General features: G+C 55.5%; 49 protein-coding genes (1 of these 49 running past the window's edge). 33 read left to right on the forward strand and 16 right to left on the reverse strand.

Going from position 1 to position 48,404, the window contains the following annotated elements; translation table 11 throughout:
• Positions 1–437: the 3' portion of a ring-cleaving dioxygenase gene (locus L971_RS05925; protein WP_047374935.1), read on the forward strand. Its footprint begins 496 nt before the window's first position; the window shows 437 of its 933 coding nt (coding positions 497–933); the start codon falls outside the window, past its left edge; it ends in the stop codon at positions 435–437.
• A 21-nt stretch (positions 438–458) separates the two neighbouring features.
• Here the strand turns inward: L971_RS05925 and L971_RS05930 are convergent, their stop codons facing one another.
• Positions 459–899 carry an Rrf2 family transcriptional regulator gene (locus L971_RS05930; RefSeq protein WP_024371156.1) on the reverse strand — a complete coding sequence of 147 codons (441 nt, stop codon included), beginning with the start codon at positions 897–899 and terminating at the stop codon, positions 459–461.
• Between the two features lie 189 nt (positions 900–1,088).
• Between L971_RS05930 and L971_RS05935 the strand changes: the two genes are divergently transcribed.
• Positions 1,089–2,189, forward strand: a complete 1,101-nt coding sequence (locus L971_RS05935) for a globin domain-containing protein (RefSeq protein ID WP_047374937.1) — start codon at positions 1,089–1,091, stop codon at positions 2,187–2,189.
• Between the two features lie 71 nt (positions 2,190–2,260).
• Here the strand turns inward: L971_RS05935 and L971_RS05940 are convergent, their stop codons facing one another.
• Genes L971_RS05940 through L971_RS05955 form a run of 4 tightly spaced genes read right to left on the reverse strand, consistent with a single transcriptional unit; the run spans position 2,261 to position 4,711 of the window.
• Positions 2,261–2,674 (reverse strand): DUF350 domain-containing protein, encoded by a 414-nt coding sequence (locus L971_RS05940; protein ID WP_034798888.1) that lies wholly within the window; start codon positions 2,672–2,674, stop codon positions 2,261–2,263.
• Positions 2,671–3,894: a glutathionylspermidine synthase family protein gene (locus L971_RS05945; protein ID WP_047374939.1), complete on the reverse strand. Its 1,224-nt coding sequence runs from the start codon at positions 3,892–3,894 to the stop codon at positions 2,671–2,673. Before L971_RS05945 ends, L971_RS05940 begins: the two co-directional genes overlap by 4 nt.
• The gene (locus tag L971_RS05950; protein WP_024371152.1) at positions 3,891–4,256 is read right to left on the reverse strand and encodes a hypothetical protein; all 366 of its coding nucleotides are present in this window, start codon (positions 4,254–4,256) and stop codon (positions 3,891–3,893) included. Before L971_RS05950 ends, L971_RS05945 begins: the two co-directional genes overlap by 4 nt.
• On the reverse strand, positions 4,253–4,711 hold the full coding sequence (locus L971_RS05955) for a hypothetical protein (protein ID WP_024371151.1): 459 nt from the start codon (positions 4,709–4,711) through the stop codon (positions 4,253–4,255). Before L971_RS05955 ends, L971_RS05950 begins: the two co-directional genes overlap by 4 nt.
• Positions 4,712–4,814: 103 nt before the next feature.
• Here L971_RS05955 and L971_RS05960 point away from each other — a divergent pair, with 103 nt between their 5' ends.
• The 5 genes from L971_RS05960 to amyS all read left to right on the forward strand — a co-directional run bounded on the left by L971_RS05960 (position 4,815) and on the right by amyS (position 9,666).
• Complete coding sequence (locus L971_RS05960; RefSeq protein ID WP_047374941.1) at positions 4,815–5,849, forward strand: potassium channel family protein; 1,035 nt, start codon at positions 4,815–4,817, stop codon at positions 5,847–5,849.
• Positions 5,849–6,976 carry a YfbR-like 5'-deoxynucleotidase gene (locus L971_RS05965; protein ID WP_029334195.1) on the forward strand — a complete coding sequence of 376 codons (1,128 nt, stop codon included), beginning with the start codon at positions 5,849–5,851 and terminating at the stop codon, positions 6,974–6,976. Before L971_RS05960 ends, L971_RS05965 begins: the two co-directional genes overlap by 1 nt.
• Positions 6,977–7,093: 117 nt before the next feature.
• The gene (locus tag L971_RS05970) at positions 7,094–7,426 is read left to right on the forward strand and encodes a PadR family transcriptional regulator (RefSeq protein ID WP_029334196.1); all 333 of its coding nucleotides are present in this window, start codon (positions 7,094–7,096) and stop codon (positions 7,424–7,426) included.
• Positions 7,423–7,950 carry a DUF2812 domain-containing protein gene (locus tag L971_RS05975; RefSeq protein WP_029334197.1) on the forward strand — a complete coding sequence of 176 codons (528 nt, stop codon included), beginning with the start codon at positions 7,423–7,425 and terminating at the stop codon, positions 7,948–7,950. The genes L971_RS05970 and L971_RS05975 overlap by 4 nt, the downstream gene beginning before the upstream one ends.
• A gap of 171 nt (positions 7,951–8,121) precedes the next feature.
• Positions 8,122–9,666 carry an alpha-amylase gene (gene amyS / locus L971_RS05980; protein WP_024371146.1) on the forward strand — a complete coding sequence of 515 codons (1,545 nt, stop codon included), beginning with the start codon at positions 8,122–8,124 and terminating at the stop codon, positions 9,664–9,666.
• A gap of 26 nt (positions 9,667–9,692) precedes the next feature.
• On the opposite strand, the gene L971_RS05985 is transcribed toward amyS, so the two are convergent.
• Positions 9,693–10,523 (reverse strand): lipoate--protein ligase family protein, encoded by an 831-nt coding sequence (locus L971_RS05985; RefSeq protein WP_047374943.1) that lies wholly within the window; start codon positions 10,521–10,523, stop codon positions 9,693–9,695.
• Between the two features lie 18 nt (positions 10,524–10,541).
• A complete protein-coding gene (gene lipA / locus L971_RS05990) occupies positions 10,542–11,441 on the reverse strand; it encodes a lipoyl synthase (RefSeq protein WP_369793350.1) in 900 nt (299 codons plus the stop codon).
• 325 nt (positions 11,442–11,766) lie between these two features.
• On the opposite strand from lipA, the gene L971_RS05995 reads away from it, so the two are divergent.
• Entirely contained in the window at positions 11,767–13,716 is a 1,950-nt protein-coding gene (locus tag L971_RS05995; RefSeq protein WP_047374947.1) for a glycoside hydrolase family 3 protein, read from the forward strand.
• Positions 13,717–13,767: 51 nt separating this feature from the next.
• On the opposite strand, the gene L971_RS06000 is transcribed toward L971_RS05995, so the two are convergent.
• Together L971_RS06000 and L971_RS06005 are read right to left on the reverse strand one after the other, a co-directional pair.
• Entirely contained in the window at positions 13,768–14,613 is an 846-nt protein-coding gene (locus L971_RS06000) for a DegV family protein (protein WP_047374950.1), read from the reverse strand.
• 4 nt (positions 14,614–14,617) lie between these two features.
• Positions 14,618–15,460, reverse strand: coding sequence for a biotin/lipoate A/B protein ligase family protein (locus L971_RS06005; protein WP_156111502.1), 843 nt, complete (start codon positions 15,458–15,460; stop codon positions 14,618–14,620).
• A gap of 105 nt (positions 15,461–15,565) precedes the next feature.
• Between L971_RS06005 and L971_RS06010 the strand changes: the two genes are divergently transcribed.
• Entirely contained in the window at positions 15,566–16,861 is a 1,296-nt protein-coding gene (locus L971_RS06010; RefSeq protein ID WP_029334204.1) for an HD domain-containing protein, read from the forward strand.
• Between the two features lie 22 nt (positions 16,862–16,883).
• Positions 16,884–18,470, forward strand: coding sequence for a Na/Pi cotransporter family protein (locus L971_RS06015; RefSeq protein ID WP_047374954.1), 1,587 nt, complete (start codon positions 16,884–16,886; stop codon positions 18,468–18,470).
• 38 nt (positions 18,471–18,508) lie between these two features.
• On the opposite strand, the gene L971_RS06020 is transcribed toward L971_RS06015, so the two are convergent.
• Together L971_RS06020 and L971_RS06025 are read right to left on the reverse strand one after the other, a co-directional pair.
• Positions 18,509–18,697 (reverse strand): 2-hydroxymuconate tautomerase, encoded by a 189-nt coding sequence (locus tag L971_RS06020; RefSeq protein ID WP_012727443.1) that lies wholly within the window; start codon positions 18,695–18,697, stop codon positions 18,509–18,511.
• A 67-nt stretch (positions 18,698–18,764) separates the two neighbouring features.
• Positions 18,765–19,544: a VLRF1 family aeRF1-type release factor gene (locus L971_RS06025; RefSeq protein ID WP_047374959.1), complete on the reverse strand. Its 780-nt coding sequence runs from the start codon at positions 19,542–19,544 to the stop codon at positions 18,765–18,767.
• 154 nt (positions 19,545–19,698) lie between these two features.
• Between L971_RS06025 and L971_RS06030 the strand changes: the two genes are divergently transcribed.
• The 9 genes from L971_RS06030 (at position 19,699) to L971_RS06070 (ending at position 28,055) form a co-directional block, all read left to right on the forward strand.
• On the forward strand, positions 19,699–20,553 hold the full coding sequence (locus tag L971_RS06030; protein WP_047374961.1) for a neutral zinc metallopeptidase: 855 nt from the start codon (positions 19,699–19,701) through the stop codon (positions 20,551–20,553).
• Between the two features lie 106 nt (positions 20,554–20,659).
• Positions 20,660–21,508 (forward strand): MurR/RpiR family transcriptional regulator, encoded by an 849-nt coding sequence (locus L971_RS06035; protein ID WP_024371136.1) that lies wholly within the window; start codon positions 20,660–20,662, stop codon positions 21,506–21,508.
• The gene (locus tag L971_RS06040; protein WP_047374963.1) at positions 21,505–21,969 is read left to right on the forward strand and encodes an N-acetyltransferase; all 465 of its coding nucleotides are present in this window, start codon (positions 21,505–21,507) and stop codon (positions 21,967–21,969) included. Before L971_RS06035 ends, L971_RS06040 begins: the two co-directional genes overlap by 4 nt.
• Before the next feature lie 127 nt (positions 21,970–22,096).
• Positions 22,097–22,990 (forward strand): N-acetylmuramic acid 6-phosphate etherase, encoded by an 894-nt coding sequence (murQ, locus tag L971_RS06045; RefSeq protein ID WP_081977055.1) that lies wholly within the window; start codon positions 22,097–22,099, stop codon positions 22,988–22,990.
• 13 nt (positions 22,991–23,003) lie between these two features.
• On the forward strand, positions 23,004–24,377 hold the full coding sequence (locus L971_RS06050; protein ID WP_029334210.1) for a PTS transporter subunit EIIC: 1,374 nt from the start codon (positions 23,004–23,006) through the stop codon (positions 24,375–24,377).
• A 50-nt stretch (positions 24,378–24,427) separates the two neighbouring features.
• Positions 24,428–25,480, forward strand: a complete 1,053-nt coding sequence (locus tag L971_RS06055) for a DUF871 domain-containing protein (RefSeq protein ID WP_047374967.1) — start codon at positions 24,428–24,430, stop codon at positions 25,478–25,480.
• Positions 25,481–25,540: 60 nt separating this feature from the next.
• On the forward strand, positions 25,541–26,044 hold the full coding sequence (locus tag L971_RS06060; protein WP_047374969.1) for a YwhD family protein: 504 nt from the start codon (positions 25,541–25,543) through the stop codon (positions 26,042–26,044).
• Positions 26,045–26,202: 158 nt separating this feature from the next.
• Positions 26,203–27,465, forward strand: a complete 1,263-nt coding sequence (locus L971_RS06065; RefSeq protein ID WP_024371130.1) for a dicarboxylate/amino acid:cation symporter — start codon at positions 26,203–26,205, stop codon at positions 27,463–27,465.
• 59 nt (positions 27,466–27,524) lie between these two features.
• Positions 27,525–28,055, forward strand: coding sequence for a TVP38/TMEM64 family protein (locus tag L971_RS06070; RefSeq protein ID WP_047374971.1), 531 nt, complete (start codon positions 27,525–27,527; stop codon positions 28,053–28,055).
• Here the strand turns inward: L971_RS06070 and cls are convergent.
• On the reverse strand, positions 28,031–29,560 hold the full coding sequence (cls, locus tag L971_RS06075) for a cardiolipin synthase (RefSeq protein ID WP_052200301.1): 1,530 nt from the start codon (positions 29,558–29,560) through the stop codon (positions 28,031–28,033). The two genes, L971_RS06070 and cls, sit on opposite strands and share 25 nt — an antisense overlap.
• 135 nt (positions 29,561–29,695) lie before the next feature.
• Between cls and L971_RS15045 the strand changes: the two genes are divergently transcribed.
• The gene (locus tag L971_RS15045; RefSeq protein ID WP_156111503.1) at positions 29,696–29,839 is read left to right on the forward strand and encodes a hypothetical protein; all 144 of its coding nucleotides are present in this window, start codon (positions 29,696–29,698) and stop codon (positions 29,837–29,839) included.
• Between the two features lie 37 nt (positions 29,840–29,876).
• On the opposite strand, the gene L971_RS06080 is transcribed toward L971_RS15045, so the two are convergent.
• The gene (locus tag L971_RS06080; protein WP_047374975.1) at positions 29,877–30,797 is read right to left on the reverse strand and encodes an EAL domain-containing protein; all 921 of its coding nucleotides are present in this window, start codon (positions 30,795–30,797) and stop codon (positions 29,877–29,879) included.
• A 205-nt stretch (positions 30,798–31,002) separates the two neighbouring features.
• Between L971_RS06080 and speE the strand changes: the two genes are divergently transcribed.
• The 4 genes from speE to L971_RS06100 all read left to right on the forward strand — a co-directional run bounded on the left by speE (position 31,003) and on the right by L971_RS06100 (position 34,243).
• Positions 31,003–31,842, forward strand: a complete 840-nt coding sequence (speE, locus tag L971_RS06085) for a polyamine aminopropyltransferase (protein ID WP_047374976.1) — start codon at positions 31,003–31,005, stop codon at positions 31,840–31,842.
• Positions 31,839–32,720, forward strand: a complete 882-nt coding sequence (speB, locus tag L971_RS06090; protein ID WP_024371125.1) for an agmatinase — start codon at positions 31,839–31,841, stop codon at positions 32,718–32,720. Before speE ends, speB begins: the two co-directional genes overlap by 4 nt.
• A gap of 2 nt (positions 32,721–32,722) precedes the next feature.
• Positions 32,723–33,091, forward strand: a complete 369-nt coding sequence (locus tag L971_RS06095; RefSeq protein ID WP_024371124.1) for a DUF2294 domain-containing protein — start codon at positions 32,723–32,725, stop codon at positions 33,089–33,091.
• Between the two features lie 201 nt (positions 33,092–33,292).
• The gene (locus L971_RS06100) at positions 33,293–34,243 is read left to right on the forward strand and encodes a sodium-dependent bicarbonate transport family permease (protein ID WP_047374977.1); all 951 of its coding nucleotides are present in this window, start codon (positions 33,293–33,295) and stop codon (positions 34,241–34,243) included.
• A gap of 34 nt (positions 34,244–34,277) precedes the next feature.
• Here L971_RS06100 and L971_RS06105 read toward each other — a convergent pair whose 3' ends face one another.
• Entirely contained in the window at positions 34,278–35,030 is a 753-nt protein-coding gene (locus L971_RS06105) for a homing endonuclease associated repeat-containing protein (RefSeq protein WP_024371122.1), read from the reverse strand.
• 465 nt (positions 35,031–35,495) lie between these two features.
• On the opposite strand from L971_RS06105, the gene L971_RS06110 reads away from it, so the two are divergent.
• From L971_RS06110 to L971_RS06145, 8 genes are read left to right on the forward strand one after another with little or no spacing between them, the layout of a single operon-like run.
• A complete protein-coding gene (locus L971_RS06110; RefSeq protein ID WP_024371121.1) occupies positions 35,496–37,409 on the forward strand; it encodes a nucleoside-diphosphate sugar epimerase/dehydratase in 1,914 nt (637 codons plus the stop codon).
• Positions 37,406–38,434: an NAD-dependent epimerase gene (locus L971_RS06115; RefSeq protein ID WP_024371120.1), complete on the forward strand. Its 1,029-nt coding sequence runs from the start codon at positions 37,406–37,408 to the stop codon at positions 38,432–38,434. The genes L971_RS06110 and L971_RS06115 overlap by 4 nt, the downstream gene beginning before the upstream one ends.
• Positions 38,434–39,777, forward strand: a complete 1,344-nt coding sequence (locus L971_RS06120; RefSeq protein WP_024371119.1) for a phenylacetate--CoA ligase family protein — start codon at positions 38,434–38,436, stop codon at positions 39,775–39,777. Before L971_RS06115 ends, L971_RS06120 begins: the two co-directional genes overlap by 1 nt.
• Positions 39,778–39,802: 25 nt before the next feature.
• Positions 39,803–41,167, forward strand: coding sequence for a phenylacetate--CoA ligase family protein (locus tag L971_RS06125; RefSeq protein ID WP_029334223.1), 1,365 nt, complete (start codon positions 39,803–39,805; stop codon positions 41,165–41,167).
• A gap of 13 nt (positions 41,168–41,180) precedes the next feature.
• Positions 41,181–42,512 carry a nucleotide sugar dehydrogenase gene (locus tag L971_RS06130; protein ID WP_115336673.1) on the forward strand — a complete coding sequence of 444 codons (1,332 nt, stop codon included), beginning with the start codon at positions 41,181–41,183 and terminating at the stop codon, positions 42,510–42,512.
• Complete coding sequence (locus L971_RS06135; protein WP_047374981.1) at positions 42,500–43,630, forward strand: glycosyltransferase family 4 protein; 1,131 nt, start codon at positions 42,500–42,502, stop codon at positions 43,628–43,630. The genes L971_RS06130 and L971_RS06135 overlap by 13 nt, the downstream gene beginning before the upstream one ends.
• Positions 43,631–43,657: 27 nt before the next feature.
• Positions 43,658–44,359: a hypothetical protein gene (locus tag L971_RS06140; protein ID WP_052200303.1), complete on the forward strand. Its 702-nt coding sequence runs from the start codon at positions 43,658–43,660 to the stop codon at positions 44,357–44,359.
• 58 nt (positions 44,360–44,417) lie between these two features.
• Positions 44,418–45,068, forward strand: a complete 651-nt coding sequence (locus L971_RS06145) for a hypothetical protein (protein WP_024371115.1) — start codon at positions 44,418–44,420, stop codon at positions 45,066–45,068.
• A gap of 29 nt (positions 45,069–45,097) precedes the next feature.
• Here the strand turns inward: L971_RS06145 and L971_RS06150 are convergent, their stop codons facing one another.
• Positions 45,098–45,862, reverse strand: a complete 765-nt coding sequence (locus L971_RS06150) for a MerR family transcriptional regulator (protein ID WP_047374982.1) — start codon at positions 45,860–45,862, stop codon at positions 45,098–45,100.
• Positions 45,863–45,909: 47 nt separating this feature from the next.
• Positions 45,910–46,374: a GNAT family N-acetyltransferase gene (locus L971_RS06155; protein WP_047374984.1), complete on the reverse strand. Its 465-nt coding sequence runs from the start codon at positions 46,372–46,374 to the stop codon at positions 45,910–45,912.
• Positions 46,375–46,588: 214 nt separating this feature from the next.
• Here L971_RS06155 and L971_RS06160 point away from each other — a divergent pair, with 214 nt between their 5' ends.
• Complete coding sequence (locus L971_RS06160) at positions 46,589–48,298, forward strand: alpha-glucosidase (RefSeq protein ID WP_081977056.1); 1,710 nt, start codon at positions 46,589–46,591, stop codon at positions 48,296–48,298.
• The last annotated feature ends 106 nt before the right edge of the window (positions 48,299–48,404 follow it).

The following is a 48,404-nucleotide window of genomic DNA, read 5'->3' on the forward strand; positions in this document are numbered from 1 at the left end:
GGGTGTTGACGGACGTGCTCGGTTATCGCTTCGCGTCCGCATTCGAGCGAAACGGTCAGACGGTACGTGTCTTCGAGACAGGTGACGGGGGCGTGGCGACGGAGATTCATCTCGTCGATCGTCCCGATGTCCCGTCGGAGCGACCGGGTCGGGGCAGTGTCCATCACGTCGCCATTCGCGTCGAAGATGATTTGGAGATGGAGCGTTGGGTCGAGCGGCTCGATTCATTCAGCATTAGCCACTCGGGATTGATCGACCGCTACTATTTCAAGTCGATTTACTTCCGTGAACCGAGCGGGATTTTGGTCGAGCTCGCGACGGACGGGCCCGGCTTTGCGAGCGATGAGCCGGTCGAGACGCTCGGGGAGCGGTTGGCCTTGCCGCCATTTCTTGAGCCACGACGAGCGGAAATCGAGGCGAAATTGAAGCCGTTATAAGCAAATAGCCGACAGACTCGTTTAGTCCGTCGGCTTTTGTACGCCTAAAAGTAACGCCAGTTCGTTCGTCCGGTTGGCGACGAGGTCGGCGATCGTGTAACGGTCGAGCACGTGCAGGAAGGCGAGCATCGCCTCGTTCAACACGCTCCTCAAGTCACACGCGGGTGCGATGACACAGCGGCCTTCGCCGAAACACTCGACGAGCTCGAACGGTTCCATCGTCCGGACGACGTCGCCGACGTTGATGTCTTCCATCGGTCGGGCAAGTCGGAAACCGCCGCCGCGTCCGCGCACCGATTCGAGATACCCGTGCTTACCGAGCTCATAGACGACTTTCATGACGTGGTTCTTCGAGATTTGATATTGGTCCGCCACTTCTTGGATCGTCACGAGACGATGGGAGAACGTAGCGCTATACATGAGCGTTCGAAGTGCGTAGTCGCACGTTTGCGTGAGCCGCATGAAATCACCTCTTCATCCGTCCATTGTACAAGACATCCCGTAAAAGCGCGACGATGGAAGATGTGAAAAAAGCGTGGCGGATTCAAGTCGGAAATTCGAACTTGTGACTAAACAAGTATTCTATATATTGCTTTTAGAGTGACGTAACTCACATAATGGACGTGTACTTTCAAAAAGGGGGAAACACGTATGTTAGATCAACAAACGATGGATATCGTTAAAGCGACGGCGCCGGTCTTGAAAGACCAGGGTGTCGCCATCACGAGTCACTTTTATAAGCGCATGTTCGAAAATAACCCGGAAGTTCGTCACTTCTTCAACCATACGAACCAACAACGCGGCCGTCAGCCAGAGGCGCTCGCGAACGCCGTCTATGCGGCAGCTGTCCATATCGATCGGCTCGAAGCGATCTTGCCGGCCATCCAACCGGCGCTTCATAAACATAAAAGTTTGAACATCCGGCCGGAACATTATTCGATTGTCGGTGAGAACTTGCTCGGGGCGATTCAAGACGTGCTCGGTGAAGCGGCCACACCAGACATCATCGATGCGTGGGCGAAAGCATACGGTGTCATCGCCGACGTCTTCATCTCGCTCGAGAAACAGATGTATGACGATGCGCCATGGCTCGGCTTCAAGCCGTTCACAGTCGCTGAAGTGATCGAGGATACGCCGGAAGTAAAACGATTCCGTCTTGTCGCCAACGATGGTGTCGTCGGGACGGCCATCCCGGGTCAATACATCTCGGTCCAAGCCCGCATCGAAGGGGAAGATATTTTGCACCACCGTCAATACAGCGTCGTCGAGACGACAGCAGACGGCTACTGGATCGCGCCGAAAGCAGAAGGACTCGTCTCGAACTGGCTCCATGCTCAGACGGTCGGCACAGAGATCCCAGTGAGCGCGCCAGCTGGTGAATTCGTCCTCGAAGCGTCGGAGCGTCCGCTCACGCTCGTCGCCGGCGGCATCGGCATCACGCCGCTCTTCAACATGGCGAAGACAGCGCTCGGTGAAGGCCGTTCGGTCACACTATTGCATGCGGTCCGCAGCACGAACCTCCGTCCGCTCGGTGAAGAGCTCGACGAACTTGTGAACGACGGACTCGAGCTCATCACACACGTCGACGACGTATCAGGCTGCATGAGCGCGGCACAGCTTGAGGCACTCGATGTCGATGGACATGACGTCTACACGTGTGGCCCGACGGCAATGATGGAGACGGTCGTGCAAACGATCCCGCACGCCCGTTACGAGTTCTTCGGTCCATCGGCCGTACTCGCTAGAGCATAAGAAAAGACGACCGCTAAAACAGTCGTCACATTACCGCACACCGGTCATCGGTTTGCGGTTTTTATATGTCGTCAATACGTCAAGCTCGCTGCGACGATGATGCCGACGACGAGCGAGGCCGAGAAAAGGCTGAGGCCGACGGCGAGGTTGCCGTTCTCGACTTCTTTCTCCAAGTTCACGCCAGGCGTGAGCACGTACTCGAACGTCCAAAACGCGAGCACTTGGGCGAGGATCCCGACGATGCCCCAAATGAAGGCATCGAGCAAGTTGACGCTGTTCGCCCATACCGTGTAGATGACGATGGCGAGACCGAGCGCCTTGCCCCATAGTTTCAAGGCGACGGCGACGTTGCCGGCTTTGATCAGTTTTCGTTCTGAATACTTCGTCGTCAAGGCGAAGACGACGAGACCAATCAAGATGAGGGCAAACCCCGTACCGAGGTGGGCCAAAAAGCTCAAAATCGAATCGAGCGTGATGAACGTCATGAGTTATTCTCCTTTTGTGTGCCGATGGCTAAGTAGTAGGACTGGTTGTTCGTGATCATGCTGCCGGCCCGCGCGCCGAGCGCGGACGGGCGACCGTTCAAACAAAAACAACCGATCATATAATGCGTGTCGATCGTGCCATTCACCGTGTTCGTCTTCCGGACCGGCAACTCATCGAATCGTTGAAAGACGGCCGTCTCGTTCGCATACGTTTGAAGCGCTTCTTTATGGAACGGCGTGCCGTCCTTCTCGTACAAGATGACCGAGTCCCCTTCACGTCCGAAGGCGGGCTTTTGCACGTAGGCACTCTGATTTAAAAACGGGTCGGGCTCGAGGTAGGTCGGCAAAAAGTACGTGCGGATGATGGCACGTTCTGTCTCATCGAAGAACATCTCGTTTTCGTATAGCTCCCAAATGAACGCTTGCACGCCCTTAGACTGCATGAGGAACGCCGATAACGGATTGAGGAGCGAGACGTGTTTCGCCTCGTTCAGTTCGAGCAGGCGAACGCCGATCTGCGTCCCGTCCGGTGCCACGTCATCGACCAGATGCTCGACCGGGTACGTCTGCCGATACAAGACGTCGACCCGCTCACCGGAAGGCGTATACACCCCGTCACGTTCGATGAGAAGTTCGTGCAGGGCGACGAATTCGGACGGCAAATCGAGCGTCTCTTGAAGGAAACGCGTCGTCCATTTGTCCTCGATGTTGTCGTCATGGGCCGTGAAGACGATTTTCGGCGTCCCGGCTTTCGCGAGCCGCTGCCACGCGGCGATGATTGCTTTCCGGAGCTCGCTTCGAAGCAGCTCGGTCGCACCGGCGTTCGGGTCGTCGAGTCCAAATGCTGTCGTCACGTACCGGTTCACGTCGAACAGTTCTTTAATGAACGTCGGCGTGTCGGCATTGAATTCCATCAGCTTGAGCGCGCCGTCTTTCACGATCCAGTCGTAGCGGCCGATGATCGTCTCTTGCGGGAGCGCCTTGTCCCGAAGGAACGGCAGGCTCGCCTCCGGGTAACCGAGGAGACGGAGCGTCTCGTCCGGCAGCGTCCGCAGCAGCCGGTTCGCCTTGCGGAAAATCATGTCGACGTCACGTGTCGCCGTACGAATCCGCTCGACTTCCTCTTTTGAATAGACGAGACAGTCATAGAGCGCATACTCTTCCTCGTTCAAATCCGGCCAAAAGTAAGGGATTTGAGCGAACAAGGCGTCACGGTTCATCCGCCGAAGCCGCCTTTTGAGCCGCTGCCGAGACCCGAGTTAGAACTTGGGTTCGACCGGTTCGGCGTGATGCTGCTCGCGCCGCCGTTCGAGCGATAGTTTTGGTACGTCGACGAGTTTTTTAACGAACTCTTGGAATTGAACAGGCTGCCGAGTAAAAAGAAGCTGCCGAAGTGCGGGGAGCGCCGGTCGTCACAATAATACGACTCGGTCTCCGCATCCCATTCCCAATCGTCGCACTCGTAACCGGTCGGCTCTTCCGGGAGCGTCGCTTGTTCCGTCTCGTCCATCCCACAGGCGGCGAGGGAGGCGGTCAATACAGCGGCCGACAGACCGCTCAAAATTTTCTTGCTCGTCTTCATGTTGTTTCCTCCAATGTATAACCAGTCGGGGTGACATAGAGCACATAGGCGCCACGGTCTTCATCCGTTTCGGCCGAGTCACGTTCATATTCGTTGCCGCCGACATACACGTACTGGCTGCCGAGCATGGCGAGGGCGTCCAAGTGACGGTCGACATAATACGCTTCAAGGAGCGGGTTGTCGAACCGGTCGTCGAGCGTGCGAATTTCGACTTTGATGTCGTCGGTCTCTTTTTTGTCGACCGGGCCTTCCGTGTAGCGGTCGACGTAAATCAAAAAGTACTGCTCGCCTTCGAGCGCGGACGAACGTTGTTTATACGTCATGCCGTCCTTGACGAAAAACTCGCATTCACGCCGGGCGAGTACTTCATCGAGCCCGAGCGATGTATAATGGTAGAGCGGCTCAAACGACAGCTCATTTTTATAGAGTCGGTATTCTAAAACGATGGAATTCATAAGTCAGTCCTTTCTTTTTTCTATCTATACGGAACCGAGTCGAGACGGGTTTCGTAAACCAATTGAGTTGTTACTAGTATATCCGAGAAAGCGAGTGATTTCAGTGCATATCTTTTTTCGCGTTTGGCGCGGATTGTCCAAACTGTCTTTTTTGAACATCGTGCTCGCCTCGCTCGTCATCATCTTGACGGGTACGCTCGTCGGGTATTGGGTGGAGCCGGAGACGTTCCCGTCGCTGTTCGACTCGTTCTGGTGGACGATGACGACGCTCACGACGGTCGGCTACGGTGACTTTTTCCCGTCATCGGTCGCCGGGCGTTGGCTCGGGATTTTCCTGTTCTTATTCGGGATCGGGATTATCGGGGCGTTGATTGGAAAGCTCGTTGAAGTCGGTGCGACGTTTCAACGGTTAAAACGGGAGGGGAAACTCATGTATCGAGGAGAAGGGCATTACGTCTATATCGGGTGGTCGCCGAAGACGAAGAAGGCGATCGATGAAGTGCTCGGCTACGAGCCGACAGCGGACATCGTCTTGATTGACCAGTTGAAAGAAGAACCGTACGACCACGACCGTGTCCATTACGTCCAAGGGGACGCCTCGGACGAGACGGTGCTCATGCAGGCGAACATTCTCCATGCGCGCCGCGTCGCCATCTTCGCGGACGCACGAATCGCCGAGTCGTTGCTCGCCGACGGCAAGTCACTCCTCATCGCCTCGGCCGTCGAGGCGTTGTCGCAAGCGCAAGGCGTCGATTTGCATACGGTCGTCGAGGTGTGTGAAGAGCGGAACATCTCGAAGTTCAAACACGTCCGCATCGACGACTTCATCTTGGCGAACGACTCGGTGTCACTCCTCATGGCGAAAGCGACGCTCCAACCTGGGACGACGTCGATTTTTCGGCAGTTGCTCAGCAAACAGTCGGGTGGCAACATCCAGGCGATGGCGCCACGACCGGAATGGACGACGATTCGGACGGCAGCCGAGGAACTGCTCGGTCAAGGCGTCACGCTCATGGCCGTCAACGACCGGCTCGACTACGCGACCGTGCTCGACACACCGCTCGAAGCGAGCGACATGTTATACGTCGTCTGTCACGACGACACGTGGGAACGATTGAATGGACGAGGAGGAATGTAATGTATAACGGAACATTTATCCGCAAGATGACACGCATGCAAAACGTCCAACGTTGGGACGAGTACGCGCCGCACTACCACGACAATGCGGCGAGCCATAGTTTTCGCGTCGCGGTTTTCAGTTTGATTGCGGCCTACTATGAAGAACAAGCGGGACGTCCCGTCAAGTTGCTCGACGTCCTGGGCAAGGCGCTCTTCCATGATATGAACGAAGTGCAGACCGGGCCAATCATGCACCGGACGAAAAAAGAGCCGACGTTGAAAGAACATATCGAGCGGATGGAGCGGACGGCAAGCCTCGGTCTCGTCGACTTATTGTCGCAGTCGCTCCGTCCTGACTTCTACCGCTTCCTCGTCGAGGCGGAGGACGACTCGTTCGAAGGACGGATCGTCGACGGCATCGACTCGTTCGATGCGATGCTGTTCGTCCGGCGCGAGGTGGCGCACGGGTCTCCGCACTTCGTCGCGAAACTCGAAGAGATGAAGGCGGCGCTCCGGGAGCATCCGCTCGCTTCCGTCCGCTGGTTGTACGATCAAGTCGAGCAAGAGACAGAAGTGGCGACGTTCATCGAGAACGTCATGCGCATGGACAGCGTCCGGCGCTGGAAAGGCCGTTTCAACACGATTGACGACAACGACGCGATTCACGGTTTCCGGGCGGCGGCGCTCGGGATGTTCAGCGGACTGTTGGAGCAGAAGAAGTACGGTGTCGACGTCGATGTGGCGGAACTCGTCGCGCGCTTGCTTTGTCACGACCTCGTCGAAGGGGTGACCGGGGATGTACTCGGTCCGGTGAAACACGCGACGACGGAGACGGGACAGGCGTTCGAGGCGTACGAACGAGCCGAGAGCGAGGCGCTGTTGTCGCTCCTCCCTGACTACATGCAACCGGCGTTCCGGCGTTATATGGCCGATTCAAAGGATGACACGTATGAAGGCAAGCTCGTCGACATGATGGACAAGCTCGACGCCCTCATCAAGATGAACATGGAGCGAAAGATGAACGGGGCCGAGTATGAGGTCATTTATCGGGAACAGCTCCGAAAAGTGCAGATGCGCTATGAGAACCCGAGTATGATTTTCTTCTTGGCGTACATTTTGCACGACCTCGATTATGTGACGAGTTGACAAGGTCACGGACGAATCAGTCCGTGGCTTTTTTTATATCATTTATTGACATATATCATTCAACGATATATAGTGAGGTTAAGAAGTGTATCGTTGAATGATATAGGAGGTAGTCACATGCCACGTAATGACACGATTGAGCTCGGCGAGTTGACCGACAGCATGTTTTATATTTTGCTTGCCTTGACCGAGCCGAGACACGGCTACTTGATTATGCAGTTCGTCGAGGAGTTGACGGCGGGCCGGATGCAAATCGGGCCGGCTTCGATGTATACGATTATCAAGAAGCTCGTCGCTGCGGGGCTCATCCACCCGCTTGACGGAGACGGGAAGAAAAAGAGTTACTTGATCACAGATGCGGGGCGCGATTTGCTCCGCGATGATGTGAAGCGACGCCAAGCGATTGTCGAGGATGCACGGTTCATTTTAGAAGGGGAGGGACACGTATGAAACGGAAGTACATGTCGAGCTGGGGGCTCGCGTTTGCCGAAGAACGTGAGATGCGAAAGCTCGAACAGATGGCAGCTCGGGGCTGGCACTTAGAAAAGTTCGCACCACTCGGCTATTCATTGGTCGAAGGCGAACCGGTAGACGTCCAGTACAGCCTCGATTACCGGACGCGTCCGGACGAAGAGTATTTCGAGATGTTCGCGGCGAGCGGGTGGGAGCACGTGACCTCGACCGGGGACGAGATTCACATCTTCAAAGGCCGGCCGGATGCACGGCCGATCTACTCAGACCGTGAGACGATGATCGCGAAGTATGCGTCAGAAGAGCGCCAGATGGGACGGACGGCGCTCACGTTTCTCGTCGTGTGGATCGGCTTGCTCCTGTTGATGCAACTCGATTGGTCGAGCGTGATGGCGACGGCGCTCTTCGTGGTTTATCTGATCATCACAATCGGACTCATCTTCACCGGACTCCCGTACCTCGGTTTTCTAGTGAAGCGAAAACGGATGGAACATGACAGCTGACTAGGCGGATGGCACAAGCCATCCGTTTTTGTTTTGGTCGACTGAACTATTCACGAAAAAAATAGTTAGGCGTGAAGCACCGTTTTAGCACGAGCCTCTATTCAAAGAAAGTGAAATCGGGCATGATGATTGATGAAAGCGTTTGCATTAAACTTTTGAGGAGGAAAGCGAATGGGGAAACGACGGAAAGGGATTGCCTTGACGGCAGGGGTCACAGCGATTGCACTACTGGCTGGGCAACCGGTCGCACAAGCGGCGACACCGCAAAACGGCACGATGATGCAATACTTCGAATGGTACGTCCCGAACGATGGGTTGCATTGGAATCGGTTATCGAACGATTCACAACATTTGAAAGACATCGGGGTGACGACGGTATGGATCCCGCCCGCGTATAAAGGCACATCGCAAAACGATGTCGGCTACGGCGCGTACGACTTATATGACCTCGGCGAGTTCAATCAAAAAGGGACCGTCCGGACGAAGTACGGGACAAAAGCACAGCTCCAGTCGGCCATCACGAACTTGCGCGGAAAAGGCATCGGCGTGTACGGTGACGTCGTCATCAACCATAAAGGCGGCGCCGACTATACGGAGACCGTTCAAGCGATCGAGGTCAACCCGTCGAACCGAAATCAGGAGACGTCGGGCGAGTACGCGATATCGGCGTGGACCGGATTCAATTTCGCCGGGCGCAACAATACATACTCGCCGTTCAAATGGCGCTGGTATCACTTTGACGGCACCGATTGGGATCAATCGCGAAACTTGAGCCGAATCTACAAGTTCAAGAGCACGGGCAAGGCGTGGGACACGGACGTCTCGAACGAGAACGGCAATTACGACTATCTCATGTACGCCGACGTCGACTTCGACCATCCGGAAGTCAGACAAGAGATGAAGAACTGGGGCAAGTGGTACGCCGACTCGCTCGGACTCGACGGGTTCCGCTTGGATGCGGTCAAACACATTAGTCATTCGTATTTACGGGAATGGGTGACGAGCGTTCGGCAGACGACCGGAAAAGAGATGTTCACCGTCGCCGAGTATTGGAAGAACGACCTCGGCGCCATCAACGACTATTTGGCCAAGACCGGGTATACGCATTCCGTCTTCGATGTGCCGCTCCATTATAACTTCCAAGCAGCCGGTAACGGCGGTGGATTCTATGACATGCGCAACATCTTGAAAGGGACGGTCGTCGAGCAACATCCGACGCTCGCCGTGACGATCGTCGACAACCACGATTCGCAGCCGGGGCAATCGCTCGAATCGACGGTCGCCAACTGGTTCAAACCGCTCGCCTACGCGACGATCATGACGCGCGGACAAGGCTACCCGACACTCTTCTACGGTGACTACTACGGGACGAAAGGGACGACGAACCGGGAGATCCCGAACATGTCGGCGTCTCTGCAGCCGATCATGAAGGCACGGAAAGACTTCGCTTATGGCACGCAACACGACTATATCGACCATCACGACGTCATTGGCTGGACGCGCGAAGGAGTGGCCGACCGTGCCAAGTCAGGGCTCGCGACGATTCTATCGGACGGACCGGGCGGCTCGAAATGGATGTACGTCGGCCGTCAAAACGCCGGCGAAGTGTGGAAAGACATGACCGGCAACAATAGCCGCCTCGTCACGATCAACGCGGACGGCTGGGGCCAGTTCTTCGTCAACGGGGGATCGGTGTCGATCTATACACAACAATAAGAAAAACGAGTCGCGAGACTCGTTTTTTAGCGTTTCCATACCCATTCGTCGCTCTCGTACTTCAAGACGAGCTGACGGATTTCTTCTTGTTGCGCCTCGGTGAAGATCAACGGTTCGAACGTCAAATCGAACGCGTCGCGGAACCCGTCCGTGAACGCGGCGGCGACTTCGTCGAACGCGACCGACCGTCCGAGCGCCTCATTGAGCGAGACGGCCTTGGACCCGAAGCGGGCTTTCGCCTCGCGTTTCTCATCTGCTTCTAAATTAAAGCAGTCGAACAAGACGTCATCGTCCATTGATAACGGGATCGACCCGTGCTGCAGGACGGCGCCTTGATGACGCACTTGGGCGCTGCCGGCGATCTTCTTCCCGTCGACGGCGAGTTCATAGTAGGAAGCGGCGTCGAAACAGACGGCCGACTTCGGTTTCCGGAGCGCTTCGCGGTCGGCTTCCGTCATCGGCACGGAAAACTCGGCCGGGACGTCGAGCGCGCGATATCCGCGCCGTACGCCTTCGGTCAACAGGCGATAGCTCTCGATGACGTTCGTCGGGAGGGATGGCATCGTCTCCGGCAAGATGACGCTATACGTCAGCTCATCCGCATGGAGCACGGCACGGCCGCCGGTCAGGCGCCGGACGACCGGGATCTTGTTCTTCGTTAACGCGTCCCGGTCGAGGTCGCGCGTCGCCCGTTGAAAGCGGCCGACGCTGATGGCGTGCGGGGCCCACGAATAAAAGCGGAGCGTCGGTTTCAGTTCGCCTCGCGCGACGAACGTCGCGACCGCTTCATCGATGGCCATGTTTTCGGCCGGCGTGCGGCCTTCTGTCGTGATCAAATGCCACGTCGTTCCATTCATAAGCGTCTCTTCTTTCTGTTAATCGATTGGGAGCATCGTGTGGCGACGCGCCTTGTGGACTTGTTCGTCGGCGTGATACGACGAACGGACGAGCGGGCCGGCCTCACAGTGGGAGAAGCCTTTCGCGAGGGCGATCTCTTTCAATTCGGCGAACTCGTCCGGATGATAATACCGTTCGACGTCGAGGTGTTTCTTCGTCGGTTGCAAGTATTGGCCGAGCGTTAAAATGTCGACGTGGTGGGCCCGGAGATCATCCATCGCTTGAATCAACTCGTCTTTCGTCTCGCCGAGCCCGACCATGATCGACGATTTCGTCGGGATGTCCGGGTTCAGCTCTTTCGAGCGCTTCAAAAACTCGAGCGTGCGGTCGTATGTCGCTTTCGCCCGGACTCTCGGCGTCAAGCGGCGCACCGTCTCCAAGTTATGGTTCATGATGTCAGGACCGGCATCAATCAATGTTTGGAGCGCCGAGAAGTCGCCCATCATGTCAGACGGCAATACTTCGATTGACGTCTCCGGGTTCATCGCTCGGACGGCACGGACCGTCTCGGCGAACACGGTCGCCCCGTAATCGTTCAAGTCATCGCGCGCGACAGCCGTGATGACGACGTGTTTCAAGTTCATGAGGCGCACCGACTCGGCGACGCGCTTCGGTTCTTCCCAGTCGAGCTCGTTCGGCTTGCCGGTCGTGACGGCACAGAAACGGCACGCCCGCGTACAAATGCTCCCAAGAATCATGAACGTCGCCGTGCGGCGGACGGCCCAACACTCATGAATGTTCGGACATTTCGCTTCCTCACAGACGGTATGTAGGTTTTTCTCGCGCATCATGTTTTTCAGACCGGTGTACGTCTCGTTCGTGTTCAGTTTAATCTTTAACCATTCCGGCTTTCGTTTCAGTTCCCCTCGTACCAAGATGATTTCCCCCTTTTTTAAGTTAACCCCTAACGAAATGAGTTTACCAAAAAACGAGGAGGATTCGAACCACCGAAATTATTGGTTTTGCCAATACAGAGTAAGGTTGTTACAAAACAGGTTGTTTATTTCAAATTGGTTACGCTTTCATGAGAAGTGTTGTTTCCGGATTTTGGAGTTGCTATACTGACGTTGACCACCTGAATAAGGACCATATGTAACTGATACGATCAGGCATGGGGTGAACGAGCGTTGATGAGGCAACGCTTCTTCCTCCATGCCTTTTCGTTTGGGGGTCGGGGAAAACTTTCAAAAAGGAGTGGGGAACATGAACAAAGCATTGAACTGGACGGCGACACTCGGACTGACGACGGCACTCTTCGTCTCATCGGTCCCGATGGCGAACGCGGTCGTGGCGGAGGAGGCACCACCGCTCTCGGTCGAACAGCGGGTGACGAGCAAGCTTGACGCCATGACGCTCGAACAGAAACTCGGCCAAATGATCATGCCAGACTTCCGACTATGGAACGGGGCCAACCACACGACGCTCGCACCGGACGTGGCGCGCGTCATCGACCGGTTCGACCTCGGAGGTGTCATCTTGTTCGCGGAGAACGTGACCGAGACCGAACAGACGACGAAACTCGTCCACGACCTGCAAGAAGTCGTCAAGCAAGACGAGAGCAACGACATCCCGCTCTTCATCACGATCGACCAAGAGGGCGGCATCGTGACGCGGCTCGGTACCGGCACGAACCTGCCGGGCAACATGGCGCTCGGCGCGACGCGCAGCAGCCAGTATGCGTATGACGCGGGGAACATCATCGGCTCAGAGTTGAACGCGCTCGGGGTGAACGTCAACTTCGGACCTGTCCTCGACGTCAACAACAATCCGGCCAACCCGGTCATCGGCGTCCGCTCGTTCTCGAGCGATCCGGAACTCGTCGGTGAGCTCGGCTCGGCGATGACGCAAGGCATCCAAGACCAAGGGGTCGCCGCGACGGCGAAACATTTCCCGGGCCACGGGGATACGGCGGTCGATTCCCACTACGGGCTCCCGATCGTCGACAAGTCGCTTGAAGACTTGCGCGGCTTAGAGTTACTTCCGTTCAAACGGGCCATCACCGAAGGAATCGACATGATCATGACGGCGCACATCGGCATGCCGCAAATCGAGGACGAGGTCGTCGAATCGGCGCGCGGCACGTTCCCGCTCCCGGCGACACTTTCGGACGATGTCATCACCGGCGTGTTGCGTGAAGAGATGGGCTATAACGGTATCGTCATCACGGACGCCTTGAACATGCAGGCGATCTCGGACAACTTCACAGAAGCTGAAGCCGTCATCAAGACGTTCGAGGCGGGCGTCGATATCGCCCTCATGCCGACGATTTTGCGGACGAACGCGGACGTCACGAAACTCGAGAAAATCTTTGAACAAGTCATGGCAGCGGTCGAGAGCGGACGTCTTGATGAAGCGAAAATCGATGCGGCCGTCGAGCGCATCTTGACGCTCAAAGCCGAACGCGGTATTTGGGAAGAGTCGGTCGACATGACGACGCTCGAGGCGAAACTCGCCGAGGCGAACGCGGTCGTCGGCAGTGCCGAGCATAAAGCGAAAGAACGTGAGATCGCGGAAGCAGCTGTCACGCTCGTGAAAAATGACGACAAGACGCTCCCGTTCAAGCCGAAAAAAGGGGACACGGTCCTCGTCATCTCGCCGGCAAAAGATCAGACGGACAGCATGGTGAAGGCGATCAAGTCACTCGAGAAAAACGCGGGCAACATGAAAGACGTCGTCGTCACGACGGCGAACTATACGGCGTCGACACCGCGCCTAGCCAGCAACCCGGGCTTGAAAGCAAAAGTCGAGGCGGCTGACTACATCATCGTCGGCTCGAACGTCAACAACAGCGCGAAGCTTGGACCGAATGCAGCGGACAATTACGTGCCGGCGGAAGTGTTCCGTTACGCGAACGAGACCGGGAAGAAATCGGTGCTCTTGAGCCTCCGGAACCCGTATGACGTCGCCGTGCAACCTGACGCACCGGCCCAGCTCCTCATTTACGGTTTCAAAGGCGATCCGAACGGACCGGACTCAGAGGCGGGCAACTTGAAATCGGCCGGACCGAACTTACCGGCCGGCATCCGTGCCATCTTCGGTGAAGTGAAACCGGGCGGCAAGCTCCCGGTCGACGTACCGAAGTTCGAGAACGGCACGTTCCAAAACGAACTTCATCTCGAGTTCGGAGACGGCTTTAAAAACTGGAACAAATAAAAAGACAGCGAGCGCCCATGTGGGTGCTCGCTGTTTTCGGTCGTCCATCGATTACGCCTCAAAATACGCGACGACGAGGAGGCCAGGGCCGGTATGCGCCCCGATCGCCGAACCGACGATTGTCTTCGTCACGTGACGCGGTGTGACGTGTTCACGAAGCATCGATTCGAACTGGTCCGCCTTTTCGGGATCGTCCCCGTGGCCGATAAAGACGTCCCCGTCTTCGACGATCGGTTTCGATTCGGTCATCCATTCCGTGATGCGGCGCAACACTTTCTTATGGCCGCGAATCTTCTCGATCGGGACGAGTTTCCCGTCTTCGACCGTGAGGAGCGGGAGGATGGTGAGCAAGTCACCGATGAACGCGCTCGCTTTCGAGACGCGACCACCGCGCATCAAATATTCGAGCGATTCGACCGTGAACAAGTGACGAATCTTGCCGACGAGCGTCGACGCATAGGAGACGGTCTCTTCGTATGTATGCTCTTGCCCGTACTCAGCGACCGTCTTGACGAACAGGCCTTGCCCGACCGAGGCGGCACGCGTATCGAGAATATGGAACGTGCCGTCCGGGTATTCTTCTCTTAACGCGTTGCCGACCATGACGGCCGTCTGGTACGTGCCCGACAGTTCACCCGAGAAGGCGAGATACAGGAACGGGATCTCCGACTCGAGATGTTGCCGGAAGCAATGCTCGAGGCGCGCGGCCTCGATTTGGAACGTCTTCGGCGTCTTGCCGTCACGCATCGCGGCGTACACGTCTTTCGGTTGGATCGTCTCGCCGTCTAAAAATTCTTCATTGTCGATGATGACTCCGAGCGGTAATAGTTCTAGGCCATATTCGACGATTTGGTCTTGGGTCAAATCGGCGCCGGTGTCTGTGATGATTTTAAACATGCGTTCACTCCTCTGTTAGTTGGTGTTCGATGTCGCGAATCGGTTCATTTCGTTTCCACATACGGTCGAGTTGAGCGGCGAGCGTGTCTTGTTCCGCTGCGTCGAGCGTCCCTGATTGAAGTTCGCTGACGCTGCCGAGCACGTCGTACGCCCGTTTCAACACGTCGTGGACGGTGAGCGGGATGTCGAGCAGTTCCTCGAGCGAAGCCATCGTCTCAGGCACGATCGCTGGATACGTGTGTCGCGTCGGTTCGCCTTGAATCGCGGCGTCATAAAAGTCGCGGATGAGGGCGGCGCGTTCGCTCCCGCTCTTACGGACGCTCAAATAGATTTGAACGGCGACGCCGCCGCGGACGCGGCGTTGCGAGATGCCGGCGAACTTTTTGCCGTCGATCGACAAGTCGAAGCTGCCGGGGCAATAGGAGCCGACAATCTCACCGGCGACGATCGCATCGGTCACATCACGGAACATGTGCTGGATGAGCGACGTCATCGCTTCGTAGCCGCTGTCGATTTGAATCCCGTCATTCTCGGGTAGAATAAGAGATAAGTTCAATACATCTTCGTCAAGGACGACAGCAAGTCCTCCCGAATTTCGAACGACGGGGCGATAGCCGCGTTCGTGCAACAGACGAATCCCGTCTTTCAAGTGGGGAAGGCGCGCGTCTTGAATCCCGAGCACGACCGTGTTCAAATGGACCCAGGCACGGAGTACCGCACCTTGGATTTTCGTCGAGGCGCAAAGCGTGTCGTCGGTCGCGAACGATTGCTCGGCTTGGAACATCGGACCGAGCGACGACTGGTCGATGAGGCGATACGTCGGTTGGCGTAAAAGTGGATGGATCATATACATAATTCCTTTTCAAAAGATAGTTTCCTCTTCATTATAGCATGGAGGGAACGACTCGCTGGAAGTCGAAATACATATTATTGAAACGTAGGGGGCAACGTCATGTACACGTCACGAGGTCAATTATCCGGGTCGAAAGTGTTCAAAGACCCGGTTCATCGCTATATTTACGTCTATGATCATCTCATCTGGGAGTTGATCAACACGAAAGAGTTTCAACGGTTGCGTCGCATCAAACAGCTCGGCACGTCGTTTTTGACGTTCCATGGGGCTGAGCACACCCGATTCCATCATTCGCTCGGTGTATATGAGATCGCGCGCCAACTCATCGACCAATTCCACGAATACCCGGAGTGGGACGATCGGAACCGGGAGCTGTTGCTCGCGGCGGCGCTCCTGCACGACGTCGGTCACGGCCCGTTCTCGCACGCGTTCGAGCACGTCTTCTCCGTGCGCCACGAAGTATGGACCGAACGCATCATCTTAGGCGATACGGAAGTGAACAAAGTGTTATCTGAGATGGGGGTCGGTTTCCCGGAAGAAGTGGCGGCCATCATCAACAAGACACATCCGAACCGGTTGCTCGTCAACATGCTCAGCTCTCAGCTCGACGTCGACCGGATGGACTATTTGCTCCGCGACGCCCATTTCGCCGGCGTCAGTTACGGCAAGTTCGACTTGGAACGGATGCTTCGCGTCCTTCGCCCGGATGAGGATCAAGTCGTCGTCAAGCAGTCGGGGATGCATACGATCGAGGACTACATCATGCGCCGCTATCAGATGTACTGGCAAGTCTATTTGCACCCGGCGACACGGTCGAGCGACTTGCTCTTAAAAGCGGTCCTCGAGCGGGCGCAAGAACTGTATGAGTCGGGTTACACGTTCAACATGGAACCACGCCATTTCCTCCCGATCTTCAACCGCGAAGACATGACGCTCGCCCATTACTTGAAGCTCGACGAGACGGTCGTCTACTTCTATTTCCAAGAGTGGATGGAAGAAGACGACGCGATTTTAGCGGATCTCGCGAGCCGTTTCGTCAATCGTCGCCTGTTGAAGTATAAGAACTTCCCGGAAGCGAGCCGGGTCCGTTACATGGACCGTCTTAGACAGACGATGGAAACGATCGGCTTGCCGACGCGCTATTACTTGCTCGAAGACCAATTGAGCCAACTGCCGTACGATTTATATAAAGGACATGGCAACTATGAAGGGATTCTCCTGCAGATGAACGACGGCGAGCGCCGTGAAATCTCGGAAGTATCGATGCTCGTCCAATCGATTCTTAATTCGCGTCAGTCGGACGAGAAGATTTATTATCCGGAGGACGTGCTCCTCAACTTGAAAGACCATGCTTCGGAGAAATCGTGGATGCTGTCAACGTTACGGGGGGACTGAGACCGGAAAAGGAAGTGACACGATGGGGATCGCGACATTAATCGGAGGAATCGGGATTTTCCTGCTCGGCATGATGTTGTTGACGGACACGTTGAAAAGCCTCGCCGGGGAGCGGCTCCGGCGCCGGCTCAACCAGTTCGCGGAAGGGCCGGTCGCGGGCGCCATGCTCGGGGCGACGATGACGACGTTGTTTCAATCATCGACCGTGACGACGCTCATGACGATCGGCTTCGTCAGCGCCGGACTGTTGACGTTTGTGCAGGCGCTGACGCTCGTCATCGGGGCCAACGCGGGCAGTGCGACGACCGGGTGGATCGTGGCGCTCCTCGGTTATAACTTGGATATCCGTCAATTGTTTTTACCGCTCATCGGGGTCGGGATGGCCCTACGGCTCATCGACCGCCGCGTCAAACGGATCGGCATGCTGTTCGTCGGGATCGGTCTCATCTTCGTCGGCATCGGCACGCTGCAAGAAGCGATGCGTGACGTCGTGACGTTCTCCCTCAATGAGTGGAACGCCGAGACACCGCTCCATCAACTCGCGCTCCTCGGAACGGGGCTCTTCATGACGGCGGTCCTGCAGTCATCGACGATCGGACTCGTCTTGACGATGACGGCGCTCGCGACCGATACGGTGTCGCTCACGCAAGCGTGCCTGCTCGTTCTCGGCCAGAGCGCAGGGACGAGCCTCGTCGTCGCCATCGGTTCAATCGGAGGGTGGAAATCGGCAAGACGGATCGTGCTCGCCCACGTCCTCATCCACGGGTCGATATTAGTGATCGGATGGTTGACGTTCCCGCTGCTGTTCGGGGTCGTCAACGGGATTGCCGACCGCCTGAATTGGAACGAACTGTTGCGGCTCGCCTTGTTTCACACCTCGTTCCACTTGCTCGGTGTGTTGACGTTCTTACCGTTCCACGAGGCGTTCAGCCGCCGCTTGTTGACGTGGATCCCGAGCCGGGCCGAGAAGTTGACCCGGTTCTTGGACCCGAACATGTCGCGCATCCCGGCCGTCGCTCTCGAGGCGGCAAGGCGCTCTTTGATTGAAATCGAGCGTTATCTCGGCAACGAGACGCGCTTGTTGCTTGAAGAAGGGCGAAAGCGCGAAGACGAATTGCAACTCGTCGAAAAGACGCTCGGGGACGTCCGTGTGTTTTTAAGCACGATTCAACTGGAAGAGGCGAAAGGACGCAACGATTACGGGCAACACATATCGCTGCTCCATACGATCGACCACCTCGAGCGTTGGCTCTTCGTCATGCGTGAAGTCGAGCCGGATGATGTATTACGGGACACCGACTTTTTGGTCGCCCGTCAGCTCGTCTTGCATGAGCTCGAACTCGTCGACGGCCTGAATCATCACACCCCGCCGGAGGAGTCGAGCCGATGGAAAAGTGCCTCGAAACAACTGGCCGAGTACCGGAAAGCGCATCGGGCCGAGTTGCTCGAAGAGGCCGCGACGAATCAGCTCGAGATGGAGTCGTCGATTCGAAAAGTACAGGCGCTTCTCTGGCTCGACCGGATCGGCTATCACATCTGGCGGGCGACGCGGCATTTGATTAAGCCGACCGTGTCGAGTGAACGGTTCGAAGTGAACTTAGAGGACTAAAAAACACCCGGTCGTCGTGTGACGATCGGGTGCTCGTGTTACTTCTTGTCCGCGTGCATGACGCCGGCTTGGCCGTAATGCGTCGCGTCCATCTCTTCGATGAAGACGGTGATGTTTTCTTTCGGTGCGTTCGTCGTCTCAGAGACGGCGTCCGTCACTTTCTCGATCAAGGCACGTTTCTGTTCGACCGTGCGACCGGGCAACATTTTCACGGTGACGTATGGCATACTGATTCCTCCTTTTCCTCGTTCTCTTTTATTTTAGAGAATCCGGGAGCCCGAAGAAAGCAGAAAATCAATGGAATGCCGCTTCGATGATTTTTGGCTCACTCGACTTGGACAAGTTTTTATGGATGACTCGTTCCGGTTTCGTCCGCAACTCGTCACGGAACGAGTTGGCGAGCTCGGCCTCACCGATGACGACGAGCCCTTCCCAGTCGTGCGCGCCTTTCATCTGTTCGACCGTCTGGGCGAGGTCCCGGTAGAAGCGATTCAAGTTCTCGGCGAGGCGACGATCGAACTTGTCGACTTGCGAGCTGCTTGAAGCCATCCGGTCACCCGACGCTGTCCCTTCGAATCGGACCCATTCTTCGGTCTCAGGGTCGAACACGAACGAGAAAGCGGCGTCGATATGGCCGAGTGATGTATCGAGGACGGTCACGTGGTCGAGGTTCGTCAAGATGACACCGGTCGCCGGGTACTTCGCTTGTAGCGCTTCGAGCGGCTCGAGTACCGGTTTCGTCTCCCAATGGAACGCCGTCTCGACGTCGTGCTGCAAATAGTACGTCTCGAACAAGTCGTTCTCTTCAGAGGCGAAAATGACGAGGCTCCGGGCGAGGTCGTTCCGATGTTTGCCTAGCTCGTCTTCGACTTTTTTGCGCATCTTTTTGAAGCTCTTTTGCTGTGCTTCGTTTCCTGACGCTTCCAAGTATTCACCGATCCGCTTCAATCCATTTTTCAAATGAATGTTCCAGTCGCCTTGTTGGTTCGGTCCCGTGTTCAAATAGACCGACAAGACGCACTTGTCTTTACACTCAACGTTTCGTAATCGCTTCAAATCACTCGCTAATCCCATATCCATTCCTCCTTAAGTCAACGTTCTCTTAACCTGTTACCTACTTGGACGGTGCTCAAACACGGAAGACGATGGGAAATCGTGAAAATTCAGGTGCGAAACGTCTAGAAACGGGGTAAGTAAAAAGACAGACTAGACGTAGGAGGAACGACATATGAAATGGAAGGGCAGACAGGCCAGCCGGAACGTGGAGGATCGACGGGGACAACGTGTCGGTGGGAGAGGCATCGCGGGCATCGGGGGTGGTTTCGGTCTCATCTTGGTCATCGTCTTCACGCTCTTGAACGGCGGGAATCCGGCCGACATCGTCAACAACATCGGGTTGAATGAACCGCAATCCTCGGAAACGTATCAAGGCTCGGCCCGGGAAGAAGAGATGGCCGACTTCGTATCGGTCGTGTTACGGGACACCGAGGAAGTGTGGACCGACATCTTCGCCGAGAACGGGCTCACGTATCGGGAACCGACGCTCGTCTTGTTCTCCGGACAAGTCGAATCCGCGTGCGGGATCGCCGGTTCCGCCGTCGGACCGTTCTATTGCCCGGGCGACCAGAAGCTATACATCGATTTAAGTTTCTACGATGAACTGAGCCAGCGCTTCAACGCGCCAGGGGACTTCGCGATGGCGTACGTCGTCGCCCATGAGGTCGGGCATCACGTTCAGACGCTTCTCGGGACGACGAACGAGATCATGCCGCTCCGAAATCAGATGAGCGAGGCGGAGTTCAATAAATACTTGGTCCGGTTCGAGCTTCAGGCCGATTATTATGCCGGGGTTTGGGCCCACCATGCCCAAGGGATGGGCTATCTCGAAGCGGGCGACTTTGAAGAAGCGATGAACGCCGCTCACCAGATCGGCGACGACACGCTTCAAAAACAAGCACGCGGTTACGTCACGCCGGACTCGTTCACGCACGGGACGTCCGAGCAGCGGAAACGTTGGTTCGAAAAAGGATTCCAAAACGGGACGATTCAAGGCGGGGACACGTTTAACACGAAAAATTTATGAGCAAAAGGTCGAGCGGATGCTCGGCCTTTTTGATTGCTGTTGGCTTGTGTCGAAAGAATCCGCTATCATTAGAACAAGACACCAGTAGCAGGAAGGGGATGACCGGATGGAATCCTTACTAAAAAAAATCGAACTCGCCTTGAGCGAGATGACGTCCGTCGAGAAAAAAATCGCGGACTATATTTTGACGCACTCGACACTCGTCCCGAACATGACGACGAAAGAGCTCGCGTTAAAGACCGATGTGTCCGAGGCGAGCATCGTCCGTTTCGCTCGCGTCGTCGGCATCGACAGTTTCAAGGCGTTCAAACTTGCGCTCGTAAAAGACTTGGCCATCACCGAGACGACGTTGACCGACTTCAACGTGCTCCAACAGAAAGATACCCCTTACGACTCGTTCCAAAAAGTCATCCACGTCAACAAGATGGCCGTCGAGGCGTGTGCGGAGGCGATGGACAAGCGCGAGCTCGAACATGCGATTGACACGTTCGCCCGCGCCAACCGCGTCGTTTTTTACGGCGTCGGCGGCTCGTCGACGGCGGCGTATGACGCCCAATACAAGTTCACGAAACTTGGTTATGCGGCGCAGACGTCGCAAGATTTTCATTATATGTTATCACTCATCCCGCACCTCGGGTCGACCGATGTCTTCGTCGCGATCAGCACGTCGGGACGGACGAAAGACGTCCTCGAACTTGTCCGCTTCGCGAAAAAGCAAGGCGTTCCTGTCGTTGCCATCACCGACCTCGACAAGTCCCCGCTTTACCGCGAAGCCGACGTCCGGCTCTGTACACCGAACGTCGAACGCGACTTTAGAATCGCGAGCATCGCCTCACGCATGACGCAACTGACGATCATCGACACGCTCTACATGGGTCTGCTTCACCGTAAAGGGGAAGGACTCATCGATAAGTACGCCGAGGCGCGCGACGAGATGGTGAAGCTGCGGCGATGAAGATTCGGTCGTATACCGGATCAGACAAAGACCGGCTCGAGTCGTTCCTTCGTCGTCAAGTCACATTCGCCGCTATGAACGGCCAGACGATCGATGCGTTTTGTGTGGAGAACGTGGCGGACTTCGAGGCGGGCGGGACGGTCAGTCTGTTGATGGAAACGGATGATGACGTGGTTGCCATCGCCGACTTGTTGAGAAGGCATCCGACCGATGGCTCGCTTTGGCTCGGCTTGTTCGTCGTCGATGAACGATTCCACGGCAACGGAATCGCACAAACGCTTTACGAACAGCTCGAACAAGAACAGATGCTTCCCCATCATTCGGTATTCCGGCTCGGCGTCCTTCCACATAACGAGCGGGCATATCGCTTTTGGCGAAGGCAAGGCTACACTTATGAGAAAGAGTCTGTGACGGCGCGGGGCGACCGTGTCCACGTCCTCATTAAGACGATTGATCCGTAAACTCGACGCGAAAGCAGTCGGGTTTTTCATTTAGAAGAATTTGTGATGAAATTTTAATTCCTAATATTTTTAAATAAGTTTGACTTTAAATTTCAGATTAGTACAATAAAAGCATAGAGAAGAAAGGATGGTGGCGATGCTACATAAATTAGCTACGGAACGACGAAATGAACGGACGATGAACCTTGACGAGATGTCGGTCGAGGCACTATTGACCGTGATGAATGAGGAAGACGAGCGTGTGCCGCACGTCATCAAACAAGAAGTACGAGTCATCGCCCAAGTGGCGGAACGGGCCATCGCCTCGTTCAAACAAGGCGGGCGCTTGATTTATCTCGGTGCCGGGACGAGCGGACGACTCGGTATTTTAGATGCGGCGGAATGTGTGCCGACGTTCGGGGTGTCACCGGACATGGTCGTCGGACTGATTGCCGGGGGCGAACGCGCGCTCATCAAAGCTGTCGAAGGGGCAGAGGATAGCAAGGAGCTGGCGGTCAATGATTTGAAAGCGCTTCACTTGGATGAACGCGATACGGTCGTCGGTATCGCCGCGAGCGGACGGACGCCGTACGTCATCGGCGGGCTCGACTACGCCCGTGAAGTCGGGGCGACGACGGCCGCGTTATCGTGCAACAAAGGCTCGAAAATCAGCGAGCACGCCGAGTTTAAAATCGAGGTCGAGACGGGTCCGGAAGTGTTGACCGGTTCGACGCGTTTGAAAGCCGGGACGGCCCAAAAGCTTGTCCTCAACATGATCTCGACAGCGTCGATGATCGGCATCGGCAAAGTGTATCAAAACTTGATGGTCGACGTGCAACCGACGAACGAAAAGCTCGAAGTACGGGCCAAACGGATGATTGCGGAAGCGACAGGGGTCGATGAGCAGACGGCCGCGCGTTATTTCGATTCATCGAACGGGCACGTCAAGACGGCGATCGTCATGATTTTAGCCGACGTTTCCTATGCGGAAGCGGTCGAGCGATTACAGCGTGCGAACGGATTCGTCCGTGAGGCGCTCTAAGGGGGATTACGAGATGAAGAAAGAAGAGGTGTTGGCGCGAGCCATACTCGAGCAAGTCGGGGGGAAAGATAACATCCGTCAACTCGCGCACTGCATGACGCGTGTGCGCTTGGCGCTAAAAGATCCGACGAAAGCGAACATCGAGGGATTGAAAAAAATCGACGGCGTCATGGGGGTCATCGATGATGAGACGCTCCAAATCGTCGTCGGTCCGGGGACGGTCAATCGCGTCGCTGACCACTTGAGTCGGGAGACGGGGCTCGCCATCGGGGAAGAAGCGGTCGATGCGAACTTGACGCCGGACGAACGGGCGGCGATCGAACGCCAAAAAGTGAAAGACAAACAGAAGTCACCGTTCAAACGTTTCTTACGTCGCTTAGGGAATATCTTCATTCCGCTCATCCCGGGACTTGTCGCTTCAGGAATTATTAACGGGACAGCAAACTTCGCGAAAAACGCCGGCGTCGACCCGACCGAGACGTGGATGCAAATCCTGCTCCTGCTCGGAAGCACGGTGTTCGCCTACCTAGCGATTCTCGTCGGATGGAACACGGCAAAAGAGTTCGGCGGGACACCGGTACTCGGCGCCATCGCCGGGGGGATTCTCTTCAACCCGATGCTCGCCGACATCACCATTTATGGGGAACCGCTCGTCGTCGGACGGGGTGGACTGTTCGGGGTCATCTTTGCGGCTTGGCTCATGACGTACATCGAGAAACACGTCCGCCGGTTCATGCCGACAGCAGTCGACATCATCTTTACGCCGCTCCTTACCGTCCTCGTCGTCGGTTTCACGGCGCTCTATGCGGTCATGCCGGTCGCGGGCGTCTTGTCGGACGGGATCATGCGTGGACTGAACGCCGTGCTTGAAGTCGGCGGACCGGTCGCTGGGGCTGTTCTCGCCGGATTCTTCCTGCCGCTCGTCATGGTCGGGCTGCATCACGGTTTGACACCGATTCACTTGGAGCTCCTGAACACGGTCGGGAATACGGCGCTCTTGCCAATCCTCGCCATGGCTGGTGCCGGTCAAGTCGGTGCCGCCATCGCGATTTTCGTGAAGACGCGCAACCAACGTCTCCGTAACATCATTAAAGGGGCCATCCCGGTCGGATTCCTCGGAATCGGCGAGCCGCTCCTGTACGGGGTCACGCTCCCGCTCGGTCGTCCGTTCTTGACAGCATGTATGGGCGCTGCGGTCGGTGGTGCGTTCCAGGCGACGATGAAGACGGCCGCGCTCGGAATCGGTGTGTCAGGGCTCTCGCTCACGCCGCTCATCGACAACGGCATGTACTTGACGTATATTGGAGGTCTCGTCATTTCGTATACGGCAGGCTTCATCTTCACGTATTTGTTCGGTTTCAAAGAAGAGATGGCAGACGGAATTTGACAATCGAGGTGGCTCTTTGGAGTCACCTTTTTGTTTAGGAGGAGTTAACAATGAAAGGATTATCCGTTTATTTGAGCGAACCGCTCACCCCTCAGTTCGAGGAGTGGATCGGCCGCATGCGTGCGCTCGGATTCACGTCACTATTCACGTCGCTGCATATCCCGGAAGACGACTCGTCCGTCTATACGGAGCGGCTCAAACACCTCGGCGCAATGGCCAAGCGGCATGGGCTGGAGCTGTTCGCCGACATCGCCCCGACGTCACTCGAAGCACTCGGGAAGACGTGGGACGACGCGCACACGCTCGTCGAATGGGGCGTGACCGGTCTCCGCGTCGATTACGGCGTGACGCCAAAACAAGTCGCTGATTTATCGAAACGGATGACGGTCGCGTTGAACGCGAGTACGTTGACCGCTGGAGAGCTGGAGGCGATGAAACGAGAAGGGCTTGTCGTCGCTCACGTCGAGGCGTGGCATAACTTTTATCCGCGCCCGGAGACCGGGCTCGACCGGACGTGGTTCGATGAAAAGAATGCGTGGCTGAAACGCCAAGGCATCCGTGTCCAAGCGTTCATCCCGGGAGACGGGACGCTTCGTGGCCCGATATATGAGCGCTTGCCGACGCTTGAAGACCATCGGCACTTGTCCCCGTTCGCTTGCTTCCTCGATCTCGCCTCGACCGTCGATCGCATCTTGGTCGGGGATCCGGGACTTTCGGAAGCGACCGAGTCCCAATTCGCTGCCTATACGGATGGAGTGGTCGTCCTTTACGCCAAAGCGGACGTAGCGCTCGATCTCGTATCGGAAGACGTGCACACGAACCGCTTGGACCCGGCGCGTGACGTCGTGCGCTCCGTCGAATCCCGGGCTTATGGCCGTCCGGGACATCGGATGCTCACTCCAAGGAATAGTACGGCCAGACCGCTTGGCACGATTACGATTGACAACGTCGATTACGGGCGCTATGCTGGCGAGATGCAAGTGACGAAGGCGGATCTTCCAGCCGACGCACGAGTGAACGTCATCGGGCGCGTCATCGAGCGGGACCGTTCGCTCGTCCAAGCAATCGGACCAGGGACGAGATTTCGAATCGAGTGGAGTTGACGTTCGTGATTGCCACGCTCCCTTGTCATTGTGTACAGTAGAGAGGGAGGGACGCAACTTATGAAAGACATCAACTTCAATATCATCGCTGATGATTCGACGGACGGCCACGGTGGTTACGGCGTCGGCTCGCTCAGTTTGAACAATATGTCGCCGGTCATCATCGACGTTGAGGCGGGCACGGCCGTCATCGACATGGGTGCGATGCATGCCAAGTCGGCGATTGAGAAACGCATCAAATTCTTGACCGACCCGGAAGCGGTGCCGAACGGCAAGCCGTATTGGATCGTCTGGGTGACCGTTGGACGCAAGCCGGAAGGGTTTTACTACGGAGGCGTCGCGGCCTGTGACTTGTCCGTCGACGTTGAGGCGCGACGCGGCTATAAACTGTTGCCATATCACGTCAACCAAATGGACAAATCGCTCAAAGGACGCATCTTGATCGACATGATGGATGCGCCGTCCCGGGACGTTTTGGCTCGCTTCTTACAAGCACACCGTCCCGAAATTTGGGAACAGTCGACCGAGTTGCGTGAAGAGCTTGCGCGCTTGGCTGCCGAGTGAAAAGATTGGACCGGTTTCGGTCTCCAATCTTTTTTGTTTTGCTTAGCTACAAAATGGGAAAACAGAGCTGTTATGATTTTGTGATTATAGCGTAATTGTATGAAAATTCAGTATTATGCTATACTATACGCACTGTGTAAAAAAGAAAGGGTGACACGATGAGTGAAACTAAGAAAATTCTAATTGGTCTTGTACTGGGGGTTATCGTCGGACTCGGGCTTGCCGGCTTGCCGGGCAACATATATGATATTGCGAACTCGTACATATTATCCCCGGTCGGAACTGTATTTTTGAACTTGATTAAAATGTTAGTCGTGCCAATCGTCTTCTTCTCGATCATTCTCGGCGTCATGGGTCTTGGGGACCCGAAAGAGCTAGGTCGTGTCGGATCGAAGGCACTTCTGTTCTTCTTGACGACGACGGCACTCGCCATCATGCTCGCGATGGGTGTGGCATCGGTCATCCAGCCAGGTGAGCGTGGCGACTTCCAAACGGCGAACCTCGAGTTTGAGTCGACGGCGTCAGAAGAATCGTCGAACATCGTCCAGACGTTCGTCAACATGATTCCGACGAACCCGATTCAAGCACTCGCTGAAGGTAACATGTTGCAAATCATCGTCTTCGCGGCGCTGATCGGGTTTGCGATGATCGCACTCGGAGAACGAGCCAAGACGTGGCGCCGTTTCGTGAAGCAAGGCGATCGCATCATGATGCATCTCATCCATTTGGTCATGAAACTCGCCCCGTACGGTGCGTTCGCTTTGATCGCCTCGGCGATCGGCGGCATCGGTTTTGACGCGGTGGCGGCCATGGCGTGGTATATGTTTGCCGTCGTCTTGACGCTCTTCTTGCACGCGACGATCGTCTATGGCGGTGCACTCCTCTTCCTCGGAAAGATGAGCCCGGTGTTCTTCTTCAAGAACTTCTACGAGGCCATCACGCTCGCGTTCTCGACATCATCGTCGAACGCGACGCTCCCGGTATCGATGGAGCTCGCCCAGACGAAACTCGGTGTGCCGCGTTCCATCTCGTCATTCGTCCAGCCGCTCGGCGCGACGGTGAACATGGACGGAACGGCCATCATGCAAGGGGTCGCGACAATCTTCATCGCGCAAGTGTTCGCGGCTGACTTGACGATCACAGAGCTCTTGACCGTCGTCATCACGGCGGTTCTCGCCTCGATCGGTACGGCTGGCGTACCGGGTGTCGGGCTCATCATGCTCGCCCTCGTCTTGCAATCGGTCAACTTGCCGGTCGAAGGGATCGCCCTCATCATCGGGGTCGACCGTATTCTCGATATGCTCCGTACATCCGTCAACATCACGGGTGACGCGACGTGTGCGGTCGTCGTATCGAAACTCGAAGAGAAACACCTTCCACCTGTCGACGAAGACGCGTGGGACGAAGTCGAAGCGAAGTAACAGGAAAGGCTGCCCCGCGAGGACGGGACAGCCTTTTCGTTTGAAAGGAAGTGAGTGCGATGGAATGGGATTTGCTCCCGCTCCCGCTATTTGTCGTCATCAGCATCGTGTTAAATGTGTTGATTGCGGTCGCCGGCGTGTTGCCGAGCGCATTTTTGACGGCGCTGAACGTGCAACTGCTCGGTTTCGGGCCCGGTGTCATCGTCTCGATCGTAGGCGAGGCGGTCGGGGCCATCGTCAGTTTCATCCTATATCGAAAAGCGCTCCAAACGTATACGTCACCGACCGGGACACGGTTCAAACGGCTGAGAGAAGCAGGCGGGATGGAGGCGTGGTTTCTCGTCCTCGGCATGCGGCTCATGCCGTTCGTGCCGTCGGGCCTCGTCACGTTATCCGCGGCTTTCAGCCGGATGACGCTGCCGTCGTTCGCGGTGGCGAGCACGATTGGCAAGGTGCCGGCCCTCTTGATCGAGGCGCTCGCCGTGACGGCGGTTCTATACGTCGCGACCGGCTGGCAACTCGCGCTGATCGCCATGGTCGGCATCATCTATGTCGTCTGGCGCCGTCAAAGGAGCGGCGAGAAGATGTGACAGAACGCTTCGACGAACCGTTTGCCGTTCGTCTTCTTGCGGAGGATCGACCAGTCGACAAGAATCGATTCGTCAAAGTCTTGCAAGAACGCATCACGCAGTTCTTGGACCGATGACGTCTCGAATTGGGCGATCGTCATTTCATGGTTCAAATACATGCTCCGAAAATCTAAGTTAGCCGTCCCGACGAGTGCGATTTTGCCATCGATGAGGACGGTTTTTGCATGGATAAAATGCCGATTGTATTTATAAATGCGGACGTTCCGTTTGAGCAATTGTTCGAAATAATATTCGGTCGCGTGGAAGCTGAACCATTCGTCACCTTTTCCCGGGACGACGATGCGGACGTCGATCCCGCTTTTGCCGGCGACTTCAAGCAGCGCGAGCAGTTCCGGCGGCGGAATGAGGTACGGCGTCGTGATCCAAATCGATTCTTTCGCCTCCATCATGAGTTGCATGAGGCCGTCCCGAATCGTCACGTCTTTGCCCGGTGAGGTGACGAGCAGTTGCGTCGCCCCGTTCGAAGCTTTTGGTTCGTCGATAAAATATTCGGGCAGATGTTCTTCGTTCGCGAACAAGTCCCACGTCTCTTTATCATCCTCATGTCCCGCATAAAGCCAGTTCTCGATGAAGAGCCGTTGCAGTTCGCGCACGATCGGGCCTTCGACGCGAAGGTGCGTGTCGCGCCAGAACCCGAGTTTTTCTTCTTTCCCAAGGTACTCGTCGCCGACGTTCAATCCGCCCGTGTAGGCGATTTTTCCGTCGAGGACGATCAACTTTTGATGGTTGCGGAAGTTGGCGTTGAAGACGAGCAGAGGATGGACGACCGGATCGAACGCTTCGACGTGGACGCGTGACTCGCGGAGCGGCTCGATAAACTCTTCCCCAATCTCCTGGCTGCCGAGCCCGTCATACAAGAAGCGCACGGTGACGTTCTCGTTTGATTTCTTGATGAGGGCGTCTCGAATCTTCATCGAGATCTCGTCGGTTCGGAACAAATAATATTGGACGTGAATGTGGTGTGTCGCTTGCTCGATGTCTTGGAGGACGGCTTCGAACTTCGCCTCGCCGTTGACGAGCAGTTGCGTCGACGTATGCCCGTCGGCACCGGTCGCCCCGAGTTTTTCGAGCGTCCGCGTGAGCGGGAAGCGGTCCGAGACATCGTTTGTCGTCTCGATGCGTTCACTCTCGATGGCCTGGCGGAACATACGAATCTCAGACGAAGTCCGTTTGATCCGCCGATGCCGTCGTGGCGTCCGGCCGAACATGACCCAGGCGAGCGCTCCGAGAAACGGGATGAAGAGGACGGCGAGCAGCCAGGCTAGTTTCGCTTGCGGTTGAACTTGGTCAAATAGGATTTGCCAGCCGACAATGAGTGGGGCGGCGATGGCGATGAGGACTAAGAAAGGGATCAATCCATCAATCGAGTACAGCAAGGCAAGAAGGAGGATACCGAACAGGATCATCGTAAAAAATTGTATAACACGTCGTTTCAATAGGTACACCTTCTTTCGGTTCGGTTGTCATCACTGAATTCATTCCACCGTTTGCACATTCTTAATCAAAAAACACGTTTCGTGTGATGACCGAGGGGAATTAACCGTACTGTACGACAAGACTGTTAAAAGGGGTGTGTTTGAATGAAGCGAAAAGGTACATTGGCCGCGTCGCTCTTAGCGACAGGCATCATTCTCGGAGCTTGTGGGGGAGCCGACGAGGAACCGATGAACAACAACGATACGGAAATGCAAAACGATGATATGGAAGAAGAAGATGACGATTAAAAAAATGGCCTCGAGCAAACGCTCGAGGCCATTCGTCTTATAAAGCGTACGGAGAAGGCTTCCCGAAGTAATAGCCTTGGGCGAGGTCGAAGCCGAGCTCACGGCAGACGTCGACTTCTTCGATGCGCTCGACACCTTCCGCGAGCAACGTGATACCCATCGAACGCGTCAATTGACGGACGTTTTTAAGAAACGCGCGCTTCTCGGCATCCTGATCGCAAAATGATACGTACGACCGATCAATCTTGACGTAGTCCGGCTCGAGCCGCTTCAACATGTCGAGCGTCGAGAAACCGGCGCCGACGTCATCAAGGGCGACTTTCATCCCGCGTTTCTTATATGTAGAGAACACGTGCTGCAAGTGGGCCACGTCTTGTACTTTCTCCGTCTCGACGACTTCGAAGATGAACCGTTCCGGACTGAGGTTGTACCGGTCAATCACTTCGAACGTATGCTGCAGGCAATAGTCCGGGTTATAGATCGTCGACGGCAAGAAGTTGATGAACGTCTTCTCGTGCGGAAGGACGGCGTGGTGCGTCGCTTTGATCGCCTCGGCTCGCGCTCGTTGATCGAGCTTCGAGTGCAATCCGAACCGGTTGGCGGCGCGGAACAGCTCGCCCGGCGAGATGTCGTTCCGGCTGCGCAGGAGAGCCTCGTAGCCGAACCGCTCCCCGGTGTCGAGGTGGATGATCGGTTGTAAGTGACTCTCGAACTCTCCGTGTTGAATGAGTTCGATCGTGTCACGGTTGGCAATCTGCTCGAGCAGGTCGATCGCCGGAACGGCTGCCGTTTGCCGATTCGTCGCAGGATCGACGCAATACACTTCCTCCTCGACGACGGCTAATTTTTGGGTCAACTCATCAAAGGATTCGTACGGGTGAGGTTGTTCGTTGACGACTAACAAGCCCCGTTCAAAGAATGGGATTGTCGTGGAGCATGCCACGCAAGGAGACCACATAGGACCCCTCCTTTCCAATTATAAAATACATCTATATCCAGTTTATCGGTTAAACCTCACGGGAAACTCACACAAATCAACGAATAAATAAAAAAATCGTGCAAAATGGGTACAGTTTTTGTATACTTCCTATCGTATGAATAAGAAGCGCCTCAAAACGCCACTCGCATACGAACAACTTTTTGAACAGAAAGGGGTTCTATCGATGGACCAAAAATTAAAATTATGGTTTACGGAGCACCAAACAGAAGATTACGGGATCACGTTCCGTGTAAACCACGTTTATGAGAGCGAACAAACGGAGTTTCAACGACTAGAGATGGTCGAAACGGACGAGTTCGGAACAATGTTGTTGCTTGACGGTATGGTCATGACGACGGATAAGGACGAATTCGTCTATCACGAGATGGTGGCCCACGTCCCACTCTTCACGCACCCGAACCCGAAACACGTGCTCGTGGTCGGTGGCGGAGACGGTGGCGTCATCCGTGAGATCATGAAACACCCTTCAGTCGAAAAAGCGGTTCTCGTCGACATCGACGGGAAAGTCATCGAATATTCGAAGAAATACTTGCCAAACATCGCCGGTGAACTCGACAACCCGCGTGTCGAAGTCATCGTCGGCGACGGCTTCATGCATATCGCCGAGTCAGAAGACAAGTACGACGTCATCATGGTCGACTCGACAGAACCGGTCGGCCCAGCGGCGAACTTGTTCACGAAAGGATTCTACGCCGGCATCTCGAAAGCGCTCAAAGCGGATGGTATTTTCGTCGCGCAGACGGACAACCCGTGGTTCACACCAGAACTCATCCAAACGGTCCAACGTGACGTGAAAGAGATTTTCCCGATCACGAAACTGTACACGGCGAACGTGCCGACGTACCCGAGCGGCATGTGGACGTTCACGATCGGTTCGAAGCAGTACGACCCGGAAGAAGTATCAGCCGAGCGTTTCCATGACATCGAGACGAAGTACTACACGCCGAAGCTTCACAACGCGGCGTTCGTCCTTCCTAAATTCGTGGAGGACTTGACGAAATGATCAAACGTTTTGACGAAGCCTACTCAGGCAAAGTGTTCATCGCGAGCCTTCCGGAAGTCGCCGATGCGAAGACGGTGCTCTACGGCATGCCGATGGACTGGACGGTCAGTTTCCGTCCGGGTTCACGTTTCGGCCCGAACCGCATCCGTGAAGTGTCGATCGGTCTTGAAGAATATAGCCCGTACCTCGACGGTGATTTGACAGAGGCGGCCGTTTACGACGCCGGTGATATCCCGCTTCCGTTCGGGAACGCGCAAAAGTCGCTCGATATGATCGAGTCGTTCGTCAAAGACGTCATCGACGCAGGCAAGTTCCCGCTCGGCATGGGTGGGGAGCACCTCGTCACATGGCCGGTCATCAAGGCGATGCATGACAAATACGGCGACGACTTCGTCATTTTGCATTTCGACGCGCACACGGACCTCCGTGACGAATACGAAGGCGAGCCGCTCTCGCACTCGACACCGCTCAAAAAAGCGGCCAACTTGATCGGACCATCGAACTGCTACTCGTTCGGCATTCGTTCTGGGATGAAAGAAGAGTTCGACTGGGTGAAAGAAGTCGGCTACAACATGTATAAATATGAAGTGATCGAGCCGCTCAAACGCGTCTTGCCGACGCTTGCCGGCAAGAAAGTGTACGTCACGATCGACATCGACGTCCTTGACCCATCAGCTGCACCAGGCACAGGGACGCAAGAGATCGGTGGCATCACGACGAAAGAGTTGCTCGAAGCCGTTCATGCGATCGCGAACGCGGACCTCGACATCATTGGCGCCGATCTCGTTGAAGTGTCACCGGCGTACGACCAGTCGGACATGACGGCGATCGCGGCCGCGAAGATCCTTCGCGAGATGATGATCGGATTCGTGAAGTAACGATGCGAAAAAAGGGTCAGCTGGAGATGGAACTGAGTGCCCGTATCACCCAATGGGAGAAAGAGTATCTCGGACGCGGTTCATTGACGTGTAAGGCAGACCTGCTCCGCGACTTGGCCATCGTGACGCTCCAAGGCGTCTTGACCCCGGCCGAGTATGACCTCGCCGCCAAATCGGCCGGTCGCGAGCAATTGAAGAAGTATCGCAACAACCTCGTCGAGTCGGGCCGGGCCCAGCTCGAGGCGATTGTGGCAGACGTCCTCGGACGGCGCATCACGTCGCTCCACACGGACATCAGCACGAAGACAGGGGAACGCCTCATCGTCTTTCGGCTCGATGCCGCTTGGGACAGTGGGATTGACAAGCCGTGACGACGTTTATACACTAGAAGACAGATACGTGTCAGGATTGGCGAAGCGAGCCTCGGAACGCTTCGTCGCCGTCTTGACCCGGAGCTGGACCAATATGACCCCGACAGTTGTCGGCTAGACGGAGCGAACGTGTTCGAGCCGTCGGCATGCAGCGCACACCTTTTTTTAGGTGTGCGCTTTTTGTCGCCTAGGAGGAGAAACATGGAATTATTAACGTTTTTATTGACGAGCGCCCCGGTGCTCATGTTTGTGACCGGTGTCGTGGCCGCCCTCGGGAAATCGAACTTGAAGATCCCGGAGTCGCTCGGCATCACGCTCAACTTATACTTACTGCTCGCCATCGGCCTAAAAGGCGGGATGGGGCTCGCCTCGGTGTCGTTCGATGACTTGGCGCTCCCGCTCGCGGTGACGCTCGTGCTCGGGATGGTGTTGCCGCTCGTCGCATTCTTTCTCGGCGGACTATTTCGCTTCGGCTTTCATGAACGGATCGCCATGGCGGCGACGTTCGGATCGGTCTCGCTCGTGACATACGTCGCGGCCGCGGCTCAACTCGAGCGGCTCGGCATCGGTTATGAGCCGTTCATGACGACGCTCGTCGTCGTGCTTGAGATCCCGGGACTTGTCGTCGCGCTCTTGCTGTACAACCAAACAAGAGTGCTCGGCATCACGGCCGCCCCGAGCCAGTCGTTCACCGTCATTCGGGACAGCTTGCTCTCAAAGAGCATCTTACTTTTGATCGCTGGTCTCGTCGTCGGGATCGTCACACCGGACACGTCGGCGCTGACACCATTTTTCGTCGACTTGTTCCCCGGCGTGTTGCTCTTGTTTTTACTGAGCCTCGGTGTCAAGGTCGGTCATCAATTGAAGACGGTCCCATCTTATGGGATGAAGTTTTTAGTCATAGGGATGACGTTCCCGCTCATCGGGGCGGCGATCGGATACGCGGCCGCCATGTTCGCGGGGCTGTCCGATGGGGGAACGATCCTTCTCATGACGCTTGCGGCAAGCGGGTCATACATCGCCGCACCGGCCATGCTCCAAGCATCGGTGCCGGAAGCCGAGCCGTCATTTTATTTGACGCTCGCCCTCGCCGTCACGTTCCCGTTCAACTTGCTCGTCGGGATCCCACTTTTCATCACAATCGTCACATGACAAAAGGCCGTCTCGGCTCCGAGACGGCCTTTTCTTATTGCATCACTTTTTGTTCTTCGAGGCATTTCAAAGCAGCCGTCCAACTGCCGAACAAGGCGTTGATCGTCGACGTGCTCGGCACATTGCGACCTTCCGCCCATTTTCGGTAATGGAGGATGCTGAAATGGTTCAGCTCATGTTTTGCTAGCCGAAGCGCCGCGATGACGTCTTCTTCGTCCCATTTCCGTTTCGGCGGGGCGATGTCCAAGACGAACAAGGCATAGCTCCATGAGCCATATTTCCGGGCGATCGTCGCCACGGTCGGATAGCCTTTCTCTTGGGCCCAGACGGCGTAATGTTGCGACGTCAGCCGTTCGAGTTCGGCCGAGGCCTCGATGAGCGCATGGATGATGCGTTCCTCATTGTTTCGGGCCGTCGTCGTTTGAAGCTTCGCTTCACGGAGTGCGTTCGACCAAGAGCCGAAGCGGCTGCTGATCAGTGTGAGCGACGGGGCTTGGGCGACTTTCGCCCATTCTCGGTACGTCTGGCTCGTGAAGACGTCAAGTTCCTCAGCGGCTTCGTTCAACGCCGTCAAAATGTCCTCGTCTGAATAGTAGCGGTAAGTCATCTTGATTTCGGCGGCTTGGACGGCTTCGCGCCATGACCCAAATTTGTATATCACGGTTGAGAGGGAAGGAACGTCTTTGCTGCGGGCCCAGAGAGTGTATTGTTTTGTGTCAAATTCTTCGAGTTCGTTCGCTGCTTGTTGTAGGCATGAGAGGATTTGTTGCTCAGTCCATCGTTTCATCGTGATGTCTCTCCTTTTCGGAAGCGTGAGTCGCTTCAAAGGTCGTGGTGTGGTTGAACAATGATGGTCCTTTAAGGAAAGCCCAAACGGTCAAGGGCACGTATACAAGTTGCCAACGTACAAGAAAGGGAGCCGTGGACGGCATGCTTGAAATGGAAAATGGACGGTACGCTAAGTAACGGACGGTGTAAGGAAAAACGACGCTGTTTAATTGAACCTCCTTCCTTATTTACAATTTACACCTAATTTAAAGCCATGTACTTTCCATATTACCCATTTAAAACGGAAATATTCACAAATGAAAAGAAATAGCCATCACACATTCGTAAAACTGTTTAATGGCTAAATTTCGTTGCTATGAAAAAGCTATAGTTTTCTTTCGGATTGTGAATCGTGAACGGGTACTAATGTAGCATCAACGCATAAAAACGACCCATTTTCGCAATCTGCAAAGGCGGTGACAGAATGTCTATTCGATTCAATCACTACCCGATGGACCGTAAAAACACGATGCTCATGTTGCTCGATGTCATGATCGCGGCAGCGGCCATCTTCCTCACCTTCAAGCTGTTGTTCGCCCATGACACGACGGTCTCGGGAGATACGACGAAGCTGATGACGATTTTGGCGCTAAAGAGTGCGGCGCTGCTCGGCCTCGGTTGGGCGACGCGCGTGTATCGGATTGATTGGCGCTACGGTTCGATGCGCGAGCTGCAATTGCTCGCGCTCGTCCTGCTGACGAGTGATCTGCTCGTGCTCGGCGCAGCGTTCGTCGTATTGAAAAGTATTTCGTATCAGGCGTTGTTCGTCCAAAGTTTGCTCGCGTTCAACGGCATGCTGTTCCTTCGGCTCGTGGCTCGGACGCGATCGTTCTTCCGGTTCCGCCACGCCCCGCCGAGCGGCAAGGCGACGCTCATCATCGGCGGCGGGGACTCTGGTCAAAAGATCACGAAAGAACTGAAAGAGCACCGGACGAACGTGTTGAACGTCGTCGGGATTTTAGACGATAACCCGTTCTTACAGCGTCTCTACATCCACGGGACGCCGGTCCTCGGTCCGATCGATGCGCTCGAACGGAAAATCGAGGAGCTCGGCATTGAAGTCGTCGTCCTCGCGATTCCTTCGCTTCCTTATAGCAAACGGATCCAGCTCTTGAAACGGATTGAGAAGACCGGGGTCGAATCACACGCGTTGCCGATGCTGTCGGAGCTCGCCTCAGGAAAAGTGTCGATGAATGAGATGCGCGAAGTCGCGATCGAGGACTTACTCGGACGTGAACCCGTCCAACTCGACGTCTCCGAAATCTCGCAAAAGTTAAAAGGCGCGACGATTTTCATTTCCGGTGCCGGTGGGTCGATCGGTTCCGAGTTATGCCGGCAGTTGATTAAATTTGAACCGGGCCGCCTCATCTTGTTCGGACACGGAGAGAACAGCATTTATTCGATCGACCGGGAGCTGCGGGGACTTCAAACCGAGACCGAGATTTGTCCGGTCATTGGGGACGTCCAAGACCGGGGCCGGTTGATGGAAGTGTTTGAGCGATATACACCTCATATCGTCTACCATGCGGCCGCACATAAACACGTCCCGCTCATGGAAGGAAACCCGAAAGAGGCCGTCAAGAACAACGTGTACGGAACAAAAAACATGGTCGAGGTCGCCGACTTGTTCAACGTCGAGCGTTTCGTCATGATTTCGACCGATAAAGCGGTCAATCCGACGAACGTCATGGGGGCGACGAAACGGGTCGCCGAGATGGTCGTCCAACAACAGGCGCGACATAGTGACACGACGTTCTCGGTCGTGCGTTTCGGCAACGTCCTCGGGAGCCGCGGCTCGGTCGTACCGCTGTTCAAAGAGCAAATCGAGCGCGGTGGGCCGGTCACTGTGACCCATCCGGAGATGACGCGTTACTTCATGACCATCCCCGAGGCGAGCCGGCTCGTCATCCAAGCGAGCGTCCGGGCGAGCGGGGGAGAAGTGTTCGTCCTCGATATGGGACAACCTGTTAAGATCGTCGACTTGGCGCGGCGCATGATCACGCTGAGCGGATTCACCCTCGATCAAATCGCCATCGAATACAGCGGGATTCGACCGGGTGAGAAATTGTATGAAGAGCTGCTCGCGACGAGCGAGCAGACGGACAGCCAAGTGTATGACAAAATCTTCGTCGGTTGCACGCGGCCGTTCAAATCGGTCGATCCGATTTTACTGACGATCGAGCATTTGCTCGATCAACCGAACGCGCTCACGTCCTTCCTCTTGTTCGTCGCCAATAGCGAGATCCCGGAAGAAGTGATGGAAAACATGTTCACCCCGCAAATCGAACCCGTCCGGATTCGATCGAGCGACCCAACCCAAAGGAGGAAGACGTTATGACAAAAACTGTGCTCGTCACGGGTGTGGCAGGTTTCATCGGATTTCATTTGGCCCGCAGATTACTGCGCGAAGGTCATCGGGTCGTCGGGATCGATGAAGTGAATGACTATTACGACCCGAGTTTGAAAGAGGCGCGGTTGCACGTGCTCACCCATCCGAACTTTAAGTTGTATCGTGACTCGCTCGAGAACAAGATGGCCGTCACACGTGTGTTTGAAAAACGGCGTCCTGATATCGTCGTCAACTTGGCCGCCCAGGCCGGTGTTCGTTACAGCCTGGAAAATCCGGACGCCTATATCCAATCGAACATCGTCGGATTCCTGAACGTCCTCGAGGCGTGCCGTCATTATCCGGTCGAACAGTTGCTCTACGCCTCGTCGAGTTCGGTGTACGGCTCGAATCAGAAGATGCCATTCTCGGAACAACACCCGGTCGATCATCCGCTCTCGCTATACGCCGCCTCGAAGAAAGCGAACGAGTTGATGGCGCATACGTACAGCCATCTGTTCGATTTGAAGACGACGGGACTTCGTTTCTTCAGCGTCTACGGGCCGTGGGGACGGCCAGACATGGCGCTGTACAAATTCACCGAAGCCATTATTAAAGGGGAGCCGATCGACGTCTACAATTACGGGCAAATGGCGCGTGACTTCACGTACGTCGATGACGTCATCGAGTCGATTGTCCGCTTGATGGACATCCAACCGCTCGCGGATGAAGACTTTGATTACACGGAGCCGCTGCCGGATCGTAGCGACGTCCCGTTCCGCGTCTATAACGTCGGCAATCATAGTCCGGTCCAATTGATGGACTTTATTCGCATCATCGAGCAAAAACTGGGGAAACAGGCGATTTTAAATGAGCTGCCTTTGCAACCCGGGGACGTTCCGGAGAGTTTCGCCGATGCGTCGGCTCTCTATGAGGCGGTCGACTTTCAACCGCAGACACCAATCGAACGGGGGGTACACGAGTTCATCGATTGGTATCTCGCCTATCACCACGCGTTAAAGGAGGGCATTGAGTGATGACGTCTTTACAAGACAAGATATACGCGAACGCGCCGCTTCCGGTCCAAAACTGGCTCATCTCGCTGTACGGGCTGAAGTTGTACCGTGAGCGATACGGTCCGTATTACGACAAAGAGCTAAAAAAGCTGCGAAGGCAACGGCTTGTCGATCCAGGGGCGGCCCAGTTGAATCGACTCAACCGCTTTCTGCAGTTTTGTCAGAAGAATAACCGCTATTATCGCAACTTGTTCACACGTCACGACATCGAGTTGCCGCTCAAGAGAATCGAGGAGTTGAAACAAATCCCGGTGCTCGAGAAAGAGACGCTTCGAACCGACCCTGATATCTTCTCAGACATAAAAGCCCCGATCATCGGTTGCACGGGCGGTACGACCGGCACGGCACTTCAAGTTCGTTTTACCATCGAGGATTATCAGGCGCGTATGGCCCATCTCGACTATTTCAAAGAACAGCACGGGTTCATGAAAGGAATGAAACGAGCGAGTTTCACGGACCGGATGATTTGCCCCCGGGACCAGGAAGACCCGATCTATTGGCGTTACAACGCCCCGATGAAGCAGATGTTGTATTCGGTCGTCCATTTCCACGAACGGACAATCCCGGACTACGTTGACTCATTGAATACGTTTCAACCGGACGCCTTGGACGGTTCACCGTCCGCGATGATTGAAGTCGCCAAGTACTTAAAAGACACGGAGACCCGATTGACGTTCAAACCGATCGCCATCTTTCCGACGTCCGAGACGCTCTCACCGTGGGGGCGACAGTTGCTTGAAGAGGTGTTCGGGGCCCCGGTTTACGACCAGTACGCCTCATCTGAAGGAGCACCGCTCGTGACGGAATGTAAGCACGGCCGGATGCACCTCCACCCAGAAACCGGCATCATCGAGCCAGGGGAGAACGGCGAGGTGCTCGTCACGAGTTTCACGACACACGGGACGCCGCTCGTCCGCTACCGAATCGGAGACCGGATGACGCTCAGTGATGAGACGTGCCCGTGCGGCCATCCCGGCACCGTCATCTCCTCGATCGACGGTCGTCAAATGAATTATGTCGAGACGCCGGAAGGTTACAAAGTGTTCGAAGGGGATTTGACGGCGACGGTTGCCGTCCTACCGAACTCGGTACTTCAAGTTCAAGTGTTACAGCACGACGTCGATCAAATCGAGATGCTTTACGTCAAAGACGAAGAACGATTCAAAGACGACCATGAGACGATTCTCAAACAAGAAGTCGAACGGTTATTCACACCGAATATGCGAATCCGCCTCAAAAACGTGCCGGCCATCAAGAAAGAGCCAAACGGAAAAATTCGGGTCGTGAAGCGACTTCACGTCTGACCTATACAAAAGGGGGAGCTCGACTATGACAATCATCGCGTTGCAGGACGTATATTTTAAAGCACCGATTCGCTTCCAAAACTGGATGACGTCGTTGTACGGATTGAAATTGTGGCAAGAGCGTTACGGGAAAGCGTATGAACGTGAACTCGTCGCGCTGCGTAACCGACGGACCGATGAAACGTCGGTTCGGACAGACCAACTCGACCGGCTCAACGCGTTTTTACAGTTTTGCGAGACGAACAACGAGTATTATGCGCGCTTGTTCAAAGAAGCGAACGTGACGCTCCCGCTCCGTTCCTTCGAGGAGATGAAACAGATTCCCATCCTCGATAAACAGACGGTCCGGTCGACTCCTTCGATCTATTCGAACATTAAGACGGACATTGTCGGACAGACAGGAGGGACGACCGGTGCGTCGCTCCAAGTGAAGTTCACGAAAGAGGATTATCAAATCCGTATGGCCCATCTCGACTACTTCAAAGAACAACACGGTTTTAAGAAAGGGATGAAGCGGGCGAGTTTCACGGGACGGGTCATCTGTGAACCTGATCAAAAGGCTCCGGTGTTCTGGCGTTACAATCGTCCGATGAACCAATTGCTCTTATCGTTGTTCCATTTGACGCCGACAAACATTCCGCATTATATCGAAGCGCTCAATCGGTTCAAACCGGCCGTGCTCGACAGCGCCCCGTCCGCGATGATTGATATCGCTTCGTACATGAAAGAACACGGCATCAAGCTCGACTTTCAAATGGTCGCCATCTTCCCGACGTCCGAGACGTTGACGGCATCAGGGCGTGCCTTGCTCGAGGAGGCGTTCAACGCGCCGGTCTTCGACCAATACGCCTCATCAGAAGGGGCGCCGATTTTAACGGAGTGCAGCCACGGCCACATGCACTTGCATCATGAGACCGGCTTTATCGAACCGTACGGGGAAGAAGGGGAGATCCTCGTCACGAGCTTCACGACACACGGCACACCGCTCGTGCGCTACCGGATCGGAGACCGGATGAAGTTTGGGGAAGGGACGTGCCCGTGCGGCCAAGGCGGCACGTACGTCACATCGATCGAGGGACGGCAGTCGAACTACGTCGTCACGCCGAAAGGCGCAAAAGTATACGAAGGCGATTTGACGTCAATCGTCCGCGTCTTACCGAACTCGGTCATCCAGACGCAGTTCCGGCAGTTCGACTTGCATCACATCGAGATGCGCTATATCAAAGATTCAGAACGATTCCTTCCGTCTCACGAGCGGGTGCTCGAGCGGGAGTTGAAAGAACTGTTCGGTGCCGACGTCGAGATCACCCTCACCCCGGTCAAGCAAATCCCGCGCGGACCGAACGGGAAAATCGTTGTCATCGAAAAGCTGATGGATCAAATTTCATAATAACTGGAGGCAGATGGACATGGATAAACTCATCTCAGAATCACGGACAACACGACGAACCATTGCCAATCGCCATATCGCCGTCGTCGGACTCGGATACGTCGGACTCCCGGTCGCGGTCGCGCTCGGAGAAGTCGGGGACGTCGTCGGATTAGACATCAATGAGGCGCGGATTCGGGAGTTGAACGAGCACGTCGACAGCACCCGGGAAGTCGAACGGGAAGCGCTCGAGGCCGCATCGGTCGACTACACGACGGACGCGACGCAATTAGAGACGACAGATTTCATCATTATCGCGGTCCCGACCCCGATCAATGAACAGAACCAGCCGGACCTCGGTCCGATTTGCAGCGCCACGCGTGCCGTCGGGAAACATCTCCGTCCAGGCACGATCGTCGTGTACGAATCGACCGTCTATCCGGGTTTGACCGAAGAAGAGTGCATCCCGTTGCTCGAGCAAGAGTCCGGGCTTCGGGCCGGCATCGACTTCAAAGTCGGTTACTCTCCGGAGCGGATCAACCCGGGTGACCGCGTGAACACGTTCCGGACGATTAAAAAAGTCGTCGCCGCCGAGGACGAAGAGACACTCGACATCGTCGCCGCCGTCTATGAGACGGTCGTCGATGCCGGTGTCCATCGCGCCTCGTCAATCAAAGTCGCCGAAGCGGCGAAAGTCATCGAGAACACGCAACGTGACTTAAACATCGCGCTCATGAACGAACTCGCCATCATCTTCGAGCGGATGGACATCGATACGCTCGAAGTGCTCGAGGCAGCAGGGACGAAGTGGAACTTCCTCAACTTCCGGCCTGGACTCGTCGGCGGACACTGCATCGGTGTCGACCCGTTCTATTTGACGATGAAATCGGAGATGCTCGGCTACCATCCGGAAGTTATCTTGGCCGGCCGCCGCATCAACGAGACGATGGGTAGCTTCATCGCCACGTCGCTCATCAAGACGATGATTCGTCAAAACATGCCGGTGCTCGGCTCCCGTGTCACCGTCCTCGGGATGTCGTTCAAAGAGAACGTGAGTGACATTCGCAACTCGAAAGTCGCCTCGCTCGTCCGCGAGATCGAGGAGTTCGGGCTCGAGGTACAAGTGTACGACCCGCTCGTCGACCATGAAGAAGTGAAGCATGAATATGGCATTGATGTGAAAGCCTACCACGAATTGAAACCGGCCGAGGTCGTCATTTATGCCGTCTCGCACGATGAGTTCGTTGAAGCCGGCTGGAAAGTCGCCGCCCGGCAACTGAAGATGGGCCGCGGTGTCGTCATGGATCTAAAAGGGATTCTCGACCGCTCGACGAAGCCCGAGGAGGTGCACTTATGGCGCCTTTGAAGATTCTTCAGTTTTGCGCGGTCGACGCGACCGCCGACGTCTTGTTGCGACCGCTCATCGAGTCGCTCAAGGCGGAAGGGCATCAAGTCGACGTCGCCTGCGCTTACGGGGACCGGACCGATCGGTTACGGGATGAAGGCTGGGTCATCCATACGTTGCCGATCGACCGGAAATTCCATCCGAGACGAAACTTGCAGACGATTCAAGAACTCGTCACGCTTTTGCGACAGGAAAAATATGATGCCATCCACGTCCACACGCCGGTCGCCGCCGCACTCGGACGAGTCGCCGCCCGCATCGCCAGAACGCCACACATCCTTTATACGGCGCACGGTTTTTATTTCCACGAGCGGATGAGCCGCGTCGCATACGAACTCGTCTTTTGGCTCGAGAAGTCGCTCGCCGCGCTCGCCACCGATTGGTTGCTTCTTCAAAGTGAAGAAGACTACTCGCTCGCAAAGACTCGTCAATTCAAACGTGATGACCGTCTGCTCCACCTCGGCAACGGCATCGACTTGAACCGGTTCAAGCCTGTCATGAAGCCGCGTGACCCGGAACAGTTGAAGTTTTTGTTCGTCGGCCGTCTCGTCCAAGAGAAAGGGATCCTGGATTTGCTCGAAGCGTTCGCTGACTTGTCGAAGCGTCATCCTGGCGCGACACTCACGATTGCCGGTGAACTGTTGCCGAACGAACGCGATCAAGAGACGGGGAAACGCGTCGAAGCGTATCTCGCCGACAACCCGAACGTTCATTATGCCGGTTTCGTCACGGACACCCCGACGTTATTCAACAACCATGACGTCTTCTTGCTGCCGTCCTATCGTGAAGGATTGCCGCGCTCGATTTTAGAGGCGATGGCGTCTGGTCTTCCGGTCATTGCGACGAAGATTCGCGGGTGCCGCGAGGAAGTGATCGACCACGAGACAGGCTATCTTGTACCGGTCGCCGATCCGTCCGCGCTCACCGCGGCGATGGAGTCGTTCATCACACATCCCGAGCGGCTCGACACATACGGACGCCGTGGCCGGGAAGTCGTCGAGGAGCGGTTCGATGAATCGATTGTACTGACACGGCAACTCGATTTGTTCGCGCAAATCAGTGCGCGGGAGGTAGGCTGATGCGGGCGGTCGGAAGGGGGAGGCGGTATGGAAGAAAAACAGATCATTGATCAATTGAGGACGGCTGCTGCTGAAGGTCGCCTCACGATCCATATGTATCAGCAGTGGCAAAAAGTGAACGGGGGAGCCAGCGTGCTCGAATTGCTCGAGGCGTATGGCTCTTGGGCGAACGTGCTCCGGCTCGCCGGCCTCGACAATCAATTGCCGCGTTTCACGAAAGCGGAAGTGTTGCGGTCGCTCCGCCGTGCGGCGAAAGAAATCGGGTCGATCACGAGTGCCGACTACCGGAAGTGGGCAGCCGAGCGCGACGTTCCGTCGCTCACCGAGGTCGTCGTCTTGTTCGGTTCATGGAAAGTTGCGCTCATCGAAGCGGATCTGCTCGGGATGGTGGCGAAAGATCAAAAGTGTGAAATCATCCAATCGTTGCTTGATGCGAGTGAAGACATCGCCCCGCTCACGTCAACGGCATACGCCAAGTGGGCGAGGGCGCATCAGCGTCCGAGCATCACGAAAGTCGTCCGTCGTTTCGGTTCCTGGACACAGGCGCTCGAAGAGATCGGTCTCTCGACGCGTAAGACGTTCACGGAAGAGGAAATTGTACAAGCGCTGAAAGAGGCGGATGAGGAACTGCCAGTCCTCTCGCCATGGGGTTATGAGATGTGGCAAAAAAAGACGGGAAAGGGCCGGCTCTTAAAGACATTCAACAGATGTTCGGCTCTTTCGAGATAGCGGTTGACGAGATGCAGTTAACTCGATCGCACCGGAAAAAGCGAGAGGGGGGTGCCTCATGACGCGGCCGATTGTGTTATGCATCGGAGATAACCCGATGTCAGCTTATGTCTATCATGCGATCCGTCACCTCGGTGTGACTCACGTCATCCAAGAGGATGGCCCGTCCGAAGAACGGCCTGATTCATTGAAAAGTTGGGGACGTCAATTATATGTCCGCTACACGACCCCGCTCATGCGTTGGTTCAGCCGGGAACGCGTCCATGAATTGAAAAGGCGATATCCTTTAAATCATCAACCGATCCCGCTGCACCATCTTTTAAAAGTGACGTCATTGAACGACGCGCGGGCGAAGATGTGGCTCGATCGCCTCATGCCGGAACTCGTCATCTTTCATGAGACTGGTCCGATTGAGCCGGAAGTGCTCAAGCGAATCGACTGTCCTGTGTTGACGGTGCGTCCTTCGATGGCGGCGGGCCAGCTCGAGGCGTACTGGGCGTTCCGAGCTAAACCAAACGTCTGTGAGGTCCGAATCGAACAGTGGACGGAACGAGGATGGAGCGTCCTTGACCGGTCCGTCCTATATATTGGCGGGACCGATAACTTCGCGACGTACCCGTACTTACAACTGTCGACCGGACTCCCGCTCCTGCGCCGACAAATCGAGGCGATGTTGGAAGAAGACGTCTACGACCGGCGAATCGATTAAAACGGCCAGAGCGAATCGCTCTGGCCGTTTTAGCTGTTCGTGATGCAATAATGCTGGATCGCGTCGTTGTAGTAGACGGCGAGGCCGGGGGCGTACTTGTCATAGAACGCCGTGAAGCGCGCGTCTGCTACGTACATCTGCCCAAGGCCGCTGAACATGTCGAGCGAGCAATCGTAGAAGTGGTCGTTGATGAACGCATGGTTCGCCTCCACCGCCGTTTGGACGCGTTCATCTTCGACCGAGACACCGGCCGTGAACAAGTCGATGAGCGGTTTGACGAGGTCGACTTGCTGTTGGCTGAGCGCTTCCCATTCTTCCTTCGAGCGTTTGGCGGCCCGGTCGCGTGACGTCTTGTAAGCCGCGCTCTCGCCCCAGCGTGTCTGAACTTCGTCCTCATGTTCGGCCTCATGTGCTTTTAGCTCATCGAACGATAAGCCTTTGAACAGCGATTTGTCTTCCATTGGAATTCCCCCTTTGAGTGAGGTGAGTGTCGCTTCGGCCGTGTCGGCAAGTGTCTCGAAATAGGCGGCCTTTTCCCGTAAGGCGGTCACTTGTCGTTCGAGGACGTGCGTCCGATCGTACGGTTTCGCTTCGAGCAACTCGTGAATCGTCTCGAGCGGAAAATCGAGCGAACGATAAAACAAAATGAGTTGGAGCCGCTCCATGTCCTGTTTCGTATACTGTCGATAACCGTTCACATCGCGTTTCGGCACGAGCAATCCGATCGCGTCGTAGTGACGAAGCGTCCGTGACGTCGTGCCGGCCAGTGTAGCCAGTTGTTGAATCGTAACCATGCGCTCACCTCCTTATGAACAGCGTACACCTAGACGTCGCGTCAACGTCAACACTCTTTTGCGAACAATGAGAACCCGTCCCGCTCCCCGATGTACACGAAACCGAATTGAGGATAATACTCGTTCAAAAACTCGTTCGTCGCGACGCAGTCAAGCCGAACCGAACCGGTCGTCTCGGCGAGGGCGTGGCGCATCAACTGCTCGCCGACGCGTTTCCCTTTCATGCCCGAATCGACGACGAGTCGGTGCAAGTAGACGGCCGCATCCGCGTCGTCCCATAAATTCTTATCCCAAGACGTCGGCGGGATTAAACTGACCGCCCCGACGACCACCTCGTCTTGCTCGTATACGTACACGGTCCCGTTCGTGACGTCATGACGAACAAATTCGGTCCGGCTCGGTTCTAAATATTTCTGCCACTGTGTTTTTCCGACTGCTTGAAATTCTTGTGCTTTCCTTAAAATCAACTGATCGACCGCTTCAAGATCGGCCTGTGTGGCCAAACGAATCATATAAGTCGCCTCGCTTTCATTTCATTTCAAATTCGTGTAGGGTACACGGTGAGTAAGCTGTTGAAAACATCTTTTGTGTCGATGCACGTTTTTTGTTAAGATACATGTAGTGCATCGTGCAAACGATTGCGCTATCGATACAGAAAGCCAACAGCACTGATATAAGTATATAGGACGCACAGTGAGTTTAGGGATAAGGGAGTATCATTGACACATGCAACTTTTACAACGTGACCAACACACACAAACGAAAACACTGAAACGAAACTGGTGGAAAGAAGCCGTCGCTTATCAAATCTATCCGCGCAGCTTTTACGATGCGAACGGAGATGGGATTGGCGATATCCAAGGCATCATCGACAAGCTCGACTACTTGAAAGAACTCGGTGTCGACGTCATCTGGATTTGCCCGATGTACAAGTCGCCGAACGACGATAACGGCTATGACATCAGCGACTATCAAGACATCATGGACGAGTTCGGGACGATGGAAGACTTCGACCGCCTGTTGACAGAAGTCCATGCGCGCGGCATGAAGCTGCTCTTAGACCTCGTCGTCAACCATACGTCGGACGAGCACCCGTGGTTCATCGAGTCGAAGAGCTCGAAAGACAACCCGAAACGCGACTGGTACATTTGGCGCGACGGGAAACCGGACGGCTCGAAACCGAACAACTGGGAGTCGATCTTTGGCGGCTCAGCGTGGGAGTTCGATGAGACGACAGAGCAGTATTTCTTACACGTCTTCTCGAAGAAACAGCCGGACTTGAACTGGGAAAACGCGGAGATGCGCCAGACGATTTACAACATGATCAACTGGTGGCTCGATAAAGGCATCGACGGCTTCCGCGTGGACGCCATCAGCCACATTCGGAAGCATCCGTCGTTCGGCGACTTGCCGAATCCGGAAGGCCTCGACTTCGTGCCATCGTTCGAGATGCACATGAACGTCGACGGGATTCACGGTTATTTGGAAGAACTCCGCGACGAGACGTTCAACAAGCACGACATCATGACGGTCGGCGAAGCGAACGGTGTCTCGCCTGACGACGCCCACCTTTGGGTCGGAGAGAAAGACGGCAAGATGAACATGGTGTTCCAATTCGAACACATGGGTCTTTGGCGCGAAGACGCCGAGTCGAAACTCGACGTCGTCCATTTGAAGAACGTCCTCACGAAATGGCAAAAAGGACTCGAGGAAGATGGATGGAACGCCCTCTACGTCGAGAACCATGACCAGACACGGACCGTGTCGTCATGGGGGGATGATGAGCGCTATTGGAAAGAGAGCGCGAAGTCGATCGCGATGATGTATTTCCTCATGCAGGGGACACCGTTTATCTATCAAGGCCAAGAGATTGGGATGACGAACGTCAAGTTCGACTCGATCGACCAATACGATGACATCGCGACGCGCAACCGTTACTACATCGGCCTCGAGCACGGCAAGAGCCACGAGGAGATGATGGAAATCACGTGGAACTCGTCACGTGACAACACGCGGACGCCGATGCAATGGAACGCCGGACCGAACGCCGGATTCACGTTCTCGGACACGCCTTGGTTCGGCATCAACCCGAACTACGCGGACATCAACGTCGAAGCACAACTCGAAGACGAGGACTCGATCCTTAACTTCTATAAAGAGATGATTCGTCTCCGTAAGCAGGACGAGACGTTCGTGTACGGGACGTATGACGTCGTCTTGCCGGAACATCCGGAGATTTACGCATACACGCGCACGCTCGGTGACTCGCAATACCTCGTCATGACGAACTTGACGGGGAAAGAAGCCATCTTTGCGACGGACATCACGCTTCGCTCGGAAGACGTCGTCTTGCAAAACATGCCGCTCAATCCGCATGATGAGACGACACTCCTTCACTTGAAGCCGTTCGAAGGACGCGTCTACAAGTTAAGCTAATCTGAAGGCCGCCTCGTGAACTGAATCAAAAAAGTTAGACACTAAATAATTTGTCAGGCGACTTCGAGAACCTGGGTCCGGTATTCCACCGGGCTCAGGTTTTTTA

The organism is Exiguobacterium sp. ZOR0005 (assembly GCF_000798975.1).
GTDB classification, from domain to species: Bacteria; Bacillota; Bacilli; order Exiguobacteriales; family Exiguobacteriaceae; genus Exiguobacterium; species Exiguobacterium aurantiacum.

Excerpts from the sequence above, each read along its gene's own strand:
- L971_RS05930 (WP_024371156.1), bottom strand. The coding sequence starts at position 899 with ATGCGGCTCACGCAAACGTGCGACTACGCACTTCGAACGCTCATGTAT.
- L971_RS05935 (WP_047374937.1), top strand. The coding sequence starts at position 1,089 with ATGTTAGATCAACAAACGATGGATATCGTTAAAGCGACGGCGCCGGTC.
- L971_RS05940 (WP_034798888.1), bottom strand. The coding sequence starts at position 2,674 with ATGACGTTCATCACGCTCGATTCGATTTTGAGCTTTTTGGCCCACCTC.
- L971_RS05945 (WP_047374939.1), bottom strand. The coding sequence starts at position 3,894 with ATGAACCGTGACGCCTTGTTCGCTCAAATCCCTTACTTTTGGCCGGAT.
- L971_RS05950 (WP_024371152.1), bottom strand. The coding sequence starts at position 4,256 with ATGAAGACGAGCAAGAAAATTTTGAGCGGTCTGTCGGCCGCTGTATTG.
- L971_RS05955 (WP_024371151.1), bottom strand. The coding sequence starts at position 4,711 with ATGAATTCCATCGTTTTAGAATACCGACTCTATAAAAATGAGCTGTCG.
- L971_RS05965 (WP_029334195.1), top strand. The coding sequence starts at position 5,849 with ATGTATAACGGAACATTTATCCGCAAGATGACACGCATGCAAAACGTC.
- L971_RS05970 (WP_029334196.1), top strand. The coding sequence starts at position 7,094 with ATGCCACGTAATGACACGATTGAGCTCGGCGAGTTGACCGACAGCATG.
- L971_RS05975 (WP_029334197.1), top strand. The coding sequence starts at position 7,423 with ATGAAACGGAAGTACATGTCGAGCTGGGGGCTCGCGTTTGCCGAAGAA.
- amyS (WP_024371146.1), top strand. The coding sequence starts at position 8,122 with ATGGGGAAACGACGGAAAGGGATTGCCTTGACGGCAGGGGTCACAGCG.
- L971_RS05985 (WP_047374943.1), bottom strand. The coding sequence starts at position 10,523 with ATGAATGGAACGACGTGGCATTTGATCACGACAGAAGGCCGCACGCCG.
- L971_RS05995 (WP_047374947.1), top strand. The coding sequence starts at position 11,767 with ATGAACAAAGCATTGAACTGGACGGCGACACTCGGACTGACGACGGCA.
- L971_RS06000 (WP_047374950.1), bottom strand. The coding sequence starts at position 14,613 with ATGTTTAAAATCATCACAGACACCGGCGCCGATTTGACCCAAGACCAA.
- L971_RS06005 (WP_156111502.1), bottom strand. The coding sequence starts at position 15,460 with ATGATCCATCCACTTTTACGCCAACCGACGTATCGCCTCATCGACCAG.
- L971_RS06010 (WP_029334204.1), top strand. The coding sequence starts at position 15,566 with ATGTACACGTCACGAGGTCAATTATCCGGGTCGAAAGTGTTCAAAGAC.
- L971_RS06015 (WP_047374954.1), top strand. The coding sequence starts at position 16,884 with ATGGGGATCGCGACATTAATCGGAGGAATCGGGATTTTCCTGCTCGGC.
- L971_RS06020 (WP_012727443.1), bottom strand. The coding sequence starts at position 18,697 with ATGCCATACGTCACCGTGAAAATGTTGCCCGGTCGCACGGTCGAACAG.
- L971_RS06025 (WP_047374959.1), bottom strand. The coding sequence starts at position 19,544 with ATGGGATTAGCGAGTGATTTGAAGCGATTACGAAACGTTGAGTGTAAA.
- L971_RS06030 (WP_047374961.1), top strand. The coding sequence starts at position 19,699 with ATGAAATGGAAGGGCAGACAGGCCAGCCGGAACGTGGAGGATCGACGG.
- L971_RS06035 (WP_024371136.1), top strand. The coding sequence starts at position 20,660 with ATGGAATCCTTACTAAAAAAAATCGAACTCGCCTTGAGCGAGATGACG.
- L971_RS06040 (WP_047374963.1), top strand. The coding sequence starts at position 21,505 with ATGAAGATTCGGTCGTATACCGGATCAGACAAAGACCGGCTCGAGTCG.
- murQ (WP_081977055.1), top strand. The coding sequence starts at position 22,097 with ATGGTGGCGATGCTACATAAATTAGCTACGGAACGACGAAATGAACGG.
- L971_RS06050 (WP_029334210.1), top strand. The coding sequence starts at position 23,004 with ATGAAGAAAGAAGAGGTGTTGGCGCGAGCCATACTCGAGCAAGTCGGG.
- L971_RS06055 (WP_047374967.1), top strand. The coding sequence starts at position 24,428 with ATGAAAGGATTATCCGTTTATTTGAGCGAACCGCTCACCCCTCAGTTC.
- L971_RS06060 (WP_047374969.1), top strand. The coding sequence starts at position 25,541 with ATGAAAGACATCAACTTCAATATCATCGCTGATGATTCGACGGACGGC.
- L971_RS06065 (WP_024371130.1), top strand. The coding sequence starts at position 26,203 with ATGAGTGAAACTAAGAAAATTCTAATTGGTCTTGTACTGGGGGTTATC.
- L971_RS06070 (WP_047374971.1), top strand. The coding sequence starts at position 27,525 with ATGGAATGGGATTTGCTCCCGCTCCCGCTATTTGTCGTCATCAGCATC.
- L971_RS15045 (WP_156111503.1), top strand. The coding sequence starts at position 29,696 with ATGAAGCGAAAAGGTACATTGGCCGCGTCGCTCTTAGCGACAGGCATC.
- L971_RS06080 (WP_047374975.1), bottom strand. The coding sequence starts at position 30,797 with ATGTGGTCTCCTTGCGTGGCATGCTCCACGACAATCCCATTCTTTGAA.
- speE (WP_047374976.1), top strand. The coding sequence starts at position 31,003 with ATGGACCAAAAATTAAAATTATGGTTTACGGAGCACCAAACAGAAGAT.
- speB (WP_024371125.1), top strand. The coding sequence starts at position 31,839 with ATGATCAAACGTTTTGACGAAGCCTACTCAGGCAAAGTGTTCATCGCG.
- L971_RS06095 (WP_024371124.1), top strand. The coding sequence starts at position 32,723 with ATGCGAAAAAAGGGTCAGCTGGAGATGGAACTGAGTGCCCGTATCACC.
- L971_RS06100 (WP_047374977.1), top strand. The coding sequence starts at position 33,293 with ATGGAATTATTAACGTTTTTATTGACGAGCGCCCCGGTGCTCATGTTT.
- L971_RS06105 (WP_024371122.1), bottom strand. The coding sequence starts at position 35,030 with ATGAAACGATGGACTGAGCAACAAATCCTCTCATGCCTACAACAAGCA.
- L971_RS06110 (WP_024371121.1), top strand. The coding sequence starts at position 35,496 with ATGTCTATTCGATTCAATCACTACCCGATGGACCGTAAAAACACGATG.
- L971_RS06115 (WP_024371120.1), top strand. The coding sequence starts at position 37,406 with ATGACAAAAACTGTGCTCGTCACGGGTGTGGCAGGTTTCATCGGATTT.
- L971_RS06120 (WP_024371119.1), top strand. The coding sequence starts at position 38,434 with ATGACGTCTTTACAAGACAAGATATACGCGAACGCGCCGCTTCCGGTC.
- L971_RS06125 (WP_029334223.1), top strand. The coding sequence starts at position 39,803 with ATGACAATCATCGCGTTGCAGGACGTATATTTTAAAGCACCGATTCGC.
- L971_RS06130 (WP_115336673.1), top strand. The coding sequence starts at position 41,181 with ATGGACATGGATAAACTCATCTCAGAATCACGGACAACACGACGAACC.
- L971_RS06135 (WP_047374981.1), top strand. The coding sequence starts at position 42,500 with ATGGCGCCTTTGAAGATTCTTCAGTTTTGCGCGGTCGACGCGACCGCC.
- L971_RS06140 (WP_052200303.1), top strand. The coding sequence starts at position 43,658 with ATGGAAGAAAAACAGATCATTGATCAATTGAGGACGGCTGCTGCTGAA.
- L971_RS06145 (WP_024371115.1), top strand. The coding sequence starts at position 44,418 with ATGACGCGGCCGATTGTGTTATGCATCGGAGATAACCCGATGTCAGCT.
- L971_RS06150 (WP_047374982.1), bottom strand. The coding sequence starts at position 45,862 with ATGGTTACGATTCAACAACTGGCTACACTGGCCGGCACGACGTCACGG.
- L971_RS06155 (WP_047374984.1), bottom strand. The coding sequence starts at position 46,374 with ATGATTCGTTTGGCCACACAGGCCGATCTTGAAGCGGTCGATCAGTTG.
- L971_RS06160 (WP_081977056.1), top strand. The coding sequence starts at position 46,589 with ATGCAACTTTTACAACGTGACCAACACACACAAACGAAAACACTGAAA.